At 73.1% G+C, this 54,738-nt stretch carries 55 protein-coding genes and 1 pseudogene (2 of these 56 only partly in view); 28 read left to right on the plus strand and 28 right to left on the minus strand.

Going from position 1 to position 54,738, the window contains the following annotated elements:
- Nucleotides 1-313: the 3' portion of a carboxymuconolactone decarboxylase family protein gene (locus ACFRCG_RS27010; protein ID WP_380036051.1), read on the plus strand. 239 nt of this gene lie to the left of the window's left edge; only the last 313 of its 552 coding nucleotides appear in the window; the start codon falls outside the window, past its left edge; the stop codon is at nt 311-313.
- Nucleotides 314-352: 39 nt separating this feature from the next.
- On the opposite strand, the gene ACFRCG_RS27015 is transcribed toward ACFRCG_RS27010, so the two are convergent.
- Complete coding sequence (locus tag ACFRCG_RS27015) at nt 353-1,183, minus strand: alpha/beta fold hydrolase (protein ID WP_380036054.1); 831 nt, start codon at nt 1,181-1,183, stop codon at nt 353-355.
- Nucleotides 1,184-1,289: 106 nt separating this feature from the next.
- On the opposite strand from ACFRCG_RS27015, the gene ACFRCG_RS27020 reads away from it, so the two are divergent.
- Nucleotides 1,290-1,892 carry a TetR/AcrR family transcriptional regulator gene (locus ACFRCG_RS27020; protein WP_380036057.1) on the plus strand — a complete coding sequence of 201 codons (603 nt, stop codon included), beginning with the start codon at nt 1,290-1,292 and terminating at the stop codon, nt 1,890-1,892.
- Between the two features lie 86 nt (nt 1,893-1,978).
- Here the strand turns inward: ACFRCG_RS27020 and ACFRCG_RS27025 are convergent, their stop codons facing one another.
- The gene (locus ACFRCG_RS27025; protein WP_380036060.1) at nt 1,979-3,013 is read right to left on the minus strand and encodes a hypothetical protein; all 1,035 of its coding nucleotides are present in this window, start codon (nt 3,011-3,013) and stop codon (nt 1,979-1,981) included.
- A gap of 246 nt (nt 3,014-3,259) precedes the next feature.
- Here ACFRCG_RS27025 and ACFRCG_RS27030 point away from each other — a divergent pair, with 246 nt between their 5' ends.
- Together ACFRCG_RS27030 and ACFRCG_RS27035 are read left to right on the plus strand one after the other, a co-directional pair.
- Nucleotides 3,260-4,066, plus strand: a complete 807-nt coding sequence (locus tag ACFRCG_RS27030) for an SDR family oxidoreductase (RefSeq protein WP_380036063.1) — start codon at nt 3,260-3,262, stop codon at nt 4,064-4,066.
- A 34-nt stretch (nt 4,067-4,100) separates the two neighbouring features.
- Nucleotides 4,101-4,985: a helix-turn-helix transcriptional regulator gene (locus tag ACFRCG_RS27035; protein WP_380036177.1), complete on the plus strand. Its 885-nt coding sequence runs from the start codon at nt 4,101-4,103 to the stop codon at nt 4,983-4,985.
- A gap of 67 nt (nt 4,986-5,052) precedes the next feature.
- Here ACFRCG_RS27035 and ACFRCG_RS27040 read toward each other — a convergent pair whose 3' ends face one another.
- Entirely contained in the window at nt 5,053-6,030 is a 978-nt protein-coding gene (locus tag ACFRCG_RS27040) for a DUF5937 family protein (protein WP_380036065.1), read from the minus strand.
- A 98-nt stretch (nt 6,031-6,128) separates the two neighbouring features.
- Between ACFRCG_RS27040 and ACFRCG_RS27045 the strand changes: the two genes are divergently transcribed.
- Nucleotides 6,129-7,472, plus strand: a complete 1,344-nt coding sequence (locus ACFRCG_RS27045) for an MFS transporter (RefSeq protein WP_380036068.1) — start codon at nt 6,129-6,131, stop codon at nt 7,470-7,472.
- A 29-nt stretch (nt 7,473-7,501) separates the two neighbouring features.
- Here ACFRCG_RS27045 and ACFRCG_RS27050 read toward each other — a convergent pair whose 3' ends face one another.
- Nucleotides 7,502-8,947, minus strand: coding sequence for an esterase/lipase family protein (locus ACFRCG_RS27050; protein ID WP_380036071.1), 1,446 nt, complete (start codon nt 8,945-8,947; stop codon nt 7,502-7,504).
- A 394-nt stretch (nt 8,948-9,341) separates the two neighbouring features.
- On the opposite strand from ACFRCG_RS27050, the gene ACFRCG_RS27055 reads away from it, so the two are divergent.
- Complete coding sequence (locus ACFRCG_RS27055; RefSeq protein WP_380036074.1) at nt 9,342-9,863, plus strand: methylglyoxal synthase; 522 nt, start codon at nt 9,342-9,344, stop codon at nt 9,861-9,863.
- Nucleotides 9,864-9,915: 52 nt separating this feature from the next.
- On the opposite strand, the gene ACFRCG_RS27060 is transcribed toward ACFRCG_RS27055, so the two are convergent.
- The 3 genes from ACFRCG_RS27060 to ACFRCG_RS27070 all read right to left on the minus strand — a co-directional run bounded on the left by ACFRCG_RS27060 (nt 9,916) and on the right by ACFRCG_RS27070 (nt 13,134).
- Nucleotides 9,916-10,638: a LuxR C-terminal-related transcriptional regulator gene (locus ACFRCG_RS27060; RefSeq protein WP_380036077.1), complete on the minus strand. Its 723-nt coding sequence runs from the start codon at nt 10,636-10,638 to the stop codon at nt 9,916-9,918.
- Between the two features lie 173 nt (nt 10,639-10,811).
- Nucleotides 10,812-11,975 carry a polyprenyl synthetase family protein gene (locus tag ACFRCG_RS27065; RefSeq protein ID WP_380036079.1) on the minus strand — a complete coding sequence of 388 codons (1,164 nt, stop codon included), beginning with the start codon at nt 11,973-11,975 and terminating at the stop codon, nt 10,812-10,814.
- Nucleotides 11,976-12,213: 238 nt separating this feature from the next.
- A complete protein-coding gene (locus tag ACFRCG_RS27070; RefSeq protein ID WP_380036082.1) occupies nt 12,214-13,134 on the minus strand; it encodes a phosphotransferase family protein in 921 nt (306 codons plus the stop codon).
- 158 nt (nt 13,135-13,292) lie between these two features.
- On the opposite strand from ACFRCG_RS27070, the gene ACFRCG_RS27075 reads away from it, so the two are divergent.
- Nucleotides 13,293-13,937, plus strand: coding sequence for a class I SAM-dependent methyltransferase (locus ACFRCG_RS27075; RefSeq protein ID WP_380036085.1), 645 nt, complete (start codon nt 13,293-13,295; stop codon nt 13,935-13,937).
- 39 nt (nt 13,938-13,976) lie between these two features.
- Here ACFRCG_RS27075 and ACFRCG_RS27080 read toward each other — a convergent pair whose 3' ends face one another.
- A complete protein-coding gene (locus tag ACFRCG_RS27080; protein ID WP_380036088.1) occupies nt 13,977-14,588 on the minus strand; it encodes a TetR/AcrR family transcriptional regulator in 612 nt (203 codons plus the stop codon).
- A gap of 126 nt (nt 14,589-14,714) precedes the next feature.
- Between ACFRCG_RS27080 and ACFRCG_RS27085 the strand changes: the two genes are divergently transcribed.
- Nucleotides 14,715-16,295, plus strand: a complete 1,581-nt coding sequence (locus ACFRCG_RS27085; protein WP_380036091.1) for an FAD-dependent oxidoreductase — start codon at nt 14,715-14,717, stop codon at nt 16,293-16,295.
- A gap of 80 nt (nt 16,296-16,375) precedes the next feature.
- Here the strand turns inward: ACFRCG_RS27085 and ACFRCG_RS27090 are convergent, their stop codons facing one another.
- Complete coding sequence (locus ACFRCG_RS27090; protein ID WP_380036094.1) at nt 16,376-17,869, minus strand: MDR family MFS transporter; 1,494 nt, start codon at nt 17,867-17,869, stop codon at nt 16,376-16,378.
- A 101-nt stretch (nt 17,870-17,970) separates the two neighbouring features.
- On the opposite strand from ACFRCG_RS27090, the gene ACFRCG_RS27095 reads away from it, so the two are divergent.
- A complete protein-coding gene (locus ACFRCG_RS27095) occupies nt 17,971-18,576 on the plus strand; it encodes a TetR/AcrR family transcriptional regulator (protein WP_380036097.1) in 606 nt (201 codons plus the stop codon).
- A 57-nt stretch (nt 18,577-18,633) separates the two neighbouring features.
- Here ACFRCG_RS27095 and ACFRCG_RS27100 read toward each other — a convergent pair.
- Nucleotides 18,634-19,152, minus strand: a pseudogene (locus ACFRCG_RS27100) (TetR/AcrR family transcriptional regulator C-terminal domain-containing protein); the annotation flags it as partial.
- 172 nt (nt 19,153-19,324) lie between these two features.
- On the opposite strand from ACFRCG_RS27100, the gene ACFRCG_RS27105 reads away from it, so the two are divergent.
- The gene (locus ACFRCG_RS27105; protein ID WP_380036100.1) at nt 19,325-20,065 is read left to right on the plus strand and encodes an NAD(P)-dependent oxidoreductase; all 741 of its coding nucleotides are present in this window, start codon (nt 19,325-19,327) and stop codon (nt 20,063-20,065) included.
- On the opposite strand, the gene ACFRCG_RS27110 is transcribed toward ACFRCG_RS27105, so the two are convergent.
- Nucleotides 20,039-21,400: a cytochrome P450 gene (locus tag ACFRCG_RS27110; RefSeq protein ID WP_380036103.1), complete on the minus strand. Its 1,362-nt coding sequence runs from the start codon at nt 21,398-21,400 to the stop codon at nt 20,039-20,041. The genes ACFRCG_RS27105 and ACFRCG_RS27110 overlap by 27 nt on opposite strands.
- Before the next feature lie 247 nt (nt 21,401-21,647).
- Between ACFRCG_RS27110 and ACFRCG_RS27115 the strand changes: the two genes are divergently transcribed.
- The gene (locus ACFRCG_RS27115) at nt 21,648-23,114 is read left to right on the plus strand and encodes a cytochrome P450 (RefSeq protein WP_380036105.1); all 1,467 of its coding nucleotides are present in this window, start codon (nt 21,648-21,650) and stop codon (nt 23,112-23,114) included.
- 82 nt (nt 23,115-23,196) lie between these two features.
- Nucleotides 23,197-24,111, plus strand: coding sequence for a hypothetical protein (locus tag ACFRCG_RS27120; protein WP_380036108.1), 915 nt, complete (start codon nt 23,197-23,199; stop codon nt 24,109-24,111).
- Between the two features lie 187 nt (nt 24,112-24,298).
- Here the strand turns inward: ACFRCG_RS27120 and ACFRCG_RS27125 are convergent, their stop codons facing one another.
- Nucleotides 24,299-24,901 (minus strand): hypothetical protein, encoded by a 603-nt coding sequence (locus tag ACFRCG_RS27125; protein WP_380036111.1) that lies wholly within the window; start codon nt 24,899-24,901, stop codon nt 24,299-24,301.
- Nucleotides 24,902-25,228: 327 nt separating this feature from the next.
- On the opposite strand from ACFRCG_RS27125, the gene ACFRCG_RS27130 reads away from it, so the two are divergent.
- The 3 genes from ACFRCG_RS27130 (at nt 25,229) to ACFRCG_RS27140 (ending at nt 29,149) form a co-directional block, all read left to right on the plus strand.
- On the plus strand, nt 25,229-25,696 hold the full coding sequence (locus ACFRCG_RS27130) for an Lrp/AsnC family transcriptional regulator (RefSeq protein ID WP_380004088.1): 468 nt from the start codon (nt 25,229-25,231) through the stop codon (nt 25,694-25,696).
- Between the two features lie 193 nt (nt 25,697-25,889).
- Nucleotides 25,890-27,245 (plus strand): pyridoxal phosphate-dependent decarboxylase family protein, encoded by a 1,356-nt coding sequence (locus ACFRCG_RS27135; protein WP_380036114.1) that lies wholly within the window; start codon nt 25,890-25,892, stop codon nt 27,243-27,245.
- A gap of 113 nt (nt 27,246-27,358) precedes the next feature.
- Nucleotides 27,359-29,149: a SpoIIE family protein phosphatase gene (locus ACFRCG_RS27140; RefSeq protein ID WP_380036117.1), complete on the plus strand. Its 1,791-nt coding sequence runs from the start codon at nt 27,359-27,361 to the stop codon at nt 29,147-29,149.
- Between the two features lie 32 nt (nt 29,150-29,181).
- On the opposite strand, the gene ACFRCG_RS27145 is transcribed toward ACFRCG_RS27140, so the two are convergent.
- Nucleotides 29,182-30,042, minus strand: a complete 861-nt coding sequence (locus tag ACFRCG_RS27145) for a hypothetical protein (RefSeq protein ID WP_380036120.1) — start codon at nt 30,040-30,042, stop codon at nt 29,182-29,184.
- Nucleotides 30,043-30,171: 129 nt separating this feature from the next.
- Between ACFRCG_RS27145 and ACFRCG_RS27150 the strand changes: the two genes are divergently transcribed.
- Nucleotides 30,172-30,363 (plus strand): hypothetical protein, encoded by a 192-nt coding sequence (locus tag ACFRCG_RS27150; protein ID WP_380036123.1) that lies wholly within the window; start codon nt 30,172-30,174, stop codon nt 30,361-30,363.
- Between the two features lie 81 nt (nt 30,364-30,444).
- On the opposite strand, the gene ACFRCG_RS27155 is transcribed toward ACFRCG_RS27150, so the two are convergent.
- The 4 genes from ACFRCG_RS27155 to ACFRCG_RS27170 form a co-directional block, all read right to left on the minus strand.
- Nucleotides 30,445-30,642 (minus strand): hypothetical protein, encoded by a 198-nt coding sequence (locus ACFRCG_RS27155; RefSeq protein WP_380004093.1) that lies wholly within the window; start codon nt 30,640-30,642, stop codon nt 30,445-30,447.
- An 85-nt stretch (nt 30,643-30,727) separates the two neighbouring features.
- Nucleotides 30,728-31,597: an NAD(P)H-binding protein gene (locus tag ACFRCG_RS27160; protein ID WP_380036126.1), complete on the minus strand. Its 870-nt coding sequence runs from the start codon at nt 31,595-31,597 to the stop codon at nt 30,728-30,730.
- Between the two features lie 113 nt (nt 31,598-31,710).
- Entirely contained in the window at nt 31,711-31,980 is a 270-nt protein-coding gene (locus tag ACFRCG_RS27165) for a hypothetical protein (protein WP_380036129.1), read from the minus strand.
- 127 nt (nt 31,981-32,107) lie between these two features.
- A complete protein-coding gene (locus ACFRCG_RS27170; protein WP_380036131.1) occupies nt 32,108-32,368 on the minus strand; it encodes a DUF3099 domain-containing protein in 261 nt (86 codons plus the stop codon).
- Between the two features lie 186 nt (nt 32,369-32,554).
- Here ACFRCG_RS27170 and ACFRCG_RS27175 point away from each other — a divergent pair, with 186 nt between their 5' ends.
- The gene (locus ACFRCG_RS27175) at nt 32,555-32,929 is read left to right on the plus strand and encodes a hypothetical protein (protein WP_380004097.1); all 375 of its coding nucleotides are present in this window, start codon (nt 32,555-32,557) and stop codon (nt 32,927-32,929) included.
- A gap of 45 nt (nt 32,930-32,974) precedes the next feature.
- On the opposite strand, the gene ACFRCG_RS27180 is transcribed toward ACFRCG_RS27175, so the two are convergent.
- The 3 genes from ACFRCG_RS27180 to ACFRCG_RS27190 all read right to left on the minus strand — a co-directional run bounded on the left by ACFRCG_RS27180 (nt 32,975) and on the right by ACFRCG_RS27190 (nt 35,323).
- On the minus strand, nt 32,975-33,595 hold the full coding sequence (locus ACFRCG_RS27180) for a cyclodeaminase/cyclohydrolase family protein (RefSeq protein WP_380036133.1): 621 nt from the start codon (nt 33,593-33,595) through the stop codon (nt 32,975-32,977).
- A 97-nt stretch (nt 33,596-33,692) separates the two neighbouring features.
- Nucleotides 33,693-34,520, minus strand: a complete 828-nt coding sequence (locus tag ACFRCG_RS27185) for a PP2C family protein-serine/threonine phosphatase (RefSeq protein ID WP_380036135.1) — start codon at nt 34,518-34,520, stop codon at nt 33,693-33,695.
- A 50-nt stretch (nt 34,521-34,570) separates the two neighbouring features.
- Complete coding sequence (locus ACFRCG_RS27190; RefSeq protein ID WP_380036137.1) at nt 34,571-35,323, minus strand: metallophosphoesterase; 753 nt, start codon at nt 35,321-35,323, stop codon at nt 34,571-34,573.
- Nucleotides 35,324-35,426: 103 nt separating this feature from the next.
- On the opposite strand from ACFRCG_RS27190, the gene ACFRCG_RS27195 reads away from it, so the two are divergent.
- The gene (locus ACFRCG_RS27195) at nt 35,427-36,935 is read left to right on the plus strand and encodes a PLP-dependent aminotransferase family protein (protein WP_380036139.1); all 1,509 of its coding nucleotides are present in this window, start codon (nt 35,427-35,429) and stop codon (nt 36,933-36,935) included.
- A gap of 374 nt (nt 36,936-37,309) precedes the next feature.
- Nucleotides 37,310-38,107 carry a hypothetical protein gene (locus tag ACFRCG_RS27200; RefSeq protein ID WP_380036141.1) on the plus strand — a complete coding sequence of 266 codons (798 nt, stop codon included), beginning with the start codon at nt 37,310-37,312 and terminating at the stop codon, nt 38,105-38,107.
- A 25-nt stretch (nt 38,108-38,132) separates the two neighbouring features.
- Here ACFRCG_RS27200 and ACFRCG_RS27205 read toward each other — a convergent pair whose 3' ends face one another.
- The 4 genes from ACFRCG_RS27205 to ACFRCG_RS27220 form a co-directional block, all read right to left on the minus strand.
- Complete coding sequence (locus tag ACFRCG_RS27205) at nt 38,133-39,002, minus strand: pentapeptide repeat-containing protein (RefSeq protein WP_380036143.1); 870 nt, start codon at nt 39,000-39,002, stop codon at nt 38,133-38,135.
- Nucleotides 39,003-39,169: 167 nt separating this feature from the next.
- Nucleotides 39,170-39,697 carry a copper chaperone PCu(A)C gene (locus tag ACFRCG_RS27210; protein ID WP_380036145.1) on the minus strand — a complete coding sequence of 176 codons (528 nt, stop codon included), beginning with the start codon at nt 39,695-39,697 and terminating at the stop codon, nt 39,170-39,172.
- Nucleotides 39,694-41,976, minus strand: coding sequence for a heavy metal translocating P-type ATPase (locus ACFRCG_RS27215; RefSeq protein ID WP_380036147.1), 2,283 nt, complete (start codon nt 41,974-41,976; stop codon nt 39,694-39,696). Before ACFRCG_RS27215 ends, ACFRCG_RS27210 begins: the two co-directional genes overlap by 4 nt.
- Complete coding sequence (locus tag ACFRCG_RS27220) at nt 41,973-42,356, minus strand: hypothetical protein (protein ID WP_380036149.1); 384 nt, start codon at nt 42,354-42,356, stop codon at nt 41,973-41,975. The genes ACFRCG_RS27215 and ACFRCG_RS27220 overlap by 4 nt, the downstream gene beginning before the upstream one ends.
- 211 nt (nt 42,357-42,567) lie before the next feature.
- Between ACFRCG_RS27220 and ACFRCG_RS27225 the strand changes: the two genes are divergently transcribed.
- The 3 genes from ACFRCG_RS27225 to ACFRCG_RS27235 all read left to right on the plus strand — a co-directional run bounded on the left by ACFRCG_RS27225 (nt 42,568) and on the right by ACFRCG_RS27235 (nt 45,848).
- Nucleotides 42,568-43,395, plus strand: coding sequence for a hypothetical protein (locus ACFRCG_RS27225; protein ID WP_380036151.1), 828 nt, complete (start codon nt 42,568-42,570; stop codon nt 43,393-43,395).
- A 502-nt stretch (nt 43,396-43,897) separates the two neighbouring features.
- Nucleotides 43,898-44,617 carry a sigma-70 family RNA polymerase sigma factor gene (locus tag ACFRCG_RS27230; protein ID WP_380036179.1) on the plus strand — a complete coding sequence of 240 codons (720 nt, stop codon included), beginning with the start codon at nt 43,898-43,900 and terminating at the stop codon, nt 44,615-44,617.
- 127 nt (nt 44,618-44,744) lie between these two features.
- Entirely contained in the window at nt 44,745-45,848 is a 1,104-nt protein-coding gene (locus ACFRCG_RS27235; protein WP_380036153.1) for a serine hydrolase domain-containing protein, read from the plus strand.
- A gap of 96 nt (nt 45,849-45,944) precedes the next feature.
- On the opposite strand, the gene ACFRCG_RS27240 is transcribed toward ACFRCG_RS27235, so the two are convergent.
- On the minus strand, nt 45,945-46,247 hold the full coding sequence (locus ACFRCG_RS27240; RefSeq protein ID WP_380036155.1) for a hypothetical protein: 303 nt from the start codon (nt 46,245-46,247) through the stop codon (nt 45,945-45,947).
- Between the two features lie 139 nt (nt 46,248-46,386).
- Nucleotides 46,387-46,782 carry a RidA family protein gene (locus ACFRCG_RS27245; protein ID WP_380036181.1) on the minus strand — a complete coding sequence of 132 codons (396 nt, stop codon included), beginning with the start codon at nt 46,780-46,782 and terminating at the stop codon, nt 46,387-46,389.
- 134 nt (nt 46,783-46,916) lie between these two features.
- On the opposite strand from ACFRCG_RS27245, the gene ACFRCG_RS27250 reads away from it, so the two are divergent.
- Together ACFRCG_RS27250 and ACFRCG_RS27255 are read left to right on the plus strand one after the other, a co-directional pair.
- Nucleotides 46,917-47,888 (plus strand): helix-turn-helix transcriptional regulator, encoded by a 972-nt coding sequence (locus ACFRCG_RS27250; RefSeq protein WP_380036157.1) that lies wholly within the window; start codon nt 46,917-46,919, stop codon nt 47,886-47,888.
- A 212-nt stretch (nt 47,889-48,100) separates the two neighbouring features.
- Nucleotides 48,101-49,798 (plus strand): bifunctional 3'-5' exonuclease/DNA polymerase, encoded by a 1,698-nt coding sequence (locus ACFRCG_RS27255; protein ID WP_380036183.1) that lies wholly within the window; start codon nt 48,101-48,103, stop codon nt 49,796-49,798.
- A 31-nt stretch (nt 49,799-49,829) separates the two neighbouring features.
- Here ACFRCG_RS27255 and ACFRCG_RS27260 read toward each other — a convergent pair whose 3' ends face one another.
- Both ACFRCG_RS27260 and ACFRCG_RS27265 read right to left on the minus strand, forming a co-directional pair.
- A complete protein-coding gene (locus ACFRCG_RS27260; protein ID WP_380036159.1) occupies nt 49,830-50,810 on the minus strand; it encodes a GlxA family transcriptional regulator in 981 nt (326 codons plus the stop codon).
- Nucleotides 50,811-50,934: 124 nt separating this feature from the next.
- Nucleotides 50,935-51,792: a S1 family peptidase gene (locus ACFRCG_RS27265; RefSeq protein WP_380036161.1), complete on the minus strand. Its 858-nt coding sequence runs from the start codon at nt 51,790-51,792 to the stop codon at nt 50,935-50,937.
- 158 nt (nt 51,793-51,950) lie between these two features.
- Between ACFRCG_RS27265 and ACFRCG_RS27270 the strand changes: the two genes are divergently transcribed.
- The 4 genes from ACFRCG_RS27270 to ACFRCG_RS27285 all read left to right on the plus strand — a co-directional run.
- Nucleotides 51,951-52,970, plus strand: a complete 1,020-nt coding sequence (locus ACFRCG_RS27270) for a GlxA family transcriptional regulator (RefSeq protein ID WP_380036163.1) — start codon at nt 51,951-51,953, stop codon at nt 52,968-52,970.
- A 130-nt stretch (nt 52,971-53,100) separates the two neighbouring features.
- The gene (locus ACFRCG_RS27275; protein ID WP_380036165.1) at nt 53,101-53,991 is read left to right on the plus strand and encodes a TIGR03620 family F420-dependent LLM class oxidoreductase; all 891 of its coding nucleotides are present in this window, start codon (nt 53,101-53,103) and stop codon (nt 53,989-53,991) included.
- A gap of 173 nt (nt 53,992-54,164) precedes the next feature.
- Nucleotides 54,165-54,674, plus strand: a complete 510-nt coding sequence (locus tag ACFRCG_RS27280) for a DinB family protein (RefSeq protein ID WP_380036167.1) — start codon at nt 54,165-54,167, stop codon at nt 54,672-54,674.
- A 57-nt stretch (nt 54,675-54,731) separates the two neighbouring features.
- Nucleotides 54,732-54,738: the 5' end (the start) of a class I SAM-dependent DNA methyltransferase gene (locus tag ACFRCG_RS27285; protein WP_380036169.1), read on the plus strand. 665 nt of this gene lie beyond the right edge of the window; the window shows 7 of its 672 coding nt (coding positions 1-7); its start codon is at nt 54,732-54,734; its stop codon lies beyond the right edge, outside the window.

Genomic DNA, 54,738 nt, shown 5'->3' on the forward strand with positions numbered 1-54,738 from the left:
GTACGAATGGGGCGTGCACGCCGAGGTGTTCGCGGAGCGGGTCGGCCTGACTCCGCGTCAACTCCGGGCCACCGTCGTCGACGACGAGGCCGCCTGGACACCGCGCCAGGCGATCCTGGTACGCGTGGTCGACGAGTTGCACGACGGCGCCGACCTGACCGACGGCACCTGGGCCGAACTGCGGGCCCGGTTCGAGGATCGGCAGATCGTGGAGGTGCTGGTCCTGGCCGGCTGGTACCGCACGATCGCGTACGTGGCCAACGCGCTGCGGCTGCCGGACGAGGAGTGGGCCGCGCGCTTCCCCGAGGTGTGACGGCGCCCGGAGGCCCGAAGCCCCCGCAACCGCCGCCCGCTACCGGACCGCGTCGCCCTCGACCTCGCCCAGGAAGCCGACGATCGCCGCCAGCCACTGCGCCGGACGCTCCGCGAACGGCAGGTGGCCCGAGTCGAGTTCGACCACGCGGGCGTCGCGCAGGCCGGCCGCGACGGCGCGGTGGTGGTTCGGCTCGACGAGGCGGTCGCCGGTGGTGGACACCACCAGCGCCGGGACCTCGATCGTGGCCAGGTCGGCGCGCACGTCGACGCGCTCGGCCAGTTCGGTGTGCTCGGGCGTGCCGAGCGGCGGGGTTTCCGCGGTCGTCCGCAGTACCTCCGCCAGCTCCTCGGGGGAGAGCGCGTCGAAGGCGGCCGGGCTGAGCGCGAACGGGGTCAGGAAGGCGGCGAAGTTCGCCCGGTCGCCGGACTCGTACAGCCCGCGCCAGACCCGCGCGGCCAACCGGAGGCGGGCGTCGGCGTGTGCGAAGGCCGCGGTCAGGATCAGCGAGGTGACCCGCTCGGGGTGCCGGGTGGCGGCCCGGACGGCGACCGCGCCGCCGAGCGAGTAGCCGGACACCGCGAAGGTCTCCAGGCCCTCGGCGACACCGGCCGCGACCAGCTGGTCGGCGAGTTCGTCCAGGTCGAGCGGCCCGGTCGAGCGCGGTGTCTCGCCGGAGCCGGGGAAGTCGACGCCGACCACGCGGTGTTCGGCCGCGAGGCCGGCCAGGATCGGTCCGTAGTTGGCGGCGATACCGCCGCCGGCGCCGTGCGCGAGGAGCAGGCCGGGGCCCGAGCCGCGGACGGTACGGGCGAAGGTCGGCACGGGCAGGGCGGCGGCGCGGGCGGTGCCGGTGGCGGTGACGGACATGAATGCTCCCCGGAGAAGAGGTGCGACGAGTTTCGTAGCGGTCGCTACAGATCTCACCGTAGCAGGGATTCCCGCCTTCCATAACGAGCGCTATAGAATGGTTCGCATGTCCGGTACTCAAGGCCGCCCGCGCGGCTTCGACCGCGAGGCCGCGCTGGATCGCGCGGTCATCGAGTTCTGGCAGCACGGCTACGAGGCGACCTCGGTAGGCGGCCTGACCACCGCGATGGGCATCAAGCCGCCCAGCCTGTACGCGGCCTTCGGCGACAAGCGCACCCTGTTCAGCGAGGCCATCCAGCGCTACGGGGTCACCTACGGCGCGGTCGCCGGCCGGGTGTTCGACGCCGAGCCGGACGCCCGCCGGGGGATGGAGCGCATGTTGTACGCGCTGGCCGAGGCCTACACCGAGCCCGGCCACCCGCCCGGCTGCATGGTGATCACGGCGGCGGTGAACTGCACCGCGGCGGCCGAGGAGGTCAAGGCCGAACTGCGCGAGCTGCGCGAGGCGTCCAAGGCGGCGTTTCGCCGCAGGATCGCCGCCGACACGGCGGCCGGCCGACTGCCCGCCGACACCGACCCGGACGGCCTCGCCACCTACTACGCGGCCGTCGTCCAGGGCATGTCCACCCAGGCCGTCGACGGCGTCCCCCGCGAGAAACTGGAACGGGTCGCGGAACTGGCGATGCGAAGTTGGCCCGAGGGACCCTGAGCCGGTCCCCGGCCGGTGCCTACCCGGCGCTCGCCGTGCTCATGGGAGCCTTGACGCGGGTGCGGCCGTGGCGCACGGGGCGGTGATCAGTAGTAGCGGCGGTGCCATTGCCCGGTGGTGAGGTCGAGTTCGCAGTACGCGGCCTCTCCCGGCGTCCGCGTCACGTAGACGCGGCCCGCGCCCTCGGCGATCGACCAGGCGGCGATGTCGTCGCGCAGCGTTTTGGGGCCCTGGGCGGTCAGCTCCACCACGCCGCCCTTCCCCACGGCGCAGAACAACCTTCCCTCCACGCACGCCACGCCCAGGGCGGCGACCCGGTCGCGTACGGCCACCGCGAAGCCGCGCCGCGCGGACCCGCGAAGTACGCGGCCGCCGCGCGATCTGCCGGTGACGTACACCTCGCCGTCGGCGTCGAAGGCGATGCCCGTCAGCAGGTCGCTCGTGTCGGGGCCGTCCGGATCGGCGATCCGTGTCCACGCCGTGCCGTCGAAGTGCAGCAGGGTGCCGTTGTGGCCGGCGGCGTAGACGTCGTTCGCCGCGCGGCCGCGAACGGCGCCGATCGGCGCGCCGATCCCGGAGTGGAACTGCGACCAGTCGGCGCCGTTCCAGTGGTAGAGCACGCCGCCGAAGGTGGCGATGTGGACGTCGCCGTCCGAAGTCCCCCACACGGCCGCGGGGTTCGGCCGACCGTCGTTGTGCGCCTGCGCGGGCAGCGCGGTGTGGCGCCAGGTCACCCCGCCTTCGGGCGCGTCGAACTCCAGGTCCGGCGGCATGGTGTCCGCCCAGGGAACGGGTGCGCTCGTCCAGACCGGACCGGTGCTGCTCGTCGCCCACACATGCCCCTGCGGCGAGCACCACAGTTCGCGGAGCGTGTCGTTGGTCGCCAGGATGTTCTCGGCCGGCTCGTCGCTGCCGACGGGGCGCCGGAAAACGTACCCGGCGGCGTTGCCCGAGTCGCCGGGGGCGTACGTGATCAACAGGAAGTGCACCACGCCGCCGCCCTCGTGGACGACGACGATGTCCTCGACGAACTCGCGCGATGCCTCCTTCGAGGCCCCGTGCGTCCCCCCACCCGAACCGCCGCCTCGCACCACGACGGTGGCATCCCCCGGCTCGTTCATCGCGGTGCTTCCTCCGACTCGGTCTCGACCCGCGGCCTTGCGAACCACCGGCGAGGGGGGCTCTCACGGTACCTGTGTCACCAGGGTCTCCCCGACGTCCCGAACGCCTGTCAGCCTGGTCGAGTCGAAAGCGCCGACGACACCGCATGGGCGCGCACCGCGGGTTTACCCCGACAGTTCGATTCGGCTGCCTCTGATGCGCGATCGCGTCGGCGCATTCCTCCACGACGAAATGGACGAAGACCAATGACGGACAACCGATTCACCACTCATCGAGAACTTTTCGATCTGAGTGGAAAGTACGCCCTTGTCACGGGCGGTACCAAGGGCATCGGGATGATGATAGCGCGCGGCCTTCTCCAGGCGGGCGCCCGCGTGGTCATCAGCTCACGCACGGTGGACGCGTGCGCGGAGGCACAACACCTGCTGTCCGAATTCGGCGACGTTCGAGCAATTCCCGCCGACCTGTCCAGGCGCGACGAGTGCCGGCGCCTCGCCGGTCTTGTCGAGGCCGACTCGGAACGCCTGGACATTCTTGTCAACAACGCGGGAGCGATGTGGCGCGAGCCACTGGCGACATTCCCGGACGAGGGCTGGGACGCGGTGCTCGACCTCAACCTCAAGGCGCCGTTTCGGCTGGTGCAGGCGCTGCTTCCCGCGCTTCGCAGGGCGGGCACCGCCGATGATCCCGCGCGGATCATCAACATCGGCAGTATCGCCGCCATCCACGTCGCCCAGGCGCCCAACTACTCGTACGCCGGCAGCAAAGCGGCACTCCACCAACTCACCAGGGTGCTCGCCAGGGAACTGGGCCCACAGCACGTCACGGTGAACGCGGTGGCACCGGGAGTGTTCCCCTCGCGGATGATGGCGTCCACGCTCGACGCCATCGGCGACACGATCGCGGCGGCGACCCCTCTGCGCCGGATCGGTCGCGACGACGACATGGCGGGTATCGCCGTGTTCCTCGCCGGCCGGGCCGGGTCCTACCTCACGGGCGCCGTCATCCCGGTGGACGGCGGCGTCGCGACGACCGCGTCCGGCACCCCCTAGCGCGGGACGGGCTTACGGTGAGGGGATGGCCACGATGGATCCACGCACCGATATCCGGGAGTTTCTCAGCTCGCGTCGCGCGCGCATCACGCCCGAGCAGGCGGGCCTGCCCGCCTACGGCGGCAATCGTCGGGTCAAGGGTCTGCGTCGCGAGGAGGTGGCGGTGCTGGCGGGGGTATCGGTCGACTACTACGTGCGCATGGAGCGCGGCGGCCTCGCCGGTGTCTCCGACGGCGTGCTCGACGCGTTGGCCTGCGCCCTGCAACTCGACGAGGCCGAGCGCGACCACCTGTTCCACCTCGCGCGCCGATCCGGGGCGCCCGGCGGCCCACGCCGGCGCGGGCCTGCCGCGACGGTGCGCTCGACACTGCACCAGGTGCTCGACGCGATCTCCGCCGCGCCGGCCTGGATCGGCAACGGAAATTTCGACGTACTCGCCATGAATCGACTCGCTCGCGCACTGTATTCACCGATGCCGGCCGACCCGCGTCGGCCCGCCAACACGGCGCGGTTCGTGTATCTGCACCCCGAGGCGGCCAAGGATTTCTTCGTCGACTACGACCACATCGCCGGTGTCGTGGCCGCGAAGCTGCGCATGGAAGCCGGCCGCAATCCGCACGACGGGAAGCTGATCGCCCTGGTCGGCGAACTGTCGACGCGCAGCGAGCTGTTCCGGCAGCGGTGGGCATCCCAGGACGTGCGGCTGCACCGGTCCGGACGCAAGCGGGTGCGCCATCCGATCGTGGGCCGGCTCGACCTGGACGTCGAGTCCCTGGAACTGCCCGCCGAACCCGGCCTGCACCTCAACGTCTACACCGCACCCGCGGGCACACCGACCGCCGACAATCTGGCGCTCCTGGCGTCGTGGGCGGTCACCCGACGGACACCGGCGAGCGAACTCGAAGCACACGACGGATAGTCCACATCGACACGACGTGCACCACGGTGCCTGCGTGGACGGTGACGATCGCTGCGTCGGACAGGCCCTACCCCGAGCCCGCCGCCGCCAGCAGTGTCTCCGCCGCCCGGGTGCGGGCGTACAGCACCACTCGGCCGGCTCGATGGGCGCCGACCAGGCCCGCCGCGCGCAGTGCGGACAGGTGTTGTGAGACGCCGCCCGGGGTCAGGCCGGTACGCCGGGCCAGGTCCGTCGTCGAGGCCGGTGTGGTGAGTTCGGCCACCAGCGTGGCGCGGGAGCGGCCCAGGACGCCGGCGAGCGCGTCGGGTACGGCCGTGGGCGTCGGCGCGGCCGACCACAGGGTGCCGATGCCGCGCGGCGGATAGCGCAGCGTGGGCTGCCAGCGCCCGTCCAGCACGGAGAACACACGCGGCCAGACGAACGCCGACGGCACGAGCAGCAGCCCCCGGCCGCCGAGCGTGCGTCGATCGCGACAAAACCGGGTCCGCACCTGGAGCGTGCCCGCGTCCCAGGCGACCTGCGGGTCCAGGTCGTTGAACAGGCCGCGCGCGCCGCCCTCGACGAGTCGGCCGGCCCGGAAGAGGATGTCGCCTTCCAGGAAGGCGAGGATGCGCGGCCAGTACGGCGCGAGCGCCACATCCCAGTACGCCTGAATGGCCTCCGCGAGCCGGGCCAGCTCACGATCCGGGTCGGCGCGGATCTCGGCCACGCGTTCCGGCGTGATCGCCGAGGGCGTGCGCAGCAGTTCCGGGGGCGTCGCGCGCAGCGCCGCCAGTTCGACTTCCAGCGAGGTCAGCGGGGTGGTCGGCGGCGGGGCCAGGAAACACGCGAGCGCCAGGGTCGGTACCGGGATCAGGTCGGTGAGCGGGGTCAGGTCCACCTTCGCGGCGGCCAACCGGTCGCGCACCTGCTCGGTCCAGACCCGGTGGATGCCCTGCTCGTCGGCGCCCTTGAGGACGCGTACGCTCGCCACGACCTCCCACAGCGGGGAGATCGCGAAGCGGGTGCGGGCCACGTCCTCCGGGGTGAACTCGATCTCGATCACCCGGTTCAGGCTACCCGTGGCCGTCAGGGATTCGGCCCAGGATTCAGCCCCCGCTAAATCATTGCGGTGCCGGCGCGGGAGCCAGGCAGGCTCCCGGCATGAGCCACGCGCACTCCCCCTGGCGGATCGCCGACTTCCGCACGCTGTTCACCGCGGCGGCGCTCAGCGAACTGGGTACCAACATCGGCTACGTCGCCATCCCGCTGATCGCCGTCGAGGCGCTGGACGCGAGCCCCGGCCAGGTCGGCGCGCTGGCCGCGCTCGGCACGGTGGCGTTCCTGCTGATCGGCCTGCCCGCCGGCGCCTGGGTGGACCGCATGCGGCGGCGCCGGGTGATGATGGTCGCCGACCTGGTCCGCGCCGCGCTGATCGGCTCGATCCCGTTGGCCTGGTGGCTGGACGTACTGACCCTGCCCCAGCTGTACGCGGTGGTCCTGCTCAACGGGTGCGCGACGGTCTTCTTCGACGTCGGCTCGCAGAGCTTCGTCCCGCACCTGGTCGGCCGCGAGGCGCTGGTGCCGGCCAACGCCGCCATCGTCAGCCTGATGGCCACCGCCAATATCGCCGGGCGCGGCGCGGGCGGCTTCCTGGTCCAGGCGGTCGCGGCGCCGTTCGCGGTGGTGTCCACCGTCGTCGGCTACCTCGCGTCCGGTCTGGGACTGGCCCGGATCCGGACCGACGGCGCCCCGGCCGCCACCGCCGGCCCCGCGCGCCGGTTGCGCGCCGAGATCGGCGAGGGGCTGCGGCACGTGTGGCGCGGTCGGGAACTGCGCGCGCTGATGTGCACGGCGGCGTTGACCAACTTCGGCTCCCAACTGGTCACCGTGCTGCTCCCGGTCGTCTTCGTCCGCGAACTCGACCTCCCCTCAGGGGCGTTGGGGCTGTTCCTGGCGATCGGTGGGGTGGGCGTCCTGGTCGGCGCGCGGTCCGCCCGGCCGATCTCGCACCGGTTCGGCTACGGCCGCACGATGGGTATGGCCGGCCTGTGCCTGGCGCCGGCCGCGCTGGTGATCCCCCTGCTCGATCGTGGGCCGTGGCTGGTGGTCGCGGGCGTCGGGTGGTTCCTGTGCACGGCCCGGATGGGCGTGGACAACGTGCTCGGGGTGAGCCTGCGGCAGCGGCTGACGCCCGACGCACTGCTCGGCCGGATGAACGCCACCTTCCGCTGCCTGCTCACCGGCGCGGCGGCGATCGGGGCGGTGGCGGCGGCGCTGATCGGCGAGTTCGCGGGGGTGCACGCGGCGATGTGGGTCGGCGGTGTGTGCATGGCACTGGCCTTCCTGCCGGTGTTCTGCTCGCCGATCCGCGCGCTGCGCACGCTCCCGGAGGGGCCGGCGGTGGTCGTGGTCGCGGCCGGGGAGTCGCCGCTTCCCCGCGACCCGGCCGAGGCGCCGGTGCGGGCCGGGCGGGACGCGGAGACCTCGCGGACCTCGCGGGACTGAGGGGTCGCGCCGTCGAGGCGCCCTCGTGCCTACCCCGGATCGGTCGGGTCGAAGGCGGCGCTGGGATCGGTGGCGAGGACGAGTCGGCTGACCGGGGACTGCTCGCCCGTGCGGGCCAGGACCCGGAACAGGCCCTCCACGGGCAGGATCTGGCGGATCGTCACCCGGCCGTCGCGGGCCACCGGCAGGGCTTGGGGCAGCGCGACGCCGGTGGCCACGTCGACCACCCGCACGCCGATCGCCGTCGGGTCGGCGACCCCGTCCACGACGATGTCGAGGGTGCCGCCGGCCGCCACCGAGTCCGCGACGTCCAGGGCCAACGGGACGACGTCCCCGGCCCGTTCGGGCGCCGGGTCCTCCTGGCGCAGGACCGCGCACACGTACCCGATCGCCTCGCGGGAGCGGGCCAGCGCGCCGTGCGTCTGGACCACGGCGAACGGTTTGAGCGCGGCCGGAGCCGCCACTCGGCGGCACACCGTGTCGTCGCCGCGCCGGTCGGCCCGCACGATCCCGCCGTTCCCGTCGCTCGTGCAGGTCGTAAAGCGCGGCCGGACCACCCCGTCGCGGATCACCAGGGACTGTACGGTCGGCTGCCCGACGCCGACCACCGGCCACAGCGTGTCCCAGGACCCGGTACCGAGCAAGCGTTCGCGCCGGGCGAAGGCGTCCTCGGCCAGGCGCTCGTCGCCACCGACCGCCGCGACGTCGGCGGTGGTCGGCCGCCGGACCGCGGACCCCTCGTCCAGGCAGCGGTACGACGGCAGCAGGTCGTACAGCCCGGGCGCGGTCGCCGCGAATCGGCGCAGCCGAGCCTCGGGCAACCGCGCCGCGGACGGCCGCGAGGCGGACCGGCTCCCGGGGTCGGTGGGCGCGCCGCCGAGCACGTGCAGCGCCTTCGCCGCGCCCAGAAACGGGGAGCCCAGCGTGACCAGCGCACGCAACTCGGCGGCGTCGCCCAGTACTTCGGTGAAGTAGCGGGCGACCAGGCCGCCCGTCGAGTGGGCCACCAGCACCAGGCGCGCGTCCCTGCCGCCCAGCGGGTGACGGCGCCAGCGGCGCAGGTGCTCGTACGCGGCGATCGCCAACAGACCGGCGTTGTAGTCGACGGGTAGCCGCCAGTCGTACGGGAATTCGTGCACCGCGGCCGGATCGGCGGCGGCCCGGCGCAGCGCCCGGACCAGTTCGGTGTACGGCTCGAAGCCGCCCAGCAGCGGAGCCCACGCGGGGGTGTGCAGCAGCCGCGTGGCGCGGATCCGCCCCACGCGCCCGGAGCGTTCCGCGTTGGTGACGGCCAGTGCGTCCAGTGCGCCGCCGGTGGTCCAGGCCCCGGCGTACCAACTCGCGTCGGCGGGCCCCCACAGGGTTCGCCCGGTCGACACCTCCACCAGTTCGCTGCCCATCGTCCCCGGCAGCACGATCACCGCGTCGTTCATCATCGCCCCCAACCCCCGGCCGAAGCCGTCTTGTGCGTGCACGGGGTGGGCCGTCGGGCCTCTCCGTCGCGCACCTCGCGGTCCCGCGCTCCCACCGACCGCGGGCCCCACCGCCGTCGCCGCCGCGACGCACGCGGCGGCACTTCCCCCGGCGGCCGGTGCGCGCCCCACACGCCCCGGCGCCGCCCATCCATCCTTGCCGGCGCGACGGCGGGCGCGCAGGCGATTTCCGATTCAGTCGACGACGGGTGACCAGGAACGGATGTGCGGCAGGCGAGTGAGGCGCATATGTGACATCCGGTCGGTTTATGAGGCTTGGGTTCGCTTTGATCGCATCGGGAATACGTCGGCGCCCTCGACACATGATCCATACGACTTCTCGTGGTCGTCATGTCGCGGCCATACCGCCGCAACACGGGCCGGTCAGACTGAGGGCATGCGAAACACCGACAACTCGGAGACGCCTGTGACCCGACCGAACGACCCGCTCGACCCGAAGCCCCACGAGACTCACGAGCCCCAGCAGCCCCGCGAGCGCGGCATCGCCCTGGTGGCGCACGACCGCTGCAAGCCGGAGATGCTCGCCTGGGCCCGGACCCACCGCGAGACGCTGACCCGGCACCGCCTGTACGCGACCGGAACCACCGGCGGCATCCTCGCCGACGAACTCGACCTGGAGATCATCCGGTTCCGCAGCGGCCCCCTGGGCGGCGACCAGCAGATCGGCTCGCGGATCGCCGAAGGCGACGTGGACCTGCTGGTGTTCTTCTGGGACCCGCTCAGCCCCCAGCCGCACGAGCCCGACGTACGGGCGCTGCTGCGCCTCGCGGTGCTCGCGGACATCCCGGTGGCCTGCAACCGGGCGACCGCCGACTTCGTGATCACCTCGCCCCTGCTCGCGGTGGCCGGCGACCCGGATCGGCCGGCGTCTCCGGTGTTCGCACCACTGGCCGCGTAGGCGCCCTGCACCGGCAGGCACCACACCCGGCCCGTCGGGCCTCGGGGCCGGCTCAGTCGCGTGACAGGCCCTGGCGGTCGACGTAGTGCATCGCGTCGCCGCGGTTGCGGGCGTTGATCTTGGCGAACGTGTTGTTGATGTGCGTCTTGACCGTCGCCGCGCCGATCCGCAGGGTCGCGGCGATCTCGGCGTTGTTCAGGCCGGACGCGATCAGGCACAACACCTCCACCTCCCGGTCGGTGAGCCGATCCGGGTGCCCGGTGCGTCGGCGTGGGCGCCCCACGGTCGCCGGGTCGATCGGGGCCCGCCCGCGTGCGGCGTCCCGGATCGCCGTCGCGATCTGCTCGCCGCTCGCGTCCTCGGCCAGGCGGCCGAACCCGCCGGTGGGCGCGGCCTGATCGGACGCGGCGGCGGACACCACGAGCAGCGCGGCACCCGGATGCCGGGCGAGCACGTCGGCGGGGCCCTCGGGGCCGCCGTCCGGGCCGAGTGCGCGCCCGTCCGCCAACACCACCTGCGGTGCGCGCCCGTCGCCGTCGACCATCACCTCCATGTCGCCGCACGCGCCGATCAGCGCGGCCAGGCGCTCGCGCACGCACGGCCGGTCGTCGGCGACCCGGATCAGGACCCGGGTCCGCGATCGCGGTCGGCTCGGGTCCGGACCGCCGTCCGGGCCCGCGACCGGTGGTCGCCTCGGCGCGCCGGCGATCGGGTGCGCTGTCGGCTCGGGCCGGTTGGTCACGTAGGTCAACCTTTCGACTTCCGTGCCGATCACGGTAGTTCGGACGGTCTGCTGCCGATTGCCCTGTTAGGGCCGGTCCGTACCCCGGTCGGCGCCGTACAACCTACCCGGGAAGGGGCGTTCGCGACTCCGCTTTCGCCATGCCGGGGCCGACTTTCGGTGACGCGGCGACGCGAAGCGGACGCGCACGATGCGCGGGGACGGGGTCAGCCGTCGGTGGGCGGCGTCGGGTCGCGCCGGGACCAGCGGCGCAATACCTCCGTGTACGGGTTGACCGGAAGCCAGGAGATCGCGTCCCGGGCGCTTTGTTCGTAGCTTTCGGCGAGTGCCCGCGCGTCGGCCGCCGCGCCGGTCGCCTCGACCAGCGTGCGCATGCGGGTCAGCGCGATCTCCGGGTTGCGCTCGTGCAGCAGCGCGTGCCGGATCGCGGCGCGCTGGTCGAGGGTGCCGCGCTCGTGGGCGAGCAGTACCGGAAGGGTCGGCCGGTGGTTGCACACGTCGCTGTCGGCGGGCTTGCCCATCGCCGCGGCCGAGGCGTCGGCGTAGGGGAGCAGGTCGTCGCGGATCTGGAAGGCAAGGCCGACATGGCGCCCGAACGCGTTCAACGCCTCCACCGCCGCGTCGTCCCCGCCGCCCAGGATCGCCCCCACCCGGCACGACGTGGCCAGGAGTGCCCCGGTCTTGCCGCCCGCCATGGTGAGATAGTCCTCGACCGGGCAGTCCAGGTCCCCGGCGAAGCCCAACTCGTCGAACACGCCCTGGCACATCGCGTATCCGCCCTCGGCCTGGGCCGCCATGGCCCGTGCGATCCGCTCGGGCGACACCCCGTTGCGGGCACACTCGGCGAGGGTGCGGAACCAGGTGAAGTACAGGCCGCTGCCCGCGATGACGGCCCGCTCGGGGCCGTACGCCCGGTGTACCGCCGGCCGCCCGCGCCGCTCCTCGTCGGCGTCGATGATGTCGTCGTGGACCAGGCTCCCGGTGTGTACGCACTCCATGCCGACCGCGGCGGGCAACGCGTGCTCGACCTCGCCGCCCACCGCCAGCGCCGCGTACATCACCAGCGCGGGCCGCAGCAACTTCCCGGTGGGCAACAGCGCGTAGCGGTGCACCGCGTGCATCCCGTCCGCGTTGTTCGGCCAGCGTCGGGCGAACTCGGCCGCCAGCACGGTCGGTACGTCCACCACCGGGCGATCGGACAGCTCGTACGAGGTGGGTGCGGACGCGCCCGCCGTGCGTGCCCGTTGGCCCGGGCGACGTTTGTGCGCCGCCTGCGGTGACTGCGACTGCGCCGTGTGCGGATTCTGCGTTGCCTGCGTCGTCTGCGTTGCCCGCGTGGTCGAGGAAACCTGCGGTGTGGTCTCGGTCACGGCTTGCGAACCCCCTGTGTCGCCCCCGGGACGCCGCCTCGCGACGCCGAGGCGCGGTGCGGGCGACGCATGATGCGGACGCTCGACGGCGCCCGGATCAACCCAACAGACCTCGACCGGTCGCCGACAGTCGAGTGCGGAAGCATCACCGCGGCGTGCGTACACCCCGAACGGGGATCGTGTGCTTCCAGTCCCCACCATCGCGTGGTTTCGCGGCGGTCGCGGCTCGGCCGGGGCGTCAGCGATACGCGCCCAATCCGTCGGCCAACTCGGCACGGTCGCCGTCGCGGAGTGCGGACAGTGCCTGCTGCAACGCGAACGTGCCCCGGATCGCGGCGATTCGGGCCACGGTGGCGGCGTCGCGCCGGCCCATCCGGTCGAGGATGTCGGCGACGAGCGCGTCGCCGTGGGTGGCGGCGATCGCGGCCAGGTCCTCGGCGGGATCGCCGAGCGAGACCTCGTCCCAGTCCAGGACCCCGCTCAGCCGCGGCGTGCCGTCGACGGTCGTCCACAGCAGGTTGTCGCCGCCGAGGTCGCCGTGGACCAGGGCGGAGACCACGGGGGACAGGGCCTGTACGGCGGCGAGTTCGGCGTCGGCGCGGTTGCGGCCGGTCGGCGACATGAGGGGGTACAGCTCGGCGCGCACGTCGGTGGCGAAGACGATCCACGCGGTGCGCGGGGGAACTTCGGCGGAGGCGGACTCGGCGGTGGGCGCGGGTACTTCGGTCTTGTCGGTGGGAAATGCCGCCCGGACTTCGGGATTCGAGGCGGCTCGGGCCAGGGCGGTGAGCAGGGCCGCGTACCGCGCGGCGGCGCCGGAGGGCACGGCCGCGTCCGGGGCGAGCGGAACGCCCGGGAGCCGGTCCAGCAGCAGGTATCCCGGATCGTCGCCCGTGCCGAGCAGCCGCGGAGTGCGTACGCCGAGCGACAACCCGCCCAGCAGCCGGATCAGCGCGGCGCGCCGGGGCAGCCGCCGTTCGGCCGCCTCGGTGCGGGCGAAGCAGACCACCCGCGACGCGCCCATCACCACGTCGTGGAACTGGCCGTGACGCACCGTCAACGCGGCCGGGGGGTCGGTGGGCAACAGGCGGGCCAGCAGGGCCGCGTGTCGGGTCAGGATGCGGTCGGCGGGCGGGCCGCCGTGCTCGTCCTCGGTCACGATCGCCCCTTCGTAGGTGTGTCCCGGCCACCCGGATTATCGCGTCGCCGCGGGCCGAGCGGGCCACCGGGATGCCGCGTCCCACCAGCGGTGCCGAGCGCGCGATGGGTCGGTAAACCGGTTCGTGGGGTTCCGGCCGGCGTGGAATGCTGACGCGCATGTCCCATACGAGTGATCACGGTCGGGTACGGCGCAGCTACGACGTCGTGGCGCAGGAGTATCGAGAGCGAATCGGCGACGAACTCGCCCACAAGCCGCTGGATCGCGCGTTGTTGAGCGCGCTGATCGAGCAGAGCGATCCCGACGCGCCGATAGCGGACGTGGGTTGCGGCCCCGGGCACATCACCGGATGGCTCGCCGAGCGCGGTGTGCGGGCGGTCGGGATCGACCTTTCGCCGGCCATGGTGGCCATCGCCGGGCGCGAGCACCCGAAGGCGCGGTTCCGCGAGGGCGACTTCCTGCGTCTGCCCGCGTCCGACGGCGAGTTCGGCGCCGCGATCGCGTTCTATTCGATCATCCACCTCGACGCCGGTGAACTGCGGCCCGCCTTCGTAGAGTTGCACCGCGTGTTGCGTCCCGGGGCGCGGTTGCTCCTGGCGTTCCACCTGGGCGTCGAGGTGCGACACCTGGCGGAGTGGTGGGGGCGGGAGGTCGACGTGGACTTCCACTACCTCGAAATCGAGGCGGTGGTCGAGCAGTTGAGCGCGGCCGGCTTCACCCTGGAGGCACAGTTGGAGCGCTCGCACTATCCGCAGGAGGCCGAGACCCGGCGCGGGTATCTGCTGGCCCGGCGCACCGGGTAGCGATCGCGCTGCCGCTGGAGTACCCGTCGTCGGCCGGGGTCAGCCGGGCGTGATCCCGTGTTCGATCGTGTCGAACGCCTGGTCGAGTCGTTCGAGGTGCGCGGCGACGATCTCGGCCCGATCGTCCCCGGCGAGCCGGCGCCGGGCGGTGTCCACGGCGACCGTGCGGTAGGCGGCGACCATCAGGGCCGCGACCAGGTCCGCGTTGCCCGTGAAGCGCGGATCCTCGCGCAGGTCGTCCGCCAGCGCCGCCTCGACCTCGTGCTCGAATTCCCGCAGCCGCGCCAGGAGCGCGGGGGAGCCGGCGACCGTCCGCAGCACCGGCTCGACGCCGTCGCCGAGTCCGGTCAGGGCGCGTCGCTGCTCCGCGAGGGTGACGGCGAGGGTGCGGAAGGCCTGTACCGGCCCGACGCCCTCGGCACGCTCGCGGATCGCGGTGCGCAGGATGTCCATCGCGGCGGGAAGCCGGTCGAGCAGGAGGTCTTCCTTGCGCTCGAAGTGCGAGAACACCGTCACCTTCGAGACCCCGGCCGCGGTCGCGACCTGGGCGACCGTGACCTCGTCGAAGCCCCGCTCCAGGAACATCCGCGTCGCGACGTCCGCGATCCGGGCGCGTGTTTTCGCGCCGCCTCGGTCTCCTCGGTTCGGCATGCCCACCTCTCGTGCTACGTTTACCGGGTAAGGCTTACTCGGTAAGGTTACTGAGTCGATCTACCCGGTAAGTGTGCTGGGTAAGGCTACCGAGTCAGTCAACGGACTCAGTCTAAGGGGTGCACCATGCAGCGGAGCGATGTGATCGTCGTCGGCGCCGGGCCCACCGGGCTCCTGCTCGCCACCGAGCTGGCCGTCCAGGGCGTACGGGTGACCGTGCTCGAACGCCTCGCCGAGCCGGACTCGACCATCAAGTCCGGCTCGATCAACGTGGCCAGCGCCGAGATCCTCGACCGGCGCGGCCTGCTGCCGGCGGCCGAGGAGATCCAGCGCCGCCGGATGGCCGCCGCGGGGCGCTTCACCGCCGGCGGCGGCACCGCCGTCACCCGCGAGCTGGTCGGCGCGTTCGAGGACAGCGCCCCGCGCTTTCCGGTGATGGGCCACTTCGCGGGCATCATGTTCCGCAACGACCTGGTCGACCAGGCGGATCCGGTGCTGGCCTCGCACACGGCGGTGGCGGGCGGGATCGCGGTGCCGCAGTACGACCTGGAACTGCTGCTCGCCGAGCGCTGTGCCCGGCTGGGCGTCCTCGTCCACCGGGGTGTCACGGTTCGGGGCGTGCGCGGCGACGTACTCGGCGACGGCGACGGCGACGTCGTCGTCGACACGGACGCGGGCGAGTGGACCGCCGAGTGGGTCGTCGCGGCCGACGGCGGACGCAGTGCCATCCGCAAGCGGCTGGGCGTCGAATTCATCGGCACCGCACCGGAGTTGGTGGGCTACCAGGCCATCGCCGACTTCGACGCGACCGGTCTGGCACACGGATGGAACTGGACGCCCACCGGCGTCTACGCCTACGGCCCCATCGCCGGCCGCATCCTCGTCGCCCGCTTCGGCCCGCAGCCAACGGACCGCGACGCGCCCGTGACCCTGGCCGAACTCCAGGAGGCGGTGCGCGAGGTCACCGGGACTCACGTGACCCTGAAGGCGATACAGGGCCGCGCGACGCGCTGGTCGGACAATGCCCGCCGGGTCGAACGGTACCGCCACGGCCGGGTGTTCTTCGCCGGCGACGCCGCGCACGTGCACTCGCCGTTCAGCGCCCAGGGCCTGAACCTCGGCTTCGGCGACGCGGTGAACCTGGGCTGGAAGCTGGCCGCGACGATCCAGGGCTGGGCGCCGGCCGGACTGCTGGACACCTACCACGCGGAGCGCGCCCCGATCGCCGACTGGGTGCTCGACTGGACCCGGGCCCAGGTCGCCCTGATGCGCGGCGACGAGCGCACCCGGCAACTGCGCGGGGTCGTCGGCGAGGAACTGTTCGCCGTACCGGGCGCGACGAACCGGATGGTCGCCCTGTCCTCGGGCATCATGCAGCACTACGACGTCGCCGACGACGCGGACGCGCCCGTCGGGTCCATCGTGGGCGACGTCCCCCTGACATCGGGCCGCCGCCTGGCCGACTACGCGCACGACGGCCGCTTCGTCCTGATCGACCGCAGTGCCGACGGCCGCTTCGCGGACGCGGTCCGACTGCTCGACGACCGGATCGTGCACGTCGCCGACCCGAGCGCGGACCCGGATCGGCCGAGTCTGCTGGTACGTCCCGACGGCATCGTCATCTGGGCCGCGCACGAGGCGGACGAACCGGCCGCCGCCACACGACGATTCGCCACCGCCAGGCTCCGCTGGGCCGGCACCCACTGACCGGCGTCCTCGGGACCGCCCCGCGCCCGCTCCGAGTCCGAACCGGGCTCCGGACGGGCTCGTCGGTGGGGGCGGATCGCTCAGACCGCGGCGGACTCCCCGGCGGGCGCGGTGTGCCCCTCGGGCGAGGGCGGGTCGGTGGGGCGGCCGGGCAGGAACAGGCACAGGGGGATGGCGGCGGCGGTGAACGCGGTGGCCCACCGGAAGGCTTCGGCGAATCCCGAGGCCAGGGCGGTGGGCGTGTGGGCGTCGGCGGAGGCGCGCTGCAGGATCATCGCGAGCAGCGCGGTGCCCGCCGAGCCGCCGATCTGCTGGGCGAGGCGGCTGATGCCGGAGCCCTGGGGGATCTCCTCGGGCGCGAGTCCGATGTAGGCGGCGCCCAGGATCGTGGTCATCGCGCCACCGAGTCCGACGCCGCGCACGAACAGCACGGCCATCAGCACGATATTGCTCGTGGAGGCGGTGACGAAGGCGAACGGCACGGTGGCCGCGCAGGCGAGGGTGCACGCGACGACGGCGACGGGGCGCGCGCCGAAGCGGTCCATGTACCGCCCGGCGAGCGTGCGTGAGACGAGGGTGCCCACACCCTGCGGGATCAGGAGCAGCGCGGCGCCGAGCGCGTCCGCACCGCGCACCTGCTGCCAGTACAGCGGCAGCAGCAACATCGTGCCGTACAGCGACGCGCCGGACAGGAACACCAGCACCGACGACGAGGCCAGGGCGCGGTGGTGGAACAGTGTGATGTCGACCAGGGCGCGCGGTCCGCGCCGCAGTGCCCAGCCGAGGTAGCCGAGCAGGAGGGCGAGCCCGGTGGCGAGGGGCAGCCCTACCGTGGGGTCGGCCGGCCCCCGCGAGCCGCCGATCCGGGACAGGCCGTAGACGACGGCGGCGACGCCGGGCGAGAGCAGCAGCATGCCGACCACGTCGAGCCGGGGACGGGAAACGGGCCGGTCCCGCGGCAGGTCGCGGGCGGCGAGGTAGGCGCCGACGACGCAGAAGGGCACGTTGAACAGGAAGATCCACCGCCAGTCGCCCAGGTGCAGGATCACTCCGCCGAGCACCGGGCCGAGCACCGGCCCGAGCGCGGCCGGCACGGTGATCAAGGCCATGACCCGGCCGATGTTGCGGCCTTTGGCGGCCTGCATGATCAGCGTGGTCATCAGCACCATCATGATGCCGCCGCCGAAGCCCTGGACCACCCGGAAGGCGATCAGGCTCGGCGCGTTCCAGGCCGCGGCGCACAGCAGCGAGCCGGCCAGGAACACCCCCAGTGCCGCGATCCACAGGCGTTTGCCGCCCAGGGCCGCCTGGAGCCAGCCGACGGCCGGCATCACGGTGGCCAGGGCCAGCAGATAGGCGGTGCTCACCCACTGGACGGTGGACACCGAGGCGTGCATGCGTCCGGCGAGGTCGTCGATGGCGACACTCATGATCGTGGCGTCGAACATGACCGCGAGCGCGCCGATGATCAGGGTGAAGGTCAGGCGCCGCAGCGCGGGGTCGATGCGGTCGGGGTCCGCAGGGCCGGTGGGTGCTGCGGCGGCGGGTGGCGACTGAGCGCCCGAGGCGGTCATGGACGACTCCTTAAGAAAGGCTCTCTATCTTACGATCGCCAGAGTAGGGCGCCGCGATAAGATAGGCAACCTATCCAACGAGGAAGAACGGGAGGCCGCGGATGACCGAGCGGCGCCGCGGGGCGGCACTGGAGAAGGCGCTCCTGGACGCGGCCTGGGCGGAACTCACCCTCCACGGCTACGCCAAATTCACCATGGACGCCGTCGTCAAGCGGGCCGGCACCAGCCCGCCGGTGCTGTATCGCCGCTGGTCGGACCGCGACGAACTGGTCCGGGCCGCCATCGCGCACACCATGAAGGAGGCCCGCCTGGCCATCCCCGACACGGGAACCCTGCGCGAGGACGTACTGACCCTGATGCGCGAGATCAACGAGACCCGCTCCGAATTGGCCACGATCGTGATCGCACACCTGGCCGCCCACTACCAGGCGACCGGAATCCGCCCCGGCGACATCACCGACCCGCTCGTGAGCGGCCGCAAGGAGGCCGTCGACGTGCTCTTCGCCCGGGCCGTGGAACGCGGCGAGATCGACCCGGCCCGCCTCACCGAGCGGATCAAGTCCCTACCGTTCGACCTGCTGCGCCACGAATTCCTGACCACCTTCGCCGCCGCCCCCGACCGCGCCCTGGAGGAGATCGTCGACGAGATCTTCCTCCCCCTGCTGATCGGCGACGCCGACGGCCGGGCACGCGCCGGTGGGGTGTAGGGCGTCGAGGATCAGGGTCAGGCCGAAGGCGAATTCCTCGTTCGGGTCGTAGTCGGGGGTCCGGGCCAGTTCCGTGGCCAGTTCGGTCAGGTGCGGGTAGGTGTCGGCGGGCAGGGCATGCAGGAATTCGTCGGTGATCTCGGTCAGGTCCGCCGCGCCGGTGAACGGCAGGCTCAGTTCCTGGATGACGTAGCCGTAGACGTAGCTGTCGATCAGGGACACGGCGTGCGCGGTCATCGGGACGGACAAGCCCGCCGTGCGCAGCGCGCCGACGACGGCGTCGTGGTGGCGCAGCGTCGCGGGGCCCGGATGGGCGCGCGAGTCGAGCAGGGCCACAGCCCAGGGGTGGCGGCGCAGCGCCGCGCGGGCCGAGGCCGCCCGGTGGTGCATCGCCGTCTTCCAGTCGGCGCCGGGCGGCGGTAGCTCGATCTCGGCGAAGACCGCGTCCACCATGCCGTCCAGGACGTCCTCGCGGCCGGCGACGTGGTGGTAGAGGGACATCGCCTCCACGCCCAGGGGTTGGGCGATGGCCCGCATGGTGAGGGCGGCCGTGCCCTTCTCGTCGGCCACCGCCATCGCCGTGGCGATCACCCGCTCGCGGCTGAGCGGCGTGCGGGTCGACCGGTCGCGGCGGCGCCTGGCTGCCTCGCTCACGCACCCCTCCTTGTTCGTTGTCGTTGACCACCTTACGACATAAGGCTAACTTGCCTTACAAGATAAGGTCGGCATTTCGGGGAAGGGCTGCGCCATGGGTACGGAAGGCATGAGGAAGGTCTGCGTCGTCGGGGCCTCGGGCAGGCTCGGGCAGTACATGGTTCGGCAGTGCCTGGAGCGCGGCTACGAGGTGGTCGGCGTGTGCCGGGAGCAGAGTGTGCCGAAACTGGCCGCGTTCCAGGGCCGGATGACCGTCGTTCCCGGGCCCACGAACGACCCGGACGTGATTCGGCGGGCGGTCGACGGGTGCGACGGGGTGTTGACGGTGCTGGTGCCGTGGGGTGTGCGGCAGTACGCGTCCGGCACGGCGCGGGCGGTGCTCGACCACGCCCGACCGGGCGCGCGGCTGGTCTTCTCCTGCGGTTGGCACATCACGCGCGACGGCAAGGACCGATACTCGCGGCTGTTCACCCTGGGCGTGCGGATCGCCGCCGTGCTGGGCAGGCTCGTGCGGGCCGTGGAGATCGACGACCAGGTCGAGGCGTGCCGGCGGGTGTTCGACAGCGACACCCGGTGGACGGTGGTGCGCGGCAGCACCCTGAAGGAGGGGGACAGCGAGGGCCTGCCCGTGTGGAGCCGGCACGTGGGCGATCCGGTACTGGCCAGTGACCGCACCCGCCGGGTCGACTTCGCCCTGTTCATGGTGGCGGCGCTCACCGACGACGAACTCGTCCGAGAGGCCCCGGCGATCGTCGGCCGCCGCACCCCCAGCGCCCTCGCCCACACGGACGGCCGGGCGTCGGGTGGGTCAGACGGGTTGCGGAATCAACATTAGTCCCCTCGGGCCGGGGATGGGTTCGCGTACGGACGTGCGCACCCGTGCGTCCGGTTGCCGGGTCAGGCGCCACGAACTGCCCACCGCCACCAGCGTGGCCATCATCTCGGCGATGGCGAAGTTGTCGCCGACGCACTTGAACCGGCCGCCGCCGAACGGCACGAAGGAGTGCCGCGGCGGCTTCCAGCCGCTGTCGGGCAGCCAGCGCTCCGGGGAGAAGGTCTCCGGGCGGCGGCAGAAGCGCGGATCGGTGTGCAGGGAGTGCTGGCTGTACGCGGTATCGGTGCCGCTCGGCAGCATGACGTCGCCCAACTCCACCGCCGCCGTGGTGCGTTGGGTCACCAGCTGCACCGAGTGCAGGCGCATCGTCTCGTACATCACCGCCCGCGTGTACGGCAGCGCCTGCGGATCGGCCGCCGTCGCCACGGCGTCGCCCGCCGCGGCGGACTCGGCGCCTTTGGTGATCCCGGCGATCTCGGCGAGCATCCGTCGCTCCGCTCCCGGGCGCAGGGCCAGGTGATACCACGCCCAGGACAGCGTGGTCGGGACGTTCGCCACCCCGCCGATCAGCATGGCGATGACCTCGTCGCAGATCAGGTCGTCGGCCAACGGCCGTCCCGTGTCCGGGTCGCGGGCGGCGAGCAGGCACGCCACCACGTCGCCGGCGGCCTCCGGGGACCGCGCACGGCACGCCGCGACGGCCTCGCCCACCGACGCGCGCATCCGGGCCATGGCCTCGTCGCCGCGCCGGACATACGGCAGCGGCAGCCGATCCACCACCTTCGGCAACATCGGCCGCTCCACGGCCGCCCGCTCGATCACCGGCAACACCCGGTGCAACTGGGCCAGGACGCCGTCGGGCATACGGTTGGAGAACAGGGTCTCGGCCGTCACGGCCACCGAGAGGCCCTTCATCGCCTCCAGGACGTCCACCGGCCGACCCGGCTGCCAGTGGGCGCACAACTCCCGCGTGCGCCGATGGATCGAGACCAGGTGGCGCTCGATGTGCGCCGGGGTGAACGCCTTCTGGATGACCCGGCGTTGGCGGTGGTACAGCTCCCCATCGGAGGTGATCACGCCGTGCCCCAGGAGCGGGATCATCCGTTCGAACTGTTTGCCGCGGCCGAAACTGCGGCCCTTGGACGACTGCACCTGATGGACCAGAACCGGGTCGGTCACCACGTACACCGGCGCGGTGCCCAGTCTGATCCGCACCAACGGCCCCACCCGGGGCAGGGATTCGAGGAAGCGCAGCCGCTGACCGGCCAGGCGGTGGAGGTGTCCTACGCCGGGCAGAGCGCCCGGTGCGGTGGGTACGTCCTCGATGGAATGCACACGCCATCCCTTCACGTCGGACCAGGCTGCCGGTGACCCCCACCACTGTGCCGAGGTGATCGCCGGTTCGGCAGGGTGCACCCGACCGGCCTTCTCGCGCCGTGCATTCGCTACCTCGCACGCCCTTACCGGCCGTGCCGGGCGAACGCTAAGCATGAACCGGCGCGTACGCGGATCGCTCCCGAACCCCCGCGCACACCGCCGCCCTCGCCTGCCCCGACACCCGGCAATCACCAAGGAGGGCCACATGACCACCCTCACCCCACCCGGCGTCCCGCCCATGGCCGGCGGAGTGCTCCCGATCCTCGGACACACCCTGCCCATGTGGCGCGACCCGATGGCGTTCCTGCTGGAGCAGCACGCCGTCGCCCCGGTCGTACGGGTGCGGCTCGGCCCGAAGGTCGCCTACCTCGTCACCCGGCCCGACCTGGTCCGCAAGGTGCTGGTCACCGAGCAGCACCGGTTCGACAAGGGCGGCCCCTTCGTCGACACCGCCCGCACCCTGATCGGCGACGGCCTCGGCACGTGCTCCGCCGCCGACCACCGCTACCAGCGGCCGCTGATGAACCAGGCGTTTCGCCAACCGAGCATCGTCTCCTACACCCACGCCATGACCGAATGTGTGCAGGACGTGCTCGACGGGTGGCAACCGGGCCAAGTCGTCGACGTATGCCGGGAGATGCGCCTGCTCGCGTGCCGGGCGCTGACCCGCACGCTGTTCTCCGATCCGGCCCAGGCGCATCTGACCACCCGGATCGAAGCGGCGTACACCGTCCTGATGCCCGGCATGTGGTGGCAGATGGTGATCCCCGTCGCCCTCGTCCACAAGGCGCCGATCCCGGCCAACCGCCGCTTCGAAAAGTCCCGGATCCAGGCCCGTTCGCTGATCAAGCGTATGGTCGAGGCGTACCGCGTGCGCGGCGCCGACCCGGCCGACGGCCTGTCCACGATCATGGCCGCCGAGGACGAACGCGGTCGCGCGTTCACCGACGACGAGGTGTGCGACCAGATCGCCACCTTGATGATCGGCGGAATCCCGGCCACCGCCGACCTGTTGGCCTGGACCTTCGGCGTCCTGGCGCACAACGGCCCCTTGGAGCAGAGCCTGCACGAGGAGGTGGACACCGTACTGGCCGGCCGCACGCCCGGCTACGCCGACATCCCGCGCCTGCCCCTGCTGGGCCGGGTGCTGACCGAAACGCTGCGCCTGTACCCGTCGGTGTCGGTGCTCAGCCGCCGGGTCACCGACTACATCACCCTCGACGGCACGCAACTGGTCCCGGGCGACGAGGTGATGTTCAGTCCCTACTGCCTGCACCGGGACGCGAGAGTGTTCCCCGACCCCGAACGCTTCGACCCGGACCGCTGGTTGCCGGGCGCGGTGACCCAGGCCCAGCGCGAGGCGTTCATCCCGTTCGGATCCGGCACCCGCAAGTGCATCGGCGACTCCTACGGCATCACCGAGGCCACCCTGGCCGCCGCGGGCATCATGTCCCGGGTCTCGCTGGCCCGGATACCCGGCGCCCCGACGCCGAGGCCCCTGCTGCGCATGACGCTCTCCCCGGTTCCCCTGGAGTTGACGGTGGAGCCACGCGGTACGTGGACCCAGGCACCCGAGGAGGCGGCCGATGCACCGACCGACGAATCCGCGACGCTCCGCCGCCCCGTCCACCCCGCCGCCGGCGCCGACGCCACATCCCCCGACGGCGACTGACCCGGCGCACCCGGCGGCCCGGCTCACCGCGCCGCACCTGTGGTGCCCGATCGAGCCCGCCCGCCACCCCGACGAGCGCGAGGTGAACGAGCGTACGGTGGCGTGGATGCGCCGGTTCGGCTACATCACCACACGTGGCGAGGAAGTCGCGGCGCGCGCCGCGCAGTTCGGCGAGCTGGGGGCGCTGACCTATCCGCACGGCGACCCGGAAGGGGCGGTGCTGGCCGCACAGTTGATGGTGTGGCTCTTCCTCCAGGACGACCGCTTTTCCGAACTGGCGCCCGCACAGGGCCGGATCGAGGACCTGGCCGAGCACATCCTGTGGTCCCAGCGCGTCCTGCACGGCCGGACCAGAGCGGTGCCCGAGCCGTATCTGGAAGCCCTGATCGACCTGCGCACCAGGGTCGCCCGCATGGCCGTGGACGCGGAACAGGTGGAGCGCTTCGCCGACGGCTTCAACCGCTACCTGGGCGCGGTGGCGGCGGAGGCGATCTATCGGGCCCGCGGCATCACCCCCAGCCTGGGGCAGTACGTGCGACTGCGCGAGTCCACGATCCTGATGCGCGGCATGTGCTTCGTCGTCATCGAACTGGCCGACGACTGCTACCTGCCGGGCCCGATCTGGGCCGGCCGCGAGGTCCGGCGCTGCGAACAGGCCGCCGCCCGGGCCATCGCGTACACCCACGACATCCTCTCCGGGATGCGCGAGTTGTACTGGCCCGGCCACACCAACCTGATCACCGTGCTCGCCCACCACTTCCACTGCCCCCTCGACGAGGCACTGCGCAGGGCGGTGTACATGTACGAGGACCAGATGCGCCGCTTCGAGCGACTGGCCCGCCCCCTCCTGGAGTCGGGCGACGCCCGCCTGGCGCGATACGTGCGCGGCATGGGCGCGTGGATCCGCGGCAACCTCGACTGGTCCATGAACTGCGGCCGGTACCATGTCACTTCCCCGCAACCACCGGACAACCTGCCCTCGCTCTTCGGCGCCTGACCCCGCTTCGCGGGCCCGCCGACGCCGATGTCGGAGCGATCGGCCATCATGTGAGGCGGCCGTAGTCTGCGACCGGTCGAGCCCGCCGCAGGGAGGCGGGCAGGCGGCCCGGTCCCACACCGAAGACCGGGCCGTCCGGCGGTCGCACGCGGGTCGAACCGAGCGCCGGGGGTCACCCGTTCGCGCCTCAGGCCACCAGTACGCGCTCGGCTCGGAGCAGGGCGGCCAGTTCGACGCAGCGGCGGGTCTGGATTCGGGCCAGGTCGAGGGACAGCAGGGTCGGGTCGTCCGTGGCGGACGCGCCGGCGGTGCGTTCGGTGAGGGTGGCCACCGACCCGCGCGGGTGGTGGCCGTCGTCCGTCGGGGACTGGGGGCGGATGATCGCGAAGCCGCGCATCAGGCCGCCGTGGCGGGTGTCGGGCGCCGGCGAGGTGACGAAGACGCCGAAGACCTGCTCGCAGGATCGCCGCTGCCAGGAGTCGCGCATGTCCCGGGCGGCCGCGTCGTTCGCCGACGCGGCCGCCGAGCGGGTGAGGCGGTGCAGCAGGGCGACGACGTCGCCATCGCGCGCCGGTGCGCCCAGGATCACCACGTCGGGCCAGGTCAGGTCGCCCACCGTGGCGAGCGGGTCGGCCTTGGTCCCGTCCCGTGGCGCGGCCGGTTCGGCCTCGGGCAGTCTGCGCAGCCGGACGTCGGCACCGGTGTTCCAGGCGACCGCGGCGACCGCGTCGGCCAGTGCGCGTACGCACGTGTCGGTGTCGTGGTAGATCACGGTGACCTTGATGCTCATGTCGTCTCCCCGTAGCGGATGTCCGGAAAAGCCGGTGCCTTCCCGAATGCCGGTCAGTTCATGATCAACCGGCACTCGTACGTCGTGCCGGCCACTTCACGCTAGGCGCGGGCACACCGTCGTGCTGATGGCCGTTCACGCCACGAAGCGGACTCCCCACGCCACCCCCGGGCCCGCCGGCCGCCGACCGCCGGCGCCGCCGCTCGGGTGCGGCGAGCGGCTATCGCGAACGAATCGGATCCGGGCACCCACGTGGGCTACCGTCACTGTGCCCGGCCCACCGGACCCCCGACCCCGCCCCGCCGACCGCACCGAGGAGAGCCACCGATGGCGTTGGACCCGCTGGACAGCCGGATCATCACCGCGCTGATCGAGGACGCGCGTTCGACCTACGCCGAGATCGGCACCCGGGTCGGCCTGTCCGCGTCCGCGGTCAAGCGCCGGGTGGACCGCCTCCTCGCCACCGGCGTGATCACCGGCTTCTCCGCGTCGGTCGAACCCGCCGCGCTCGGCTGGACCACCGAGGCCTTCGTCGAGCTGTACTGCGTGGGGCGTACCTCGCCCAGCGAGATCGGGCGCGCGCTGGCCAAGTTCCCCGAGGTGGTCTCGGCCAGCACCGTCACCGGCGACGCGGACGCGGTGATCCACCTGCTCGCGGCCGACGTACAACACTTCGAGCAGGTCCTGGAGCGGATCGCCGCGGAGCCCTTCGTGGTGCGCTCGAAGAGCTGTGTCGTGCTTTCCCGGCTGGTCAGGCGCAATGGAACAACGTGGCAGGGAGTGGAGACGCAATAGATCGCCACGAACGCGCATGATCACGCTCTTGGCCGGATCGCACACCCGTACGTAGGGTTTGAGCTGCCGGTGCACACTCCCGGCGCCCCGAATTCCGTCGTCGCGTCCCCGCCGCCCCCGGGCGGGGACGCCGCGCGACCGCGCCGAGAGAATGCCGAGCACCGCCATGCCGACGCCGAGCACCCCCACGCCCATGTCCATGCACCGGTACGACCCCGCGCTCGCCGACCTGGTCTTCGACTACATGCGCGAACGGCTCGCCCTGGACCCGGTCCCGCTCGACCACCCCGGCCGCAAGGACAAGCTCGACCGCGCGCTCGACGGCCTGATCGGCGCGCGGGGCAACGACCCCGGCGAGGTGCTGGCGATCTACGCCGACCGGCTCGCCCCGGCGGTCATCTCCTGCGACAGCCCGCGCTTCCTCTCCTTCATCCCGGCCGCGCCGACCAAGGCCGCGCTGCTGTTCGACATGGTCGTCTCGTGCGCGTCCCTCCAGGGCATCTCGTGGCTGGAGGCGGCCGGCGCGGTGGCCGCGGAGAACCAGGTGTTGCGGCTGATCGCCGACCTGGCCGGGCTGCCCGCGAGCGCCGGCGGCTGCTTCGTCAGCGGCGGCTCGGCGGGCAACCTGTCCGCGCTCGTGGTGGCCCGGGACATGGGCCGGCGGCGGACCGGGACCGGCGCGCGGGACCGGCTGCGGATCGCGGTCAGCGACCAGGCGCACTCCTCGATCGGCAACACGCTGCGCATCATCGGCATGGACGCGCTCGTGGTGAAGACCACCGACCACCGCCTCACCGGCGAGGCGTTGCGCGCCGCGCTGGCCGCCGACCCCGAGGCGCACGACGTGGTCGGCGTGGTGGCCACCGCCGGCACCACCAACGCGGGCATCATCGACGACCTGGCCGGGATCGGCGCGGTGGCCCGCGAGCGCGACCTGTGGTTCCACGTGGACGGCGCGTACGGCGGCGCCGGGCTGCTCGCGCCGAGCGTGCGGGCCCGCTACGACGGGATCGAACTCGCCGACTCGTTCGTCGTCGACCCGCACAAGTGGCTGTTCGCGCCGTTCGACTGCGCGGCGCTGATCTACCGCGACCCGGGCCCGGCGCGCGGCGTGCACACCCAGGACGCGTCCTACCTCGACGTCCTGCACACCGACGCGCCCGAGGAGTGGAACCCGACCGACTACGCGTACCACCTCACCCGGCGCGCCCGCGGCCTGCCGCTGTGGTTCTCCCTCGCGGTGCATGGCACCGACGCGTACACCGAGGCCATCGAGACCGCGCTGACCCTGGCCCGGGACACCGCCGAGCTGATCCGGGCCACCCCCGGTCTGGAGCTGATCCGCGACCCGGAGCTGTCCGCGGTGCTGTTCCGGCGCACCGGTTGGGGCCCCGACGACTACCTCGACTGGTCCCGCCGCCTGCTGGCCGGCCAGGTCGGTTTCGTCACCCCGACAGGTTGGGAGGGGGAGACCGTGGCCCGCTTCGCGTTCCTGCACCCGGGCACCACGATGGCGATGGTCGAGGAGATCCTGGCCACGATGAGGTAACGCAGTGCGGCCTGCCGCTCGCGCGTTCGGGTCGCCGTGGCCCAGACTGGAAGCCGATGGGACGGCTTCGGGGGCCGGGCGCCCGATCGGCCTCGGGGCCGGAGAGGACAGGCGTGGCGCTGGACGAGTACGCGGACCCGCCGATGATGCCGGAGGTCGACGCCGTGACCGGCGCGGTGGCACGACTGGTGGGTACACACGCGGGGGATGTGCGCGATGTCGGCGCCTACGCGGTGTTGCAGGGCCTGCTCGACGGCACGCCGGCGGCGGTGGGGGTGATGAGCCCGACCATGCGCTACCTCTATGTCAATCCCGCGCTGGCCCGGATGAACGGGCTGCCGGCCGAGGTGCACCTGGGCCGCACCATCGGCGAGGTGCTGCCCGACCTGGACGCGAAGGAGGACGTGCTCCGGGCGGTGCTGCGCGACGGCGTGCCGCGCGAGGCCACCTCCTCCGGGACCACGCACGCGGGCCCGCCCGGCCGCCGCTGGTGGCACGGCGCCTACCACCGCCTGGAGCACGAGGGCGAGGTGGTGGGCCTTGCGGCCGTGCTCCTGGAGGTGTCCGAGTCCCGGCGCACCCAGCTGGAGCTGGACGCGGCCCGGCGCCGGCTCGCGGTCCTGGACGCCGCCGCCACCCGGGTCGGCACCACCCTCGATCTGGTCGAGACCTGCGAGGAGTTGGCCGAGCTGTTCGTCGCCGAGCTGAGCGATGTGGCCACGGTGGACGTGTTCGCCGTCGAGGGCGCCAACGGCACCCCGCACCAGCCGCCGGCCCTGGTCCGGATGTGGCGCGCCGCGCTCTCGCACCGGCCCGGCATGGCCGAACAGGCCGCGATTTTGCGCCAACCCGGCGAGAACGTGGACTATCAGCAGGGCTCGATGGTGCCGCGCGCGCTCAGCGAACGCAGCCCCGTGGTGGTCAACCGGGCGGCCGACGAGGAGATGGCCCGGCAGGTGTCCAGCCCCGACCGGCTCGCCGTGTTCCGCTCGGTGGGCCTGCACTCGGTGGTGGCGCTGCCGCTGGTCGCCCGGGGCAGTGCGATCGGCATGGTCACCATGTCCCGGCACGGCGCGGCCGACGAGTTCTCCCCCGAGGACGTGATCCTGGCCCGCGACCTGGCCCGGCGCGGGGCGATCAGCGTGGACAACGCCCGCCGCTACGCGCACGAGCACGACATCGCGCTGGCCCTGCAACACGCGCTGCTCGCCGCGCCCGACGCGCCGCACCCGGACATCGAGCTGGCCTCGCGCTACCGGCCCGCGGGCAGCAGCGTCGAGGTGGGCGGCGACTGGTACGACGCGGTCGCGCTGAGCGGGGGCCGCACGCTGCTCGCGGTCGGCGACGTGATGGGACACGGGGTGCAGGCCGCCGTGGAGATGAGCCAGTTCCGGGCGCTGCTGCGGGTACAGGCCCGCTCCGACCTGGAGCCGCACGAGATCCTGGCCGCGGTGGACCGCACCAGCACCAAGGCGGGCATCGAACGGGTCGCCAGCTGCCTGCTGGTCCTGGTCGACCCGGCGACGGACACGGTCACCTTCGCCAGCGCCGGCCACCTGCCGCCGCTCCTGGTCGGCCCGGGCGACGCGGCCGAACTGGTCGACGTGCCGGTCGGACCGCCGCTGGGCACCGGCTTCGGCGGCTACGGCTCGGTACGGCGCCGCAGCGATCCCGACCGGGTCCTGGTGATGTACACCGACGGTCTGGTCGAGCGCCGGGGCGAGGACATCGGCGAGTCGTTGCAGCGACTGACCCGGGTGGGACTGACCGCCGAGACCCCGCTGGTGCGGCTGGTGGACACGGTGATCGCCCGGATGATCACCGACAAGCCGGAGGACGACATCGCGGTCCTGGCCGCCCGAAGACGCCCGACGGCCCCCGGCGGATCGGCCTCGGGCCGCTGACCTCGACGGGCGCAACCGGTGTGTGCCGGGCGTCAGTTCGGGTCGGCGGCCGGGCGGGTCCAGCTGTGCCGGGTGCCGGTCACCGTGATCCGGCGTCGGGGTTCCCGGGGCGGCGCGGGGGTGGGCGGGGTCGGCATCAGGGCGCCCGCGATGGTGTCCTCGAAGCGGCGGCGGATCGGGCCCCAGCGGGCGTCGTGGCGCGCGGCCCGGGCCCGGGCGCGGCGCAACTTCCGCGGGCGGTCGCGGTAGCGCCGCGTTGCCCACGGCGAGCCGGGGCGGGCCAGCCGGATCGCCGCGACGATGTTGACGATCGGAACGAACACGCCGATCACGCCGGTACCGATCTTGCCCTTGGCGAAGGTGATCGCGGCCATGGCGATGTCCAGGAGCAGCACGACCAGCCATGCCACCCGATCGCCGACACTGTTGCCCTCGGGTCTCGCGTCGAAGGGCACGAATCCGCTCGCCGCCAGGCCGACCGCGGCGATCGTCAGCACGGTGGCCTCGATCGAGATCCGGCCCTGCTCGGACCAGTACACGTCGGCCAGGTGCACGATCATCCCGAACTCGTCCAGGACCAGCCCCGCGCCGATTCCGAGCAGCACTCCCGCGACCGCGCGGCCGACCAGGTATTCGCCGGTCCCGACGCCGACGAAGCCGCCGATCAGGGCGAGCACGATGCCCGGGACCACGTGGTGGATGTGCACCCCGCCGCTGTCGACGTTGTGGAACGGGCCGCGCCCGGCCCGGATCAGACGGGTGATGGTGCGCGTGATCAGGAAGGTGAGCAGCAGCGACGCGAACGCCAGCGCCATCGGCAGCCGGCCCTCGCGGATCATGGTGTCCTGCCACCATCCGGCCAGTTGCGGGTGGGTGGTGTGCGCCGCCGGCATCGGCCCTCCTCCTCCGTGTCGGTGCTCCGGTTCCCCTTCGGGAACGGGCTACCGACGCCGATCAGGTGAACCGGGGGCCGCCGGCGCGCGGCGCGGTGACCAAGCGGGCGGGCCCTCGTTGGGCGGGACATGATCAAGCGCATCACCGCCGCCGCTCTGGCCGGCACCGCCCTCGTCGCGACCTTCGGCGCCTCCGCCGCCTTTGCGCAGGAGCCGACCCCGAACACCGGCCGGGTCGCCGGGGTGCCCAGTTCGGTCTATCCCGACGGCCTCAACAACTTGAACCACGTCAACCAGCTCGCGGGCACGCTGGCGCTGTAGGCGCGTCGTCCGCGTCACGGGCGGGCGTGGTGTTCCGGTCCGGCCCCGAGCGGGGACACCACGCCTTCGGACGCGACGGGCTCACTCGTCGTCCAGGGCGCGGCGCAGTTCCTCGCTCTCGCGGTTGGCGGCGGCGAGGTCGTCCATCATCCGCCGGGTGCCCTCGGCCACGCCCGCGTCCCAGATGCGGCGTACGAGAGCGTTCGCGCGATCCTGGGGCAGATCGGTCTCGCGCATCAGTAGCTCGGTCAGCTCGATGATCGGGTGTTTGGGGTGCATAGCCCCAGCAGACCCGTCCGGCCGGCGCCCCGCACCCGGGCACGGCCGGTCGGGGGAGCGACCCGATGCGGGGGCCGGAGGGGGTTCAGGGCTTGAGGTGGCTCCAGGACTGCGGGTGGGTGGTCAGCCAGCCGGCCAGGTTCTGCGCCGGGTGGCCGGTGAGCATCGGCACCGCGGTGGAGACCTTGCTCATCTCGCCGGTCGCGATCGCCTCGTAGGAGCTGACCCAGCCGGCCATCTCCCACGCCGGCGCGTTGTAGCGGGCGCGTGAGGCGTACGCCTGGTCGCGGGTCTCGGGCTCGTAGCCGATCGGCCGGCCGGCGAAGCGGGTGAGCACCGCCGCGGCCTCGGTCAAGGTGATCGCCTCGGGGCCGGTGAGGTCGTAGGTGAGGTCGTCGTGCGCGTCGCCGCCGAGCAGGACCGCCGCCGCGGCGTCCGCGATGTCGGCGTGCGCCACCGCCGAGACCCGACCGTCGCCGGCCGGGCCGCGGATGATCCCGTCGGGGCCGACCATGGCGGGCAGCCCGGCCAGGTACAGGCTGTCGCGCAGGAAGGTGTGCCGCAGTCCCGAGTCGCGGATGTGCTGCTCGGTGTGCCAGTGGTCGCGGGCGAAGGTGAAGGTGGCGTCGGGGGCGGCGCTCAGGAAGGACACGTAGACGATGCGGTGGACCCCGGCGGCGACCGCGGCGTCCACGACCGAGATGTGCTCGCGGACCCGATCGGCGCTCTCCCGGGCGGAGACCAGGAACAGTACGCTCGCGCCGTCCAGCGCCCGGCGCATCGCCTCGCCGTCGGCGTAGGTCGCCGGCGGCGCCGGGGTCGCGCCGCCGAGTTCGGGCAGTCGGGACGGATCGCGACCCACCAATCGTTGCGTCGCGCCGGCCTCGGCGAGCCGCCGGGCGACCCGGCCGCCGATCTGCCCGCTCGCTCCGGTGACCGCGATGACTGGTGCCATGACTGCGTCCTTTCCCGACTCGCGCGATCGGGCCCGGCCCGGCCGCTCGGCCACCGACCCTACTGCGCGGTTGCCGCTGTCCCGCCGAACCACGCCCATCCGGCGCGCCCGGTTCAGCGCACGTCGCCGAGCGGGCCGAGCATCGGGTCCAGGACCGGGCGGGATCGGTCGAACGCCTGCCACGCCTGGTCCGGGTACACGGCGACGAGGCCCGCCGCGACCACGACGAGGAGCAGCAGGAGCAGCCCCCGCCGGGCGGCCCGGCCGACTCGGCGCACCTCGCCCGCATCGATGCGCTCGCCTGGGATCGTACGCTCGAGCGGGTCCTCCAGCGGCGTCGTCGCGCCCCGTGGTGCCGCCTGTATGCCCGCGTTGCCGGCCATGTCCGCCCTTCCCCCCACACCCCGCGCGTTCGCGGGTCGTCGGGAGGGACGGACCGGGAGGGGGTGATGGTTCGTCGCCTTCCGGGTTGTCACCGCGTCGGAACCGATCCGTGACCGACGGGGCGCGTCACTCGTCCCACCAGCGGTCGCCCCGCTCACGGCGGTTGGCCACGATCGCGGCGAACGGGGGGATCGCCATCGCGACGATCGTCATGCCGGCGGCGGCCGGGAAGGACCAGCGGTAGACCACCGTGCCGGCGAGCAGGAACAGCACCAGGCACACGCCCATCATCACGAAGTAGCGCTTGCGGCGGCGGCGCTGGGACGGGACCGGCCCGTTCGGGGTGGCACCCCCGGGGCCCGGGCCGTCCGGGTCGTTGGTGCTCATGCCTTCACGGTACGACTTGTCGCGGCAAGACGACGGGGACGCCGCACGGCCGCCGGGGTGGGCCGATGCCCGGGAGTTACCCAGGAATGACAATATTGGTATAGACCTCTGGGGTGGAGAAGGTGTTCACTTGCGCTCAGGTGGGACCGCGGGTCCGTGCCGATCGCCGGAAAGGAATCAGTCGCCATGACGACCGTCTCCCCTCCGCACGTCGGCGCGCCGGTCGCCTACCTGCGGTGCTACCCGCGTGACCCGTGGGAGATGGCCGCCCACCGCAACGCGCTGACGGCGTACGCGCAGGGCATCGGGCTGAGTCGGCCGGTGGTGTGTCTGGACAACGGCGTCTCCTCGCGCGAGGAACGACCCGCCCTCGAACAACTGCTGGCCCACGTACTGGCCGGCGCGGTCCGGATCGTCCTGATCCCCGGCCTGTGGGTCTTCTCGCTCGACCCCGAGCGCGCCCGCGCCATCGCGGACCGGTTCATCACCGCCGGCGCCCAGATCATCGACCTCCCGGGCCGCTGGCACGAGCACGAGGGACGCCGCGTCGCGAGGTGGTGAGGTGCGCGGGGCGGCGCCGGAACCGGCCCCGCCCCGATCGCCGCCTCAGCCCGTCACCACCGCCCGCACCGCCTTGGTGACCTCGTCGGCGCGGGCGGTGATGTCGTCCACGCGGGCGGTCTGCGCGGCGAGTTCGACGCGGACCTGCTCGTCCCTGATGCTGTTGAGGTTGACCTCGATATTGATCCTCGACGTGGTCGCCGCCGCCCGCGCCGCCTCGACCGCCGCGGCCACGTCGGTGACCACCGTTCGATTGGCGATCGGCAGCAGTTTCTCGGCCAGTTCGACACACGCCGAGGCCAGGACGATCACCTCGGCCGGCGGCTTGGCCGCGCCGACCAGCGCGATGGCCACGGTCGCCGACCGGTCGGAGACCTCCTTGGCGGTCTCCCGGGGCAGCTTGTACGCCTCCGTCACCGCGGTGAACGCGGCCGCGTCCGCCTCGGCCAACCGCAGTGCCATGGCCCGCAGTTCGTCGGTCAGCGAGATCACCTCGGCGATCGACGTGGCATGCTCGGTGTACTGCTCGCCCGTGGTGTAGCGGGCCACCATCCCGAGCAGCGCGGTGGCCTGCGCGACGTGCAGCGCGGCCGCCGCGCCGCCGCCGGGCGCCGGCACCCGGTCGGCGAGCCGGGCCAGGTATTCGCCGATCTTCTCGTCCCGCATGGGAGTTCGTCCTTCGCTCGGGGGGCGACTACCGCGTGTCCGGGAATCCTCGCACGAATGTGTGCCGTGTTCGGTGCCGGCGGCAACCCTCGCGCGGTCAGTGCCTCGGCCCCGCCGCCGACTCCTCCACGCGGAGCACGATCGCGGTCGCGTTGTCGTGGCCGCCCGCGTCCAGGGTCGCGGTGAGCAGGCGGTCGACGATCCCCGCGGGCGCCCCCGGTGCGGCGAGCAGTCGGCCGAGCGTGCGGTAGTCCACCTGTTCGGCGACGCCGTCGGTGCACAGCAGGTACACGTCGCCCGGCCGCAACGTCACGTTGAGCACGTCCGGTTCGGGCCGGCCCGGGTGCCCGAGATAGCGGCCGAGCCGATACCGCGCGGCGGCGGCCTGCGGCGAGTCGGCCGGATACCAGCCGTAGACGGCGCCCAACCACGCCTCGGTGTGATCCACCGTCAGCAACTCGAGGTATCCGGCCCGCAGGCGATACACGCGCGAGTCGCCGATCTGGACCAGCCACGCGGCGCCCTCGGGGTCGCTCGCCGCGCCCGCGTCGGCCACCAGCGCGGTGAGCGTGCAGCCGGTGACCCCGTCCAGGTCGCGGGCCGCGGCCAGCACCCGGTCCTGGACGCCGGCCACGCTCGCCCGCAGCGCCGCCGGGTTCGCCGCGCCGCCCCCGTGCACGGCGCGCCGGACCGCCTCGGTGAACCCGGTCATCGTGATCCGTCCGGCCGCCGTGCTCCCGGGGCCGTCGCCCATGCCGTCGACCACGGCGGCCAGACGCAGGTCCGGGTCCAGGCCGAACACGTCGAAGTTGGCGCGGTATCGGGTACCGACCACGCTGCCCGTCGCCGCGAGCACCCGCGTCGGGCCCGCCGTGAAACCGACCCCGCCCGCGGCCCCCGCATCCTGCCGGCGTCGTTCGAACATGAGCGGCCCCCTTCGCTCCGATTGGCGTACCGTGGCACGCTATCGGGCGTTCAGACCACAGTGCGGAAATGTGTGGTGAGCCGGCCGGCGTCGTCCAGGATGTGGAACGCGAGCGCGGGCGGGATGTCCACGTCGACGAACGGCGCGTCCTCGTCGGCGCGCTCCCACGGCAGGTTGACGGTGGAGACCACGCCCGGGGCGACGATCAACGGCTTGCCGGCGAACGTGGTGGCCGCGGGCGTGTGCGCGTGCCCGCACAGCAGTCCGGCCACGTTGGGCCGGTCGGCGACCACCGCGGCGAGGCGGTCCGCGCCGAACTGGCGGATCGCGTCGATGGTCGGGATGCCCAACTCCACCGGCGGGTGGTGAAAGGCCACGAACACCGGTACCGAGGAGGGGGTTTCGTCCAGCACCCCGGTCAACCAGGTCAGCGTCTCGTCGGCGATCAGACCGTCGTCGCGGCCCGGGATGGACGAGTCGCACAGCGCGTACACCGCGCGCTCGGTGCGATGCACCCGGTTGATCGGCGCGTCGTCGGCGGGCTCGTCGAGCAGCCCCTTCCGGAAGGGTCCGCGTACGTCGTGGTTGCCCGGCAGGATCAGCAGCGGGTGCCGGGACGCCAACACCGCGCGGGCCTCGTCGTATTCGGCGGGCAGGCCCTGGTCCACGATGTCGCCGGTGACCAGGACCGCGTCCAGGTCGAAGGGGAGCGCGTTCAGGTGCTCCATCGTCGCGCGGGTGCGCTTGGCGGCCCGCCGGCTGCCGTCGAGGTGGGTGTCACTGAGATGCGCGAACACGATCATCGGGCGGGTCCTTGAGGGCGAGGGGAAACGTTGTTCCGGTGTAACCGGTCGTGATGACGTAGACGCTACGCGGGCCACCGGACCAGGGTTAAGATCCAGTGAAATGCCGAAGGATTGGTCCAGTTTCGTGGACGCGGTGGACGCGGTGGACGCGGTGGACGCCGTGGGTGAGGCGGCCGGCGCGGGCGCGGCGGCCGGCGGGCCCGGCGCGGGTGGTGTGGCCGCCGCGATCGACCTGCATGTCGACGTGGACACCGCCGAGGGCCGCCGGGTGGGTCTGGAGCGGGCCCTGCGGGCGGCGATCCGCGGCGGGCGGCTGGCGCCCGGTGCCGCGCTGCCGTCCACGCGCGGGCTCGCCGCCGACCTCGGCTTCGCGCGCGGAACGGTCACCGCGGCCTACGACCAGCTGGTCGCCGAAGGGTTTCTGATCGCCCGTCAGGGAGCCGCCACCCGGGTCGCCGACCTGCCCGGGCCGGCCGGACCGGAGAGCTCACACGGCGCGCCGGAGGCCGGCGCGCCCCGGTTCGACCTGCGCCCCGGCTTGCCGGACGTTTCGGCCTTCCCGACCGCCGCGTGGCTGCGCGCCACCCGCCGGGTGCTCACCGCCGCCGCGCCGCTCGCGGTGCACGGCGTCGGCGATCCGCAGGGCCGGCTCGAACTGCGCACCGCGCTGGCCGAACACCTCGGCCGTACCCGAGGCGTGCTCACCACGCCCGATCGCATCGTGATCACCACGGGCTTCTACCAGTCGATCGGGCTGCTCGCGAGCGTCCTGGCCGAGGCCGGGGTGCGTGCGGTGGGGATGGAGGACCCCGGGCACAACGTGTATCGGGACGTGATCCGCCGCGCCGGGCCGGCGGTGGTGCCGCTGCCCGTGGACGCCGAGGGCGCGCGCTTCGAGCGGCTGGCCGATCCGGCGCTGGGCGCGGTGGTGTTGACGCCGGCGCACCAGTATCCGACGGGTGTGCCGTTGCGACCCGGACGCCGACACCGGGTGTGCGCGTGGGCGCGGGCGAGCGGCGCGTTGATCGTCGAGGACGACTACGACGGCGAGTTCCGCTACGACCGGCAGCCCGTCGGGGCGTTGCAGGGCATGGCGCCGGAGCATGTGGCCTATTGCGGGTCGGTGTCCAAGACGCTGGGGCCGGGGCTGCGACTGGCCTGGCTGGCCCTGCCCGGACACCTGGTCGAACCGGTGGTGCGGGCCAAACACCGGGCCGACTGGCACACCCAGGGGCTGGGCCAGTCGGTGCTGGCGGATCTGCTGAACCGGCACGACTACGAGCGGCACGTGCGCGCGGCCCGGCTGAGCTATCGCCGTCGACGGGAACTGCTCGTGCGCCGCTTCGGCACCGAACGGGGGGCTTGCGGGCGGGAGTTCCGCGGCGTGCCGGCCGGGCTGCATGTGCTGATGACGCTGCCGCCGGGCGGCCCGGACGAGGACCTGGTGCTCGCGCGCGCCGCGGCGTGCGGGATGGCGCTGCGCGGCGTACGGGAGTTGTGGCACGGACCGGCCCCGGAGGAGGGCGTCCTCGTCGGGTTCGCGGCCTCGCCCGGACACGCCTGGCCGGGCGCGTTGGACGCGCTGGCGGAGGTGCTGCGGGCGCCGTGACCCGGGGGTGCGCCCGACGTGCGCTCGACGCGCACCATGCGTGCGCCCGGCGGGAAACGGTGACGCGGAAGATCCATCGGGTAACCGAGGGTGTCGAATCCATGGAGCAAACCGGGGCCGGCTGATACCTTGAAGTACGCGGACCAGGTGCGGTTTTGTTGATAAAGCACCTTTCTCGTCCCCGAGATTCCACCGGCTCGTGCTTCGATTCGTGTCCTCCGCTCGTGTCCTCGGCTCGTATGCCCCATCCGCGTTCGATCCGTGACTCGGCGTTGTGTGTTCGGCCCCTTTCTGTTCGGCCCTCCGGCTCGATGTGCGGCTCGACGTGGCGGTTCGGCGTGGCGGTTCGACTTGCGACAGCGGGAGGCGGCTCGATGAACATTTCCGACGAGGAACGACGTGCCTTCACCGAGCACGATCTGCGCGTGTTGTCGATCGCGGACCCGGACCCGAACGCCGACCCGGCCGCCGAACGCCTGGCCTGGGCGCACCTGGGCGAGGAGTTGGGCCGGGTCCTGTGCGACCGGTACGAGCACGGGCCGAGCGCGCACGCGGAGTCGTTCGTACCGCCGCACCACTGCCCGGTGCGAAACGCGGTCGTGCTGCGGGCGCGGACCCGGGACATCCGCGAGCGGGTCCTCGGGCATCGGGCGGCCGTGGGCCGGGCGTTGCGGGTGCTGGAGTCCTCGTGCCGGGGCGACGGGTGGCACCGCCGGACGGAGGCGTTGATCGCCCTGTCGCTGGCCGCCGGTCAGGCCCGCTGTCTGGGCAACCGCCTCACCCCGCTGCCGACCCTCGTCGCCTCGCGGCCGGGCGCACTCGCCGACGCCCTGGGCACCGCACTGGCCGACAGCGCCCGAGCCCTGGACGCCGTCCAGCAACGCCTGCGCGAATCGGCCGAGCCGGGCCGAACGATCCCGGCCGCGGCGGCCCTTGCGGCGGCGCGCTCGGCGGCCCGCCTCGCCACGTGCCTGGAGGAGGAGGTCCGCGCCGAGCCCATCGACGCCTCCGGCACCGACCTGTCCCACGTCGACCACCTGGACCTCCCCCTGCTGGCAGGCGCCGTCTGGTCCCGCACCACCGTCTGGCCGGACACCCTGGCCACCCTGATCCGCTCCCACTCCAACCGGGTGGCGCCGGGCGTCTACCAGATCCGCAGGACCTACCCCTGAGCGCGCGCCGGCCGGTGCGGGTGGTTCACCGGGTCGGCGTCCAGTGGGCGGGGCGGGTATGGGCGGCGGGCAGCTTGGTGTGGGGGTTGCCCTTGGCGGCGTCGAGTTGGGACTGGGTCAGGTAGAGGGCGTCGCGCAGGTCGGCGTCGCGCAGGTCCGCGTCGCGGAAGTCGGCGCCGATCACGTCGGCCAGGCGCAGGTCGGCTCCGCGCAGGTCGGCGCCGATCAGGTATGTCCCGCGCAGGTTCGCGCCGCGCAGGTCGGCGCCTCCCAGGCGGGCCCCGATCAGGTCCGCGCCCCGGCGGTCCTTCCTGCGGCCCGGGACGGCCGCGCGGGTCAGTTCGCTCGCGCGCAGGAGCAGCGGGTTGTACCGCTGCCGCAGCGCCATGATGTCGACCCGCAGCAGGTCGGCGGGGCTGCCCAGGGTCAGCTGCTCGGTCTCCTCGTAGGCGGCGCCGAGGTCGGCGTGTACCGGGTGTGCGGCCGGCAGGGACAGCGCCTCGTTCAGGTAGCGGAGCAGTTCGTGCAGGTCACGCATGACCGGGAAGACCCGGAACATCTGCTGCGCGGTGTGCGGCGCCCGGCGCCAGTCCCGGCCGGCGTAGGTGACCTGGGCGACCTTTTGGCCCGCGCCGAAGCAGTCGTAGACGGTGCAGCCCGTGAAGCCGATCGTGCGCAGGCGGGTGTGTACGCCGCAGCCGAAATCGTCGGTGCGCAGGTTGGGGCACGGGCGGCCGGCGGGCTTGTCGATGGCGAAGTCGGCCGAGGCGGCGAAGGCGGGCGCGACGCAGCACAGCGCGAAGCAGTTCGCGCAGTCGGCGCGCAGGGCCCGGGCACGCGCGTCGACGAGGAGCGGGTCGGGGCCGGGCGCTGCGGGTTCGCGCTGCTCGGGCACGGTGGGGGGACTCCTGACGGGGTGGGGGAGCCGGGGCGAGGGGGCGCGGTCGGCTCGGGGCGATCCGCCCATTGTCCCCGATCGGCCCCGGTGACCGTGTCGGGGCGACGCTCACCGGATGGCGCGGCGGGGGTGACTCGGTGGAGCGCCGGCCCTCTCGGATCGGGTCAGGAGGCGCGGGCGGGGGTCCAGGTGCCCGGGCGGATTACCACGGCCGTGGTGTGCATCGGGGGGCTGTGGCGGAAGTGGAGGGTGAAGGGGATGGTTTGGCCGGGGGTGAGCTTCGGGGGTGTGCCGAGCATGATGTTCGCGCCGCTCGCGGTCATGCCGAGCAGGCCGTTGGCCGGGATCGGCAGGGCCTTGGTCATCCACATGCGGCCGGCGTAGCCCGTGTAGGTGTGGAAGCTGAAGCCGACGTCGGTGGTGATGGGGGTGCTGACAAAGACGAGTTCGTCGTTGGCGTCGCCGGTGTTGCGGATGGTGAAGTAGGCGGAGGTGGCGTCGGCGTTGGTGGCCAGGTGTACCCGACCGTCGCTGATGGAGAGCTTGGGCGCGGTACCGGCGCGGCCGGTCGCGGTCCAGACGGTGAGCAGGGCCAGCGCGAGGGCGGCGGCCAGGACGGGGCCGGCGACGGACTTCAACGCGGCCAGGGGCCCGGGTACGGACGGGGGCTTCGGTGCGGTGGGGGGCTTCATGTCCGGTCCCGCTTCGCGTCGTCGGGGCGGCCGGCCCGGAATCGGGTCAGCCGGAGGCTGTTGGTGACCACCGCGAGCGAGCTGACCGACATCGCGGCGGCGGCGAGCATGGGATTGAGCAGCCCGGTCACCGCGATCGGGATCAGCACCACGTTGTAGCCGAACGCCCAGCCGAGGTTGGCCCGGATCGTCCCGGTCGTACGCCGGGAGAGCCGGATCGCGTCGGCCAGCGCGCCCAGGTCGTCGCGCACCAGCGTCACGTCGGCGACGCCGATCGCCGCCGCCGTGCCGCCGCCCATGCCGATGCCCAGGTCCGCCTCGCCGAGCGCGATCGTGTCGTTGATGCCGTCGCCGACCACCGCGACGGCCCGTCCGGCCTGGTCCCGCCGCAGGCCGCGGACGAGTTCGGCCTTGTCGTGCGGGTCCAACTCGCTCAGCACCTCGTCGATCCCGACCGCGTCGGCCACCGCCCGGGCCGGCCCCGGACGATCGCCCGTGGCCAGGATCACCGTGACGCCGAGCCGATCGAGCGCCCGGATCGCGGCGGCGGCCTCCGGGCGTACCGAGTCGCCCAGCACCAGCACCCCCGCCGGCACGCCGTTGACCGTCGCGACGACCGCGGTGTCCCCGGCGGCGTCCGCCTCGGACAGCGCCGCGCGCAGGCCGGCCGGCAGCGCCGTGACGTCCTCGACGCCCGGGCGCAGGACGGCCACCCGCGAGCCGTCCACCAGGCCGCGGACGCCGATTCCGGGCTCCGAGGCGAAATCGGCGACCGGCGGCGGGGTGCCCGCGCGCTCGGTCGCGGCGCGGGTGAGGGCCCGGCCGATCGGGTGCGCGGACGCGGACTCGACCGCGCCCACCCGGGCCAGCAGTTCGCCCGGGTCGACGTCGGGCGCGGCCACGCAGCGCAGCAGGCTCATGCCGCCGGTGGTCAGCGTGCCGGTCTTGTCGACCACGACGGTGCCCACGCGGCGCAGGCGTTCCAGAGCGGCGGGTTCGCGGATCAGTACGCCGAGCCGCGCGCCGCGCCCGGTGGCGGCCAGGATCGCGGTGGGTGTGGCCAGGCCGAGGGCGCACGGGCAGGCCACCACCAGGACGGCCATGGTCGCGCCGGCCGCGGCCTGCGGGTCGCCGCCGGCGCCGAGCCAGAAGCCGAGCACGGTCACGGCGGTGGCCAGTACGGACGGGACGAACACGCCCGCGATGCGGTCGGCGAGCCGCTGTGCGCCGGTTTTGCCGGCCTGGGCCTCCTCCACCGCGGCGGTGATCCGGGCGAGGCGGGTGTCCGCACCGACGGCGGTCGCCCTCGCGGTGATCCGACCGCCCTCGTTGACGCTGCCGCCGGGCACCTGGTCGTCGGGGCCGACCTCCATCGGGCGGCTTTCCCCGGTCAGGTGGGACACGTCGAGCGCGGAGCGGCCGTCGACCACGACGCCGTCGGCGGGCACCCGGTCGCCGGGCCGGACCACGAACACCTGACCTACCGTCAGGGACGCGGTCGGCACGGTCACCTCGACCGTCTTCCCGCCGGGCCCCGGGTGCAGGACGGCGACCCGGTCCGGGACGAGCGCGGCCAACTCGCGCAGCGCGGAGCCGGTCCGGGTCCGGGCCCGGTCCTCCAACCGGCGGCCGAGCAGGACGAACAGCGGCACGGCGACGGCGACTTCGAGGTACATGTGCGCCTCGTCGCCGGCGGCGGGCGGCAGCAGGGTGAAGGGCATCCGCATCCCGGGCTCGCCGGCGCCGCCGCCGAACAGGGCCCACAGGGACCAGCCGAACGCGGCGAGTACGCCGAGGCTGACCAGCGTGTCCATGGTCGCGCCCGCGTAGCGCACTCCGTGCAGGGCCCGACGATGGAACGGCCAGGCACCCCACGTGGCCACCGGCGCGGCCAGCGTCAGGCACAACCACTGCCAGTTGGTGAACTGCCACGCGGGCACCATCGACAGGACCAGTACGGGCAGCGCCAGCGCGGCCACGATCAGGAGGTTGCGCCGACCGGGGTCGATCGCCTCGCCGGCCGGGCCGGTCGCGGCGGCGCCGGCGGGGTTCGGGCCGGCCACGGTCGCCTCGTAGCCGGCGGCGGTGATGGCCGCGAGGAGGTCGATCACCGGCAGGGACGCGGGGTGTACGACGCGGGCCCGGCCGGTGGCGAGGTTGACCGTGGCGGTGACGCCGTCGAGGCGGGCCAGCCGACGCTCGACCCGATTCACACAGGCGCCGCAGGTCATGCCGGAGACGGTCACGTCGGTGGTGATCGGTCGGGTGGAGGTGGTCACAGGGCGGCGCCCGAGGTGCGCGGGGGGCCGTCGGGCTCGCCCAGGCCCATCCGGCCGTGGCCGCCACCCTCCTCGCCCATCTTGACCGGTGCCCCGGGCGGACCCGGCTCGCGCAGGTCGGGCGCCACCGGGCCGGCCTGGCGGCCGATCGTGAACGCGACGACGAACAACATCACGAGCAGGCCGAGGAAGGCGAGCACCGTTGCGGGCGCGGAATCGGCCCGGCGCGACGTCGCCGTCGGGCGCGGACGCACATCAGGGGTGATTCCGGCATCTTCGGCGCCTTTGGCGATCGCGCCGGTCCGCAGCCGGAACGGCGGGCGCGGGCGCAGGTGCCAGGGGCGATCCCGGGGGTCGGGTCCACCGGCGAACACGGGCATGAATCGGGCTCCAGGGATCGGTCGGTGGGCGAGGGCATTCCGGTAGTCGGCCGGCGATCATGCCTGGTTCCCGGACGACCCGATTCACGGCGACTCCCGGCGGACGCCCGGGATCGGGGGTCGAGTTCGGTCCGGGTTTCGGCGGGGTTCGGGAGAAGTTCGGGAAGTGGGCGGCCACCCCCGGGTCCGATCGGCGCCCGCGAATGGGAACATGAGGCTCACCATGCCTGCCCGGTCCGTGCTTCGAGCCGTTCGCGCCGCGATGTTCGCGGTGGTCTGTGTGTTGCTCGCGCTGTTCGGGCACACACTGATGTCCGACGCCCCGGTGCACTGGGTCGCCCCGGTCGGCGCCGGCGTCGGGATCGGCGTACTGGCCTGGGCCGTGGCCGATCGCGAACGTGGACTGGGCGCGATCACGGCCGCCGTACTGGCTGCCCAGGCCGGCCTGCATACGTTGTTCACGCTGGCCCGGCAACCGGTCGCCGAGCCGACCGGCGCGGCCCGCTTTCGATCCCAGTGGCTCCAAGTGCTGCTGTGCAACGACGACCGCCCCGGTGACGTGGCGACCCACTCGGTGGCCGAACTGCTGACCCGGATGCGGCTGGACCCGGACCTGGCCCGACAATCCCCGGCGGCGGCCGGCTTCGGCGGGCCTTCGACCGGCTCCGGTGGGCACCACATGGCCGGCGCCGGTTCGGGATCCGGTTCCGGTTCCGCGATGGGCGGGATGAACCACGACGGTGCGCTGATGTCCGTTCTGGGACACGGCGGTACCGGGATGTTCGCCGCACACGTGCTCGCCGCGCTCGGCTGCGGCCTGTGGTTGCGGCACGGCGAGAAGGCGGTCTTCCGACTGCTGCGCCTGCTCGCCACGATGGCGGGCACCGTGGTGCTCGCGCTGGTCGGCGCCTGGACGTCGCCGCTCGCCACCGGCCGCCCCGCGATGCCGCGGGCGAGCCGGCGTCGGGTACGGGCCGTCCCCAAGTGGGTCACCCGGCCACTACCGGGTCGAGGGCCGCCGGCGGCGCTGTACGCCTGACGTCCACCGACGTCCACCGATGTGGGCTCCGGCCCACGCACGCCCGCGCGGGAGGGCCGGGTCCGTCGTGCCTTCGGCGCGGTGACCTCGCCCGATCCGGGCACGCCCCGCGCGTCGGCGCCTTCGGCCGTCGGCGCATCGCGGTCGGTGGATTCAGGCGTACCGATCACCCGAGTGACACCGGTGTCGTGACCGGGAAACGTTCCCCGGTTCTCGCGGCCACGGTGCGGTGCTTCACGCCATCGCCGAAGTGTCCGCGTCCGGCCGGCGTGTCCTCGGGTGTTCCACCGCACCGTCGTCGAGTCCGAGTCGCAGGCACCGCCGCACTCGGCTCCCGGTGCGCGCCCCTGCACCCGCTCGGCATCGATCCGCCCGGCGCCGATCGATCGCCGCCCGCATGACGAGGACGTGGACCATGTCTGCTCTCCACCCTGTCACCCGACCGGAACTCCGGCCCGAGCACCGGCCCGACCACCAATCACCGGGCCTCGCGAGCACCGTGATGCTCCGCCCCCCGGCGCGCCGTACCGCACACCCCACGCCCGACCCGTCCCGCGCGGGCGAGGCCTCGCGCGGCGACCACACCGCCTCGGTGACCCCGCTCGACTCCCGCCGCTCGGGGGATGGCACGCCCGACCTCGACCTGACCGCGCGGGCCCTCGCCGGCGCGGCCGGTGACCCGGAAGCCGTGGACGACTTCGTCCGGGGCACGCATCGCGACGTATGGCGCTTCGTCGCCTACCTGACCGATGTGCAGAGCGCGGACGACCTCACCCAGGAGACGTACCTGCGCGCCTGGACGGCGCTGCCGCGTTTCACGGGGGCGTCCTCGGTCCGGACCTGGTTGTTGTCCATCGCCCGACGCACCGTCGTCGACCGGTATCGTGCGGCGGCCGCGCGACCTCGTACCGCCGCCGTCGACGACTGGGTGGAAGTCGCCGAGCACCGCCAGGACATCACCCGTCCCGGCTTCGACGAGGGCCTGGCCCTCGACGACCTGTTCGGCGCGCTGCATCCGGCCCGACGCGAGGCGTTCGTACTGACCCAGGTGCTCGACTTCGGCTACGCCGAGGCGGCCGTCATCGCCGGCTGCCCGATCGGCACCGTGCGCTCACGCGTCGCCAGGGCCCGAAGCGACCTGATCGCACTCCTGCGCGAGGCGGACGAAGCCGGCTACGAGTCCCCGGAACCCCACCCCACCGCCCACCGCAAAGCCGGCTGACCCGACCCACCATCCCCCCGGCGCGAATCCGCGCCGGGGGGATGTCGAGATCGCGTCGTCGGTTCCGACCTCGGGGCGAACGGTGGGCCCAAACACCGTTGGCAAGGATCGAGAGGGCGGGAACAGCATGCAGAAGGTTGTGCAACAGGCCATCGACCGGTTGGTGGAGTCGGGCGCCGAACTGGGCATCCAGGTCGCGGTCTACCGGCACGGCGAGCTGGTGGTGGACGCGGTGGCGGGCGTCGCCGATCCGGGCGGCGATCGTCCGGTCACCTCGGACATGCCGTTCTACAGCGCCTCCACGGGCAAGGGGGTGACCGCGACGGTGGTGCACGTCCTCGCGGATCGTGGTGCCCTCGACTACGACACGCCGATCGTCGAGTTCTGGCCGGAGTTCGGTGCCCACGGCAAGGACAAGGCGACCATCCGCCATGCGCTGACGCACTCCGTCGGCGTGCCGGCGGTGCCTGCGGATCTCACCGTGCGGGACCTGGCCGACTGGGAGGGGATGTGTGCCCTGATCGCCGGCTCGAAGCCCTGGTGGGAGCCCGGGACCAAGACCGGCTACCACGCGATGACCTGGGGTTTCGTGATGGGCGAGATCGTGCGCCGGGCCGTCGGCGCGCCGATTTCGCAGGTATTGCGGCAGGAGGTGGCGGCTCCGCTGGGCATCGCCGACGAACTGTTCTTCGGCGTCCCGGAGTCCGAGCTGGGCCGGCTCGCCCGACTCGAGGACGCGCCGGGCTCCGCCGAGATGATGGCGGCGCTGCCCGCCGACATGCCGATGTTCAAGGCCACGCCGCTCGCGGTGACCCCCAGCGCCGAATACGGAAACAACCCCGTCGTGCTCACCTCGGACATTCCCTCGGGCGGCACGATGTCCGCCCGCGCGGTGGCCAGGATGTACGCCGCGCTGCTGGGCGAAGTGGACGGTGTGCGGCTGGTCTCGGCCGCGCGGCTGCGCGAGGTCGCGGCCCTGGCCACGGCCGACGTCGACCACATGGTCGGCTTCCCCGTGCCGCGCGCGCTGGGGTACAACCTCGGCCGGCCGGGCGCCGCCCCGGAGCAGACGCCCGGCGTTTTCGGCATGCCCGGCATGGGGGGCAGCGCGGCGTACGCCGACACCGAGACCGGCATCTCCTTCGCGCTGACCAAGAACCGGTTCTTCCCCGGCCCCTCCGCCGCGGTCGAGGAGATCGGCGAACTGGTCGCGAGGGCCGCCACCGAGTGAGGCCCTTCCGCAGCCGGCCGGGATCGGTCGCCGGTCCCGGCCTCGCGGCCCGAGCGGTTGCCACCCCCGGCCTCGCGGCCCGCGTGGTCGTCGTCGCTATGCCTTGCGGTCCGCGAGTGCGTACGACGCGGCGGCCACCGTCCCGGCCACCGCGAACACCGAGGGCCAGGCGCCGATCTTCTTCGCGAGCGGGTGCGAGGCGCCGAACGCGACCGTGTACAGCCCGGTCAGCGCGGCGGCGGTCGGCGTACCGGCCCGCTCCCGCCACTCCTTGGCCGCCACCGCACCCGCCGCGGCCAACACCGCGCCGCCGAGCGGTCGCCGCTTCGTATAGCGGGCAACCGCGTACCCGCCGATCAACCCGGCGGCGGCGACGGCGGCGGAAGGCACACGAGCCATGGAACGCACTCCTCACAACGACGACGAAACCGCGGTCGATCGTCGCCACCGAGGCACGGCGGCGACCGATCGACCGCTTCGCCCACGAACCTAGCCCCCCGCGACCTCGCCGCCGCCCCCGCCCGGCGCCGAGGTCGCGTCAGGCGACCGCGGTCCCCTCCAGTTCGACCATCAGGCTCGGGATCGCCAGCCGGGTCACCCCGAGCATCGTGGTGGTCGGCGCCACCCCGGCGGCGCCCAGTCGTGACGCCAGCACGCCGTAGTGCCGGAAGAGCAGGTCGACGTCGGTCGTGTAGACGTTGAGGCGGATCAGGTTCGCGAGGGACATGCCGGCCTCGCCGAGAACGGCCTCCAGGTTGTCGAGGGTCAGCGCCAACTGCGCCGCCATGTCGCCGTCGTGCTCGGGCCTGCCCTCGGCGCTCATCGCGGTCTGCCCGGAGCAGTACAGGGTCCGGGTGTGCCCGGAGACGACCTCTCCCTGGTTGAACCCCAGCTCCGTCGACCACGTCACCGGGTTGACCGCCGTTCGTTCCATCGCCACATCGGCTCCATTCGCAAGTGTCGGAAGTACGTACGTCCGGCGGCCCGACGGCCGTCCTCGACGTCGTGGGAAGAGCCTCGCAACGAATCACGACATCCTTGGTCAGGTATTCCGATAAAATTTTCGAGGTGCGCGCCGATCGGTTGGTTTCGCTGGTGTTGTTGCTGCGTCAGCGCGGTCGGCTGACCGCCGCCACGCTGGCCGACGAGCTGGAGGTGTCCACGCGCACCGTGCTGCGCGACATCGAGGCGCTGTCCGCGGCCGGTGTCCCGGTCTACGCCGAGCGCGGCCGGCACGGCGGGTTCGTGTTGTCGCCCGGTTTCCGGACCGAGCTGACCGGGCTGAACCACGACGAGGCCCTTGCGCTCCTGGCCGCCGGATCGGGGCGCGGCGAGCAGGTGTTCGGCCTCGGGTCGGCGCTCGCGTCCGCGATGCGCAAGGTGCTCGACGCGCTGCCCGAAAGCCATCGGGCCACCGCGAACGACGCGGCGCAGCGGTTTCTCGTCGAGCCGGAGACCGACCTGCTCTCGCGCCGTTCCCCGGCCGAGGAGGTGCCCCGTACGGCGATGGTCGAGGTGCGGCGCGCGGTGCTGGCCGGACACCGGCTCCGGATCCACTACGCGGCCGGCGACCGGGAGCCGCAGTGGCGCACGGTGGACCCGATCGGCCTGGTCACCGTGCGCGATCGGGGCTATCTGCTGGCCACCCGGTCCGGCGAGGACCGCACCTACCGGCTGTCCCGGGTGCTGGCCGCCGAGGAGCTTCCCGAACCGGCCCGGCGGCCGAACCGGGTCGACCTGGACCGGGTCTGGCGCGAACGCTGCGCGCAGTTCCTGGCCGACGAACAATTCGCCGTACTGGTACGGGTGAACCCGGCACGGCGGGAGGAGCTGTTGGCCACCGCGCTGGCCGTGCGCGCCGAAGAGCCCGAGGCGGACGGCCGACTGCGCCTCGAAGTGACCTTCCAGGACGCCCGCCACGCCGAATGGGCCCTGTGGCAACTCGACCCGGACGCCGAGGCGCTGGCGCCCCGGTCGTTGCGCACGTCCCTGCACGAGCGCGCCATGGCGGCCGCGGCCCGCTACACGATCTCGCCCTGACCGTTTCGCCTCGGCGCCGCCTCTGTCGGGGGTGGCGGGTAGTGTTCGTCGGTCGGCGGTGTTGTCGGCGTTGTCGGTTGTGAGTGGTTCGTGCGCATTCGGTGCGGCGGGAGGAGGTGGGCCGTGGATTCGACTCGGTGTCAGGTGTGCCGTGCCTCGGTCGACCGGGTCCGGCCGGGGACGTGCCGCGGGTGAGGGCGCCTCGCGTGGCCGTGGCGCCCGACGCCTATGGGCACGGGGGATGGCTGCGGCCGCTGGGGGATGACGGGGTGCCGCTCGGGGCGGCCGTCCACGTGGGCGATCTGGTGGCGGCGGTGGCCGACTTCGAGGCCGCGCCGGTACCGCCTCGGTGGGTGTGGGCGTCGGCGGAGAGTGCGTACGCGCCGTTGTCGCCCTCCCGGGTGAGCCGCTGCCACGACCTCGCGCTGGTCGAGTCGCTGCTGCTCGCGCACGAGGAGCGGGTCGGCGAACCCCGCTCGCTGGGCGCGGCCTGGGCCCGGCTGAAGGGCCTGCCGGTGCCCGAGGACCTGCCGATCGGTGCCGCCGACGCGCAGGACAGCCTGTTCGTCCCCGATCGGCTGCGGCTGCCCGCCGGCGTCGACGCGCTGGAGGCCGTGGTGGCGGTGCACGCCGACCAGGTCCGCCGCATCGAGGCGATCGAGGACGCCGCCCGCCGCTCCCGTTTCCGGCTCCTGGTCGCCGCCGAGTCGGCCGGCGGGCTGGCCGCGGCCGAGATGGCCGCCGACGGGCTGCCCTGGCGGGTCGACGTACACGACGCGCTGCTCACCGAACTGCTCGGCGCCCGGCCCCGGGTCGCGGGCGCGCCGCCGCGACACCTCGCCGACCTGGCCGAACAACTGCGCGCGGCGCTCGGCGGACGGGCGTTCAACCCCGATTCGCATCCGCAGGTGCTGAAGGCGTTCGCCGAGCAGGGCGTACGGCTGACCTCGACCCGCACCTGGTATCTGCGCGACGTGGCCCACCCGGCCGCCGCCCTGTTGATCAGGTACAAGGAACTCGCCCGCCTGCACGCCGCGCACGGGTGGGCGTGGCAGGACACCTGGGTACGCGGCGGCCGATTCCGCCCCGAGTACGTCGTCGGCGGCGTCGTCACCGGTCGCTGGGCCGGTCGCGGCGGCGGCGCTTTGCAGATCCCGCGCGTGCTGCGCGGCGCGGTCGTGGCCGACCCCGGGTGGCGGCTGGTGGTCGCCGACGCGGCGCAGTTGGAGCCGCGCGTGCTGGCCGCGATGTCGGGCGACGCCGGGCTGGCCCGCTCGGCCGCCGCCGGCGACCTGTACGAGGCGTTGGCCAAGGCCGCCTTCCAGGGCGATCGGGCCAAGGCCAAACTCGGGCTGCTCGGCGCGATGTACGGGCAGACCAGCGGCGACATCGGCCCGCTGTTGACCACCCTGCGGCGGCGGTATCCGGACGCGATGGGCTACGTCGAGGCCGCCGCGCGCACCGGCGAGGAGGGCGGCATCGTACGGTCGCGCCTTGGGCGAACCTGCCCGCCGCCCTCCTCCTCCTGGCTCGACCTCGCCGAGGGCGGCGCGAGCGGCGAACCCGGCGCCGACCGCACCGACGACGCGGGCGCCCGATCCACGCGTGCCCGGGGCCGCTTCACCCGCAACTTCGTCATCCAGGCCAGTGCCGCCGACTGGGCGCTGGCCCTGCTCGCCGCGCTGCGCCGCCGGCTCGCCCGCTACGACGCGTCCCCCTCGGGCCGCCCGCATCTGGTCTTCTTCCAACACGACGAGTTCATCGTGCACAGCCCCGCCGACCTGACCGAGGCGGTATCCGCCGCGATCACCGAGGCGGCGGAGGAGGCCCGGACCCTGGTCTTCGGCGACACGCCCGTCCTGCTGCCCCTGGTCCCGACGGCGACCCGGACCTACGCCGAGGCCAAGTAGAGCGCGCGACAGGCCACCACACGGGTCGGCATCAACGGGAGCCGGGTCGGGGGTGGGATCGGTGCTCGGCGGCCCGGTGGGCCCGGCGGTAGGCGCTCGGGGTGGTGTCGGTGAGGGCGCGGAAGTGTCGGCGCATGGCGGCCGGCGTGCCGAAGCCCGTGCGGTCCGCGATCAGTTCGACGGGGAAGTCGGTTTCCCGGAGCAGGCGTTGGGCCTCTTCCAGGCGGATGCGGAGCAGGTATTGGAGTGGGCTCAGGCCCGTGTGCGCGTGGAAGCGGCGGGTGAGGCTGCTGACGCTGGTCCGGGCGTGGGCGGCGAGGCCGGCGACGGTGAGCGGATCGTGCAGGTGCTTTCGCATCCAACGCAGCGTCGGGTCCAGGCCGACACTTTCGGCGACCTCCCGGGCGATCGTCTCCTGGACGTCGTCGGCGTACACGTGCAGCGGGGTGATGAGTTCCCGGCTCGTCGCCTCGGCCACCCCCCGGCCGTGGTCGTGCGCCAGGAGCCGCAGGCAGACGTCGATGCCGCCGAAGACGCCCGCGGCGGTGAGGAAGGGGCCGTCCTCGATCGCGACGCCGAGGGGGTCGACGTCGATGTCGGGGTGCAGTTCGGCCAGTTCGTCGGTGTGGCGTCGGTTGGTGGTGGCTCGGCGTGCGCTCAGGAGTCCGGTCGCGGCGAGGGTGAAGGTCCCGGTGTCGACGGCGGCGATCCGGCCGCCGCGAGAGGCCGCGGCGCGCAGTGCCGCGAGGACACCGGCCGGCGGCGCGTCCCGGAAGCCGTCGTGGCCCGGGACCAGTACGACGTCCGCGTCCGCGAGGGCATCGAGTCCGTACGGCGCGCCGATCCGCAACCCGGCCGGTCCGCCGGTCACCCGCGGACCGGGCCCCGAACAGATCCTGATCTCGTACGCGACGCCGCGATGTTCGCGCCCGGCGACCCCGAACACCAGCCCGGGGGTGGTGAGCTGGTGCCCGGGAACCCCGTCGAGGGCGAGCACGGCGACAACGGACATGACCGAATCCAACCACTCGCGGTCCACCGAAGCCGCACACCGCCTCGACACGCCAGGCATCCGTCGCGCGGCCCGCGCGACGCGGGGTGTCCCACGTCGGGCGGGCCGAGGGGCGGCGGGTCGGTTACTTGTTGTTGCGGATCGTCGTGTGGATCCAGCTCTTGTACGCGGTGTCGTTCGTGTACAGGCCCGGGCCCGTCGCGCAGCCCGGCTTGCCGTCGCCGTCGCCGGACGTGGTGCCGATCAGCTCCCACCGGCCGGCGCGGTTCTTTTGGATCTGCGGGCCGCCGGAGTCGCCGAAGCAGGCCATGGCGTTGAGCTTTCGGCTGACCGTGCACAGGCGTGTGCCGTCGGTGCGGCCGTTGCACTCGGCGCTGGTGCCCAGGCGGGTGTCCAGTTCCTGGAGCCGGTTCGGGAAGACGGCGTTGTCCAGGCTGTCCGGGTCGACGATCGTGCCGAAGCCGAGGAGTCGAGTCGGCGTGCCCACCGGCCCGGCCTGCTTGGCGAGCTTGATCGGCTTCTCCTTGACCGGCCGGTCCAGGCGGATCAACGCGAGGTCGTTCACGTTGTAGCCACCCTCTTCGGCGGGCTGCGAGTAGCCGGGGTGCATGACGATCTTGTCTATCTTGCGAACGGTGCCGCCCTGCGTGCGGTTCTCGCTGCCGATCCGCACCGTTCCGGCCAGTTCGATCGGCAGGTCACGGTCGACACAGTGCGCCGCGGTGAGCACCCACCGCTTGTCGATCAAGGTGGCCCCGCATCCGGCGTCCACGCCCCCCGCCTTCATCGGCACGTAGGCCATGAACTGGTACTTCTCGGTCGAGTCCTGACCGTTGACGATCGCCCCGGCGCTGCCGGCGAAGGCCGTGGTGCCGAGCACCAGTGCCGCTCCCGTGGCCGTGAGCGCCTTGGCGACCAGGCCGCGCCGGCGGCGCGGGGCGGCGCCGGCGTCGGCGGTGGAACGCGAGGTGGTTGCGCGCATGTGGTGACCTTTCGTGGAGGGAGTATCGGCCGCACAGGGGTGCGGCGGCCGTACCCGGGGCCGGACGTCTCCCGCGTCCGACCTCGTGCCGTTCATCCTCGGCGCGGCGACCGGCTCGAAACAGGCGTCTCGATGTCGTCCTCGGTTAGATTCCGGACATGCCAGTGATCGCCGTGCTCGCGCTCGACGGAATCCCCGGGCAACAGCTCACCGCCCCCGGACTGGTCTTCGGCACCGCCGCCCGGCATCACCCACCGGTGGCCTACGACCTACGGATCTGTACCGCCCCGGGCTTCACGGCGACCGGTGAACCCGGGTCGTTTCGGGTGGAGGCGCCCTGGGATCCGGCCGTTGTGGAAGAGGCCGACACGGTTTTGATCCCGGGGCACGCGGCCTTTCGCGACGAACCCGCGCCGGAGATCGTAGCCGCGCTTCGGGGCGTGGCCGCACGCGGCGGCCGGATCGGCGCCGTCGGCACCGGGACGTTCACCCTCGCGGCCACCGGCCTCCTGGACGGCCGGCGCGCCGCCACCGCGCGGCGGTACACCCGGGAACTGGCCCGGCGTCACCCCGGGATCGAGGTCGACCCCGAGGGCGAGGTGGTCGCCGACGGCGCTTTCCACTCCGCCGCCGGGGTGCTCGGCGGCCTCGATCTGTACCTCGACCTGATCACGCTCGACTACGGCCTGGGTGTGGCCATCGAGACCGAGCGGCAACTGTTCCTGCAACTGCACGCCCCCGCCGAGGACGTCGACGCCGACGGCCCGGACGATGCCGCGCACAGCGCGTACACCCCGCCCGGCAGCAGCCTCGAGACGACCACCGCCTGGCTGGCGGCCAACCTGCACCACCCGATCGCGCTCGCCGACATCGCCGGCCGTGCGGGGCTGGGCGTGCGCAGCCTCACCCGGCGATTTCGCGCCGAGACCGGGCTCTCCCCGCTCCAATACCTGCTCCGCATCCGGATCCAGCGCGCCCAGTGGCTGCTGGAGCGCACCGAGGACCCGGTCGAACGCATCGCGGCGCAGACCGGCCTGGGCACTCCCGCGAACCTGCGCGCCCACTTCCTGCGCGCGACCGGTACCACGCCGAGCGTCTACCGCGCGGCCTTCCGCTCCCTCGTCGCCGACTTCACCCCCTCGCGGCAGCCGCGACACCCGAACCGAAACCCCGAGTGAGCCGACGAATCGCGATCGCCGCCCCCACCCGGGAAGACACGGCCCCGCCGGCGCCTTTCCCCTGAGGGACCCGCCCCGACGACGCGGGGGCGCCCACGACGCACGGCGACGAGACGAGAGGACCGACCACATGCACGCGCAGCAGGTCACCGCACGACTGGGGCGCATCGGCGTCTGGGAGCGCTACGGCACCTACGCGGCCGACCCGGACCCGGGAGCCGCCGCGGCCGAACTGGCCGAACTCGGCTTCACCGCCGCCTGGTTCGGCGGCGCCCCCGCCGACGGCCTGTTCGGGCTCGCCGAGCAACTGCTCGCCGGCTCCGACCGGCTCGGCGTCGCGTCCGGGATCCTCAACGTCCGCGTCTTCCCCGCCGCCGGGACCGCCGCCCGCGTGGCCGCCCTGGAGCGGGCCCATCCCGGCCGCTTCGTCCTGGGACTGGGCGTGAGCCACGCCGAGTTCGCCGACCGGCTCGGCGTCGAGTACACCCCGCCACTGGCCACCATGAACACCTACCTGGACGCCCTGGACGCCGCCGGCGACTCGGGGGTGCCGCGCGTACTGGCAGCCCTGGGCCCGCGCATGGTGCGCCTGGCACGCGATCGTGCGCACGGCGCGCACCCCTATTTCACCACGCCCGCGCACACCCGCGAGGCCCGCGAGGCACTGGGCGAGGGGGTGTTCCTGGCCCCCCACCAGAAGGTGGTCCCGGCCCGCGACCCGGATGTCGCCCGTGCGGTGATCCGCAAGGAGGCGGCGCTGTACCTCGGGCTCGACAACTACGTCCGCAACCTGCGTCGGCTCGGCTTCACCGACGCCGACCTGGCCGACGGCGGCAGCGACCGGCTGATCGACACCCTGGTCGTGTGGGGCGACGAGGAGGCCATCGCGGCCCGGGTCCGCGAACACCTCGACGCGGGCGCGGACCACGTGAGCATCCAGGTCCTGCCGACCGAACCGGGTGACACCGGCCTGCCGCACGCGCAGTGGGCCCGTCTCGGCCCGGCCCTGCGCGACCTGTAGCGGGCCGCCCGCGCCGCGATCGCCCCCGTCGAGGCCGCGCGGCAGGTGTACGACCGGGAGCGGACGGGGCAGGAGTAGCAGACGAGCGGGACGACGCGGACGACACGGATGACGCAGAGCACACCGGCGAGACACAGTCGCCACATCGGTGGAACGAGTGGAGCGAGGGTTCGATGAACAGCGCGGAGCTACTGGTCGACGCATTCGGCCGAGTGCGGGAGGTCGTGCACGAGGCGGTCGCCGATCTGACGCCCGACCAACTGGCCGAGCGACTGGACGAGGACGCGAACTCGATCGCGTGGCTGATCTGGCATCTGACCCGGGTCCAGGACGACCACGTCGCCGACGTCGCGGGCCTGGAACAGGTGTGGACCGCGCAGGACTGGCACAAACGTTTCGAACTGCCCTTCCCGGTCCGGGCGATCGGCTACGGGCAGGACACCAAGGCGGTGGCCGCGGTGCGGGTGGACTCGGCGGACCTGCTCACCGGCTACTACGACGCGGTACACGAGCAGACCGTCGGGTACGTCGGCGACCTGACGCCCGCCGACCTGGATCGGGTCGTGGACGAGGCGTGGACGCCGGCGGTCACCCTGGGTGTACGGCTGGTCAGCGTGATCGGCGACGACCTCCAGCACGCGGGGCAGGCGGCGTTCGTCCGGGGCGTCCTGCTGCGGCGTTAGGACTGCCCTTCCCGCCCTCACCCCCCGCCTTCCCACGGAGGAAAGGACGCCGTTCCCATGGCCC

The organism is Embleya sp. NPDC056575, assembly GCF_042793325.1.
Lineage (GTDB): Bacteria > Actinomycetota > Actinomycetes > Streptomycetales > Streptomycetaceae > Embleya.

Bases quoted from the DNA above. Each gene is read 5' to 3' on its own strand.
- ACFRCG_RS27185 (WP_380036135.1), bottom strand. From the start codon at position 34,520: ATGTTCGAACGACGCCGGCAGGATGCGGGGGCCGCGGGCGGGGTCGGT.
- ACFRCG_RS27020 (WP_380036057.1), top strand. From the start codon at position 1,290: ATGTCCGGTACTCAAGGCCGCCCGCGCGGCTTCGACCGCGAGGCCGCG.
- ACFRCG_RS27035 (WP_380036177.1), top strand. From the start codon at position 4,101: ATGGATCCACGCACCGATATCCGGGAGTTTCTCAGCTCGCGTCGCGCG.
- ACFRCG_RS27240 (WP_380036155.1), bottom strand. From the start codon at position 46,247: ATGGCTCGTGTGCCTTCCGCCGCCGTCGCCGCCGCCGGGTTGATCGGC.
- ACFRCG_RS27265 (WP_380036161.1), bottom strand. From the start codon at position 51,792: ATGCGCGCAACCACCTCGCGTTCCACCGCCGACGCCGGCGCCGCCCCG.
- ACFRCG_RS27230 (WP_380036179.1), top strand. From the start codon at position 43,898: ATGCTCCGCCCCCCGGCGCGCCGTACCGCACACCCCACGCCCGACCCG.
- ACFRCG_RS27090 (WP_380036094.1), bottom strand. From the start codon at position 17,869: ATGACCGCCTCGGGCGCTCAGTCGCCACCCGCCGCCGCAGCACCCACC.
- ACFRCG_RS27180 (WP_380036133.1), bottom strand. From the start codon at position 33,595: ATGCGGGACGAGAAGATCGGCGAATACCTGGCCCGGCTCGCCGACCGG.
- ACFRCG_RS27135 (WP_380036114.1), top strand. From the start codon at position 25,890: ATGTCCATGCACCGGTACGACCCCGCGCTCGCCGACCTGGTCTTCGAC.
- ACFRCG_RS27150 (WP_380036123.1), top strand. From the start codon at position 30,172: ATGATCAAGCGCATCACCGCCGCCGCTCTGGCCGGCACCGCCCTCGTC.
- ACFRCG_RS27190 (WP_380036137.1), bottom strand. From the start codon at position 35,323: ATGATCGTGTTCGCGCATCTCAGTGACACCCACCTCGACGGCAGCCGG.
- ACFRCG_RS27200 (WP_380036141.1), top strand. From the start codon at position 37,310: ATGAACATTTCCGACGAGGAACGACGTGCCTTCACCGAGCACGATCTG.
- ACFRCG_RS27015 (WP_380036054.1), bottom strand. From the start codon at position 1,183: ATGTCCGTCACCGCCACCGGCACCGCCCGCGCCGCCGCCCTGCCCGTG.
- ACFRCG_RS27080 (WP_380036088.1), bottom strand. From the start codon at position 14,588: ATGCCGAACCGAGGAGACCGAGGCGGCGCGAAAACACGCGCCCGGATC.
- ACFRCG_RS27130 (WP_380004088.1), top strand. From the start codon at position 25,229: ATGGCGTTGGACCCGCTGGACAGCCGGATCATCACCGCGCTGATCGAG.
- ACFRCG_RS27225 (WP_380036151.1), top strand. From the start codon at position 42,568: ATGAGGCTCACCATGCCTGCCCGGTCCGTGCTTCGAGCCGTTCGCGCC.
- ACFRCG_RS27235 (WP_380036153.1), top strand. From the start codon at position 44,745: ATGCAGAAGGTTGTGCAACAGGCCATCGACCGGTTGGTGGAGTCGGGC.
- ACFRCG_RS27105 (WP_380036100.1), top strand. From the start codon at position 19,325: ATGGGTACGGAAGGCATGAGGAAGGTCTGCGTCGTCGGGGCCTCGGGC.
- ACFRCG_RS27095 (WP_380036097.1), top strand. From the start codon at position 17,971: ATGACCGAGCGGCGCCGCGGGGCGGCACTGGAGAAGGCGCTCCTGGAC.
- ACFRCG_RS27270 (WP_380036163.1), top strand. From the start codon at position 51,951: ATGCCAGTGATCGCCGTGCTCGCGCTCGACGGAATCCCCGGGCAACAG.
- ACFRCG_RS27160 (WP_380036126.1), bottom strand. From the start codon at position 31,597: ATGGCACCAGTCATCGCGGTCACCGGAGCGAGCGGGCAGATCGGCGGC.
- ACFRCG_RS27055 (WP_380036074.1), top strand. From the start codon at position 9,342: ATGCGAAACACCGACAACTCGGAGACGCCTGTGACCCGACCGAACGAC.
- ACFRCG_RS27195 (WP_380036139.1), top strand. From the start codon at position 35,427: ATGCCGAAGGATTGGTCCAGTTTCGTGGACGCGGTGGACGCGGTGGAC.
- ACFRCG_RS27260 (WP_380036159.1), bottom strand. From the start codon at position 50,810: ATGTCCGTTGTCGCCGTGCTCGCCCTCGACGGGGTTCCCGGGCACCAG.
- ACFRCG_RS27175 (WP_380004097.1), top strand. From the start codon at position 32,555: ATGACGACCGTCTCCCCTCCGCACGTCGGCGCGCCGGTCGCCTACCTG.
- ACFRCG_RS27145 (WP_380036120.1), bottom strand. From the start codon at position 30,042: ATGCCGGCGGCGCACACCACCCACCCGCAACTGGCCGGATGGTGGCAG.
- ACFRCG_RS27045 (WP_380036068.1), top strand. From the start codon at position 6,129: ATGAGCCACGCGCACTCCCCCTGGCGGATCGCCGACTTCCGCACGCTG.
- ACFRCG_RS27210 (WP_380036145.1), bottom strand. From the start codon at position 39,697: ATGAAGCCCCCCACCGCACCGAAGCCCCCGTCCGTACCCGGGCCCCTG.
- ACFRCG_RS27170 (WP_380036131.1), bottom strand. From the start codon at position 32,368: ATGAGCACCAACGACCCGGACGGCCCGGGCCCCGGGGGTGCCACCCCG.
- ACFRCG_RS27025 (WP_380036060.1), bottom strand. From the start codon at position 3,013: ATGAACGAGCCGGGGGATGCCACCGTCGTGGTGCGAGGCGGCGGTTCG.
- ACFRCG_RS27075 (WP_380036085.1), top strand. From the start codon at position 13,293: ATGTCCCATACGAGTGATCACGGTCGGGTACGGCGCAGCTACGACGTC.
- ACFRCG_RS27155 (WP_380004093.1), bottom strand. From the start codon at position 30,642: ATGCACCCCAAACACCCGATCATCGAGCTGACCGAGCTACTGATGCGC.
- ACFRCG_RS27085 (WP_380036091.1), top strand. From the start codon at position 14,715: ATGCAGCGGAGCGATGTGATCGTCGTCGGCGCCGGGCCCACCGGGCTC.
- ACFRCG_RS27275 (WP_380036165.1), top strand. From the start codon at position 53,101: ATGCACGCGCAGCAGGTCACCGCACGACTGGGGCGCATCGGCGTCTGG.
- ACFRCG_RS27245 (WP_380036181.1), bottom strand. From the start codon at position 46,782: ATGGAACGAACGGCGGTCAACCCGGTGACGTGGTCGACGGAGCTGGGG.
- ACFRCG_RS27030 (WP_380036063.1), top strand. From the start codon at position 3,260: ATGACGGACAACCGATTCACCACTCATCGAGAACTTTTCGATCTGAGT.
- ACFRCG_RS27115 (WP_380036105.1), top strand. From the start codon at position 21,648: ATGACCACCCTCACCCCACCCGGCGTCCCGCCCATGGCCGGCGGAGTG.
- ACFRCG_RS27280 (WP_380036167.1), top strand. From the start codon at position 54,165: ATGAACAGCGCGGAGCTACTGGTCGACGCATTCGGCCGAGTGCGGGAG.
- ACFRCG_RS27125 (WP_380036111.1), bottom strand. From the start codon at position 24,901: ATGAGCATCAAGGTCACCGTGATCTACCACGACACCGACACGTGCGTA.
- ACFRCG_RS27165 (WP_380036129.1), bottom strand. From the start codon at position 31,980: ATGGCCGGCAACGCGGGCATACAGGCGGCACCACGGGGCGCGACGACG.
- ACFRCG_RS27220 (WP_380036149.1), bottom strand. From the start codon at position 42,356: ATGCCCGTGTTCGCCGGTGGACCCGACCCCCGGGATCGCCCCTGGCAC.